Raw genomic sequence first — 55914 nt, forward strand, 5'->3', positions numbered from 1 at the left:
AGAAGCCGGACTCGCGAGTCGCGCGCTAGCGCAGTTGTTCGGTCGGCACGTCGTAGCGGTCCTGATAGGCGCGCACCCGCTCGCGGACCTCGTCGGCGTCCAGGCCGGTGTCCGACCACGTGTAGCGGCTGCCGCCGCCGTCCCCGGGATGGGCGGACAGGAAGTCGCGCATGCGCTGGGCGGCCTCGGGTTTCAGCTCGCGGCCGAGCTTTTCGTAGATGTCCTTGATCGTGGTCCACGGGTCGTTCATGAAATCGGTGAACAGCACGTCGACCGCGCGGCCGGGCGGCACCGCGCCGCTGTCGCGCAGGGCCATCCCGCGGTCGAGTCCGACGACCACCTCTTCGTAGGACTGCGCCGCGCACTCGGCGATGTTGGATTCGTCGCTGCCCATCCGCCGCAGGTGGTGGGTCAGGGCGGCGATCGACGAGATCACGTTGAGCGGATCGCGATGGGTCTGCACGATCAGCGCGTCGGGGTATTCGGCGAGCAGGGTGTCGAGGTGCCACAGGTGCGCCGGCGACTTCAGGAGCCACTGACCGGGGACGCCGGACTGCAGGTGCTGCAGGAAGATTCGGTGGAAGCGGTAGGCCCCGGCATGGTCGGCCTCGTACAGCAGCCAGCGGTAGTAGCGCGGCAGGCGGTACTGCACCGAGAAGATCATGCTGGTGAACTCGCTCGCCGTAATGCGCACGCACTCCTGCCCGACCAGCGCCCCCATCGGGTGAAATGCCAAGAACCCAGGGATGATCTGCTCGGAGAGTTCGATGCTGGCCTGCGTCTGCGCGATACGCGGATCGGTGTGGTAGGTCTCGGGCTGCGGGACCGGACAGGGCGCATCGACCTCCCAGGTCAGTGGCGCTCGCAGGTCCGGGTCTTGGGCAAGCAGGTCGTAGAGGATCGTGGTGCCGGTGCGCGGCTGGCCGACGATGAAGATCGGCGTCGTGATCGGCTTGCGGGCGATCTCCGGATGTTGCTTGCGCCAGTCGATTACGCCGAGCCGGTTCTTCAGGGCGCGCATGACGTCGAGGTAGGCGATCTCCACGCCGATCGCCGACAGGCGTGCCTCGTCGACCAGCCCGTCGGTCAGCCGCTGCAGCCCGTCCTGCCACCCGTCGTCGCCGAAATCGTCGCTTCCCGCCTCCTCGCAGGCCGTCGCGATCAGCCGCTCCGGGGCGAACCGCTCCTGCAGCGTCATGCCCGGACCCTGCCGTCCTGGACGGACACCGAGACGCCGGGCGGGCTGGGGTTGTCCAGCCAGCGCACCACCACGAACCCGCGGTGCCGGCCGCCGGTGTCGAGCCAGTGGCCGAGACCGAAGTCCTCCGCCGAGATCGCGATCCGCACCCGCCCGTCGGCGTCGGGCCGCACCGCCCGACTGGTCACCGAGCTGTGCCGGCGGCGCGGCTCGAGGCACTCGTGCCAGAGGCTTTCCAGCGTCACGTTCCAGTAGCGGGTGTCGGGTGGCTCGATGTCGAGCACCAGCGCCTGGCCGGGTTCCAGCCGGAACGTTCCCAGCATGTACAGGTTGTCCGGGGTTGTGTCGGCGGCACCGAGGTCGGCGGCCTCGGCGGTCAAAAGGGTGTTGGGCGTGTTCAGGAGCTCGGGCTTGATGGTGCGGTGCAGCGTAACGAGTTTCATCAGCGACCACGCCATCGCGGTGAACTGGTCGGCGAGCTCGGCGTCGGTCAACGGTGCAACCGGGTCGGGGTCCAGGGCCTCGATTCGCATCGTGGCCAACGTCTCGGAGGCGGGATCGCCGATGTACTCCCGGACGACCACCGATGACGCGTCGTCGGGAATCTCCACCCACTGCGCGCCGGCGAGATCGGCGGGCTCTTCCGAAGCGAGCACCAGCGCGAACTCGTCGCCGCTTAGCGTCAGGTCGGTGTCGCTGATGTAGTTGGCCATCCGGCGTGGGGTCAGGCCCGTGCCGGCCAGGATCTGAAATCCGAGGTAGGCGCTCGTGCCCCGGGTGCCGGTGATCCGGTAGCGGCGGTCACCGCGGATCATTGCCAGGTAGTAGTTGCCGTCGGGGTTGGGCCCGCCGACCATCCTTGTCGGAGAACACATATCGAAGAAGGCCGGCCGGTCGGGATCGGCCTCGACGGACAGTTGTGAGCACAGCGACGAGACGCGGGCGATGACGCGCAGCCCTTCGAGGAGTTCGCGTTCCGATTCGGCGTCCTCGGTCACGATATTGGTGACATCGCCCAGCATCTGTTGGAAGAACTGCCACGCGGCGCGCGCCTTGGGGGCGACCTCAGCGGCCGGTCCCGCCGTCATTTGAGACATAGTCTTATGCTTAGACTATGTCTCATCCGTTGGCAAGCGGTTCTGGTGGAAATCGTGAGCGAATGCCGCTCGCCGAACGCAGGCGTACGGCGACGCGTCAGCGCATCGCCGAGGCGGCGGCGGAGCTGGTGGGCAGCGTTGGTCTGGCGGGAGCGACCGTGGACCGGATCGCGGACACGGCGGCCATCGGGCGGGCGACCTTCTTCCGCTACTTCAGCTCGAAGGAAGACGCCGTCGCCGAGGGCATGAACGCCCATTGGCTGAACCGGATCACCAACGCGCTGGCCGCCCAGCCGGCGGGCCTGACGGCCAGTGACGCCGTCGTCGGCGCCTTCCACGAACTCGCGCTCGGCTTCACCGAAATCGAGGACCAGGTCCGTGAATTAGCCACCCTGACAAGGTCATCTGACACGTTGGATGCTTGGACACTACGCATCTATGTTCGCTACGAAGCCGCAATCGCGGAACTCGTCGCGCCGCGGATACGCCGATTGGCTCCCCAGGATCCCAGGCCTCGGCTGATCGGTGCGCTGGCCATGGCCGCCGTGCGTATCGCCCTGGACGATTGGCTGAGCCATGGTGGATCGCTACCCGACCGGGTACGTCATGGGCTGGCCGCGATTGCGATCCAGTGATCATGGCGCGGCGGCCCCAGACCACATCGGTCTGCATTATGCGGACTAATAGTCCCTCATAACCGGACGGGCTCCGCGGTTGGCCGCGTTTGCTGCCGATTCATCTATTCCGATGCCAGCGCACATTTGCCGCAAGCGTGCCGCACGCGGCGCCGTTGACTCTGTGACAGAAGTCATTGTCTACTAGTCACTATATCGGCGGAGGAGCGCGGCATGAACAAGGACGACCTGATCCTGATCAGCGTGGACGACCACATCGCCGAGCCGGCCGACATGTTCGACGCGCATGTGCCCGCGAAGTACAAGGAGCTCGCGCCGCGGGTGGTCCTGGAACCCGACGGCGTCCAGCAGTGGTACTACGGCGAGGTCCGCGGACGGAACATGGGCCTGAACGCCGTCGCCGGAAAGCCCCGCGAGATGTACAACATCGACGCCTCGCGCTACGACGAGATGCGGCCGGGCTGCTTCAACGTCGACGAGCGGGTCCGCGACATGAACGCGGGCGGCCAGCTGGCGGGGTTGAACTTCCCGAACTTCACCGGCTTCTCTGGCCAGGTGCTCAACCAGGGCCCCGACCGCGACGTCAACCTGGTGATGATCAAGGCATACAACGACTGGCATGTCGACGAGTGGTGCGCGGCCTACCCGGGCCGGTTCATCCCCTGCGGCATCCTGCCGCTGTTCGACGTCGCCGAGGCGGCCAAGGAGGTCAAGCGGCTGGCCGACAAGGGCTGCCACGCGGTGACCTTCTCGGAGAACCCGGAAGCGTTGGAGATGCCCAGCATTCACACCAAGTACTGGTATCCGTTGTTCGAGGCCGTCTGCGAGAACAAGACGGTGCTGTGCACGCATGTCGGCTCGGCGTCCCGGTCCCCGCAGGTGTCGACGGACGCCCCGCCCAGCGTGCAGATGACGGCCTCGTCGATGATGAGCATGTTCACCTTCACCGAGCTGATCTGGGCCGAATTCTGGGCCGATTTCCCGCAGCTGAAGTTCTCCTTGACCGAGGGCGACGTCGGCTGGATACCGTACTTCCTCTGGCGCGCCGAGCACGTCTACAACCGGCACTCGGGCTGGACGCTGGCGAAGTTCCCGCCCGGCTACGCCGGGCCCAGCGATGTGTTCAAGCGCCACTTCTACACCTGCTTCATCAGCGACAAGGTCGGCGTGCGCAACATGGACTGGTTCAACGAGGACATGTTGTGCTGGGAGTCCGACTTTCCGCATTCGGACAGCAACTGGCCGTTCGCGCCCGAGGACGTCATCGAGACCATGGGCCACCTGGACGACGCGGTCATCAACAAGATCACGCACGAAAACGCCATGGCCGCATACTCGTTCGACCCGTTCCAGTACGTTCCCAAGGAGCACGCCCGTGCCGGCTATTTGCGCTCCCAGGCCACCGACGTCGATGTTGTCACGCATGTCGGTCGTAAGGCCGACCAGCGTGATATCGACGCGTGGACGCGGATGACGCAGTTCGCGCAGCAGTCGCAGGTGACGGCGGAGGCTACCGGTATCGGCGGGCGCGCCACCACGCTGGGCAATTGAGCGTGGCCGCCCGGGCACCGTTCGCCGACTGGCGCGTGCTGGAGCTGTCCAACGGGATCGCGGTGTCCTACTGCGGCAAGATGTTCGTCGACGCCGGCGCCGACGTCGTGAAACTCGAATCACCGCAGGGAGATTCGATGCGCGGCTGGTCGGCCGGCGGACCGCCCGGAGCGCTGTTCGCCTACCTGGCTGCCGGCAAGAAGTCGGTCGACGACCGGGCGCAGGCGCCGGCGCTGCTGGCCGGCGCCGACCTCGTGCTCACCGACCTGACCGACGGCTGGACGCTCGACGCGATTGCCGCTCACACCGGCCCGTCGGCGGTGGTGGTGGCGGTGACGCCATTCGGCACCACGGGGCCCTACGTCGAAAACCAGGTGGTGGCAAACGAGTTCATCCTGCAGGCGCTGTGCGGCTCGATCGCCGGCCGCGGCTGGCCGGGCGACGAACCCGTCCAGGCGGGCGGACGGCTCGGCGAGTGGCTGGCCGGCTCGTTCGCCGCGCCCGTCGCGGCCGCGACGGCCCGGCGCGCCGCCCGGGGCGGGAGCGGGGAGGTCATCGACGTCTCGACCTACGAGGCGATGGCGATCGCGATGGGCGGCCTGTCGGCCATGTCGGCCAGCGTGCTGGGCGCGGATTCCCTTCAACAGCAACGCAGTCTGGAACTGCCGTCGATCGTTCCCACGGCGGACGGCCTGGTCGGCTTCTGCACCATCACCGCGCAACAGTTCCAAGACTTTCTGGTGATGATCGATCGCGCCGACCTGGTCGACGACGCCGAGCTGGCGTCGTTCGTCGGGCGGGTCGAGCGCCGCGACGAATTCCTCGGCATGGTCACCCAATGGACGGCGACCCGCACCACGCAGGAGATCATCGACGTCGCGGTGGCTTTCCGCATCCCGGTGGCCCCCATCGGCACCCCCGCCACGCTGCCGAAGGTCGACCACTTCGTCGAACGCGGCGTCTTCGTCGAATCCGAACCCGGGGTGCTGGCGCCGCGGGTGCCCTATCGCAGCGACGCGCTGGCGACCAGCCCGCCCGGAAGGCCGCCGCTGCCGGGCGCGGACAACGGCCGCATCAACTGGCCACCGCGACCCCCCAGGCCGCAAGCTACCGACGCGGACGCACTTCCGTTGTCCGACATCCGGGTAACCGACTTCACCGCGTTTTGGGCGGGACCCGTCGCCACCCAATTCCTGGGCGCCCTCGGCGCCGACGTGATCAAGCTCGAGGGCGTGCGCCGGCCCGACGGCATGAGGTTTTCCGCCGGACGCCCTCCCGACTGGGACCAATGGTGGGAGTGGGGCCCGGTGTTCTTGTGCAGCAACAACAACAAGCGCGACGTCAGCGTCGAACTCAGCCTGGACACTGGGCGCGCCATCGCGCTGGAGCTGATCGCGGCGAGCGATCTCGTCATCGAGAACTTCTCACCGCGCGTGATGGAGAATTTCGGCCTCGACTGGGACGCCGTGTGCGCGGCCAATCCGCGCGCCATCATGGTCCGGATGCCGGCGTTCGGCCTCGACGGCCCGTGGCGTGACCGCGTGGGCTTCGCCCAGACCATGGAGCAGGCGACCGGCATGGCCTGGGTGACCGGGCACGCCGACGGCCCGCCGGTGATTCCACGCGGCGTGTGCGACCCGATGGCGGGGCTACACGCCGCGTTCGCCGCGGTCGCGGCGCTGGTGGTCCGCGACCGGGACGGGACCGGAATGCATGTCGAGTCCACCATGGTCGAGTCCGCGCTGAACGTGGCCGCCGAGATGTTGGTCGAGTACTCGCGCAACGGAATCGAGCTGCGCCGGCAGGGGAACAGGGGCCCGGGAGCCGCTCCCCAGGGGGTGTATCCGTGCCGCGGCGACGACGAATGGGTCGCGCTGGCCGCGATGGGAGACGCCGCACGTGCTTCGCTGGCGTCGCTCATCGACCGACCCGACCTCGGCCCCACGGACGACGCGTGGTGGGAGCGGGCCGACGAAATCGACAAGCTGATCTCGGGCTGGGCTGCCCGGCTCTCGGTGGCCGAAGCGGTCGATGCGCTGCGTGCCGGCGGGGTGGCGGCGGCGCGCGTCACCGGGCCCGCGGACCTGCTGAGCGACCCGCAGCTGCGGGCTCGGGGTTTCTGGGAGACGGTCGACCACCCGGTTGCCGGCTCGTTTTTGTGCACCGGGATGCCGTTCGCGTTCGTCGGGAAACCACGCCGCTGGATTCGCCGGGTGCCGCCGTTGTACGGCCAGCACACCGACGAGGTGCTGACCGGAATCCTGGGGCGATCCGAACAGGATCTGGCGGAATTGCGCGCCTCGGGCGCCACCAGTGCGCGGCCGGCGGGACTGTGACGTGGCGGTCACCCTGTGCGTCCCGCCGCGCGCCGGCGAGCTGTGCGCACCGGTCCGGTTCCTGGTCCGGCAGGACTCCGTGGTGATGGAACTGACCGCCCGCCACCGCATCACCGCCGTCGAATGGGACGCGGACGAACGCGCGGTGGCGATGCTCGTCGAGATCACCGACCCGCAGACGGCCAGGCCGATCGACGTGCGGATCGACGTCGTCGAAGCGGGTGCGCCCGTAGGCGATGCGCGCGCCACGACGATCGGGACCATCGAGCGTGACGGGAGAGAGTACGACGTGGTGGGCACCTACCTGGGAGTTGTGGCGGATGAGAACTAGCCCGGCGAAGCGGACCGCGGCGATCGTCGGAGTGCACAACACCCGGCAGGGTCGCCGGCTGGACGGTGAAACCTCACGAAGCCTGGCGCTGAAGGCTATTCACGGGGCGCTCGCCGACGCCGGCCTGAGCCTTGACGACGTCGACGGGATCAGCGCGGGTCCCATATCCACGGCGTTGATCTACGACCTGCGCCTCGGACCGGCCTGGCAGGGCCTGGCCTTCGGGGTCGGCATGATCACCGAGGCGGCCACCGCGATCGAGCACGGCATGGCCGACGTCGTCGTCCTGGTCGCCGCACAAGCCGGTGAATACCGCGACCACCAGGCCACGGCCCCGTGGACCAGGCCGGAGAACGAATTCGTCGCCCCCTGGGGGATGTTCACCACCGCCGAGTTCGCGTTGATCGCGCGGCGCCACATGCACGTCTACGGCACGACACGCGAACAACTGTCGATCGTCGCGGCGACCATTCGCAACAACGGATCGCGAAACCCCGAAGCCGTTTACTACCAACGGGGTCCGTTCGCGCCGGAGGACATCACCGCGTCGCGGCCCATTGCCGACCCGTTTCACCTCCTCGATTGCGCCACCACGTCCGAGGGCGGCTGCGCCCTGGTCGTGGCCAACATCGACCACGTCGACGTCGCCGGCCAACCGATTTACGTGCTGGGCAGCGGCGCGGACTTTCACGGCCCGTCGTATCAGCATCCCCCCGCGTGGGACCTCGCCGGCCGGCGCGGCGATCACGTGAACGGCGTGGTCGGCAGGCGCGCGGCCGAGCGTGCGTTCGCCCATGCCGGGCTGCGCCGAGACGACGTGGACGTGCTCGAACTCTACGACCCGTTCTCCTTCGAAATCATCCGGCAGCTAGAGGCTTTCGGCTTCTGCGGCGACGGCGAGGGCGGCCCGTTCGTCGCCGACGGCCACATCGCGATCGACGGCAGCCATCCGGTCACCACCGATGGGGGAACCATGTCCTTCAGCCATGCCGGCTCCAATCCGCAGATGATGCAGCGCGCCGTCCGGGCCGTCCAGCAGCTGCGCGGCCAGGCCGGTGACCTCCAGGTGCCCGACGCGCACGTCGCGTTCTGCAGCAACGGGGGAGCCGGAGCCTTATTCACCACGGTGCTGATCCTGGGAGACGAGCGGCTATGACATACGGACCCTTGCGGCCCCAGACCGGGCCGGTGCCGCACGCCAGCAGCGAACTCAGCGTGCCCTTCTGGCAGGGCTGCGGGGCGGGGGAGCTGCGCTACCAACGCTGCGAGGCGTGTGGCCTGTCGAACTTTCCCCCGACCGAGCATTGCCGCCAATGCCTTTCGGCCGAATTGGTCTGGGAGCGCAGCGGCGGGGCCGGCGAGATCTACAGCTGGACCGTGGTGCATCGTCCGGTGACAGCGGAGTTCGAACCGCCGTACGCGCCGGCGATCGTGACTCTGGACGAGGGCTACCAGATACTGACCAACGTCGTCGGGGTGGCCCCGGAGGATCTCGCCATCGGGATGCGCGTGCGCGTGCAATTCCATTCGGTTGGCGCCGACGTGACCCTGCCCTATTTCACTGGGCTGCAATGAGTCCCGCCCGCACCAGCAACGGCCTTCCGGTGACGGCCTACCTGGTGCTGGGCGTGCTGGCCGCCAACGACGAACGACTCACTGCCGGCGAGATCAAGATGCGCGCCGAACTGTCGGTCGGCCATTTCTATTGGTCGCCGTCGGTGAGCCACGTGCGGCGCGAGCTGAACCGGTTGCTGGAGCGGGGGATGGTCAGCGAGACCGGCGCCCAATCCGGCAAGCGGTCGATCACCTTGTACGAGACGACCGACTCCGGGCTCGACGCGCTGCGCCGGTGGGTCCAGCACTTTCCGGCTCAGGACCGGGTAGTCATCAAGCACCCCGTCATCCTCAAGACCTGGCTTGCGCGTGGTGACGACCCCGAACACGTCGTCGACACGCTGGACCGCCACCTCGAGGCGACCCGCGCCCGGCTGGACGAGGCGCTGTGGTCGCGGCAGCGGTCCCGCGACCTCGGCATCACCGACGACCCGGGTCAGCGCTTCTCGTTCGCCGTGCTCGACTACGCGATCCGCGGTCTGTACGCGGAGATCTCCAACATCGCGCAGCTGCGCGACGAAATCGCCGGCGGCACAACCCGAGACCCTGTCAAACGGGTGCGACGGGCGAAGGGGCAGATCCGCCGTCGGGCACCCAGGGACCCGAGCTAGCCGCGGTGGGCCGGTAGGCGGTGCCGCGTGCTTCGCGCTCCCAAAGGATTTCGCCCTGGCCGGCGGCCGCCCCTTCGGTGATCAGCTGGCGCTTGAGCACCTTGTGGGTGGCGGTGCTGGGCAGGTCGGCGGCGATCCGGACGTAGCGCGGCCACGCCTTCGGCGACAGGTCGGATTGCGCGCTGAGGAAGGCTTCGAACGAATCGGGATCGAGCCGGGCGCCGTCGTTGAGGACGATCGCGGCCATCACCTGATCGCCCACCCGCTCGTCCGGCACCGCGTACACCGCGGCCCGGTTGATGGCGCTGTGGCGCAACAGGATCCGCTCGATGGGCGCCGCGGCCAGGTTCTCGCCGTCGACACGCATCCAGTCGGCGGTGCGGCCGGCCAGGTAGATCCAGCCCTCGGCGTCGCGGTAGGCGAGGTCCCCGGACCAGTACATGCCGTGGCGCATGCGTTCGGCGTTGGCCTCGGGATCGTTGTAGTAGCCGGTGAAGAAACCCGACCCCGCGGTGTTGACCAACTCGCCCACCGCCTCGTCGGCGTTGGCCAGCGCCCCGTGGGCGTCGAAGCGTGCGACGGCGCATTCGGTGACGGTCTCGCTGTTGTAGATCGCGACCCCGTCGACCCCGCGGCCGATCGACCCCTTCGGCGTGCCGGGTTCGCGGATCACGATGACCGCGTTCTCCGTCGAGCCGAACCCGTCCTCGACCTGAACGCCGAACCGGCGGCCGAACTCCTCGATGTCCTTGTCGTTGGCTTCGTTACCGAACGCGACCCGCAGCGGGTTGTCGGCGTCGTCGTCGCGTTTGGCGGTGGCGAGGATGTAGGCCAGCGGCTTGCCGACGTAGTTCATGTAGGTGGCGCCGTAGCGGCGGATGTCGTCGAGGAAGTGGCTCGCCGAGAACTTCGCCGGCACAATCGCGGCGCCGGAGGCCACGGCGGGTGCCCATCCGGCGACGACCGCGTTGGAGTGAAACAGCGGCATGGACACGTAGCAGGTGTCCCGCTCGGTCAGCGTGAATCGCCCCATCAGGCTGAGCCCGGCGACCACCGCCATCAGGTGGGACACCTGGACCGCCTTGGGATTGCCGCTGGTTCCCGACGTGAAGATCATCATGAACGCGTCCGTGGCGGTGACCTCGCGATGTGGTACCAGTTCGCCCGCGCCCGAAAGGAATTCGGCCCACCGCGGCGTAGAGGTGTCCAGGATCTGCGTTGCCCCGAGGTCGAGGCCGTCGAGCAGCGGCCGATGCTCGGGATCGGTGACCACGAACTGGCAGTCGGCCCGGCGGATGTCGGCGGCCAGCGCCTCGCCGCGCCGCGTCGTGTTCAATCCGCACAGCACATAGCCGCCGAGCCCGGCTGCCGCCATCTGGGCCAGCATCTCGGGCGTGTTCCCCAGCAGCGCGCCGATGTGCATCGGCCGGTGCGGATCGGCGGCGGCGATCAGGGCGGCCGCCCGCCCCGTCGCCTCGGCCAGGTATTGATCCCAAGTCCATTGCAGATCGCCGTATTTGACCGCGACGGCGGGGTCGGCCAGGCGCTTGCGCAGCAGCGCCTGAATCGTGTCGTCGGCCATCGGATCGGTCCACCTTCGGTTACGAGACGAGACGGTCCGTCTTATCGTAGCGGGCCCCTCGGCTCGCGGTTCCGACGGACCGTGGGCCGGCACCACCGTGTGTTGCGGAAGTTTTCATGCCCATTTCGCCAAGGGTTCCCTGTCGAAGACGGCGTGTGTATCCAGTCTGTTCGCATCTAACGGCCACTATTGTCCCGTGCTGTTTGAGCTCCACAGATCGCTGGTCCTGCTCCGGAATCGAGCGCGCGAATTCCGTCGTGAAATCTCAGAATCCCGACACGGAGTGCCTATCCGCCCACCATCATCAGGCCGCCGTCGACGGCCAGGAGTTGACCGGTGATGAAGCCCGACCCGGGTCCGGCCAGGAAGACCAGCATCGGCCCGACGTCTCGCGCGGGTTCGCCGAGCGCGCCGCCGATCGGGATCATCAGCTGCATCTGCTGGTCGATGAGGGCGCTCGCGTCCGGGCCGAGGAATTCGCGGAACCGGTCGGAGCCCGGTGTCTGCACCGCGGGAGCCAACGCGTTGACGGTGACATTGTCGGCGCCCCAGGCTTTCGCGGCCGATCGCGTCCAGGCCTGCACCGCGCCCTTCGTCGCGGCGTAGACCGCCGAGATCGCGCTGCCCTGCACGGCTTCGGACGAACCGAAGTTGATGATCCTGCCGCCCTTGGGATTTTGCTCTTTCATCACCGAGTAGGCCGCCTGATTGGTCAGGATGGTGGCCTTGACGTTGGTGTCCAGCAGGAACGAGATCTCGTCGGGTCCGATGTAACCCGGGATGCCGGCCTGCCACAGCCCGGCGGCGTTCACCAGGACGTCGAGCCCGCCGAGGTGCTCGGCGGCTTGCCGCGTCATCGTCGAGACGGCGTCGGCGTCGCGCGCATCGCACTGCAGCCAGGTGGCCTTTAGGTCATCCGGCGGCGGGGTCGTGTGATAGGTGGCGACGACATCGGCGCCGGCCTCGGTGAGGACTGCGATGGCGGCCGCGCCTATACCGGTCGCTCCGCCGGTGACCAGGATCCGACTGCCCTGCAGCACGTTTTGCATGCGGCGAGCGTAGCGCCCAGCACGCGCCGGCCCGCGTTAGGTGCGCACGGCAATCGAGGACAGCAGGTCGGCGAGCCGTTGCGGCTGGTCCACCATCGAGAATGTCCGCGCCCCCTCGATCACCTCGAGGCGGGCGTTCGGGATGGTGGCGGCCAGGCGTTCGCCGTCGCCGAGTTCGAAGAACACGTCGTCGGCCGACCAGGCGATGAGGGTGGGCTTGTCGAACTCGTGCAGCCGCGCGGCCACGCCGGTGGTGACCTCCGTGCGCAGCGAGAGCGTGAACTGGCGCAGGTCTTCGGCGATGGCCGGATCGGACAACCCCGGGCGCACCCACGCCTCCGTCAGGTCGTCGATGTTGCGATGCGCCAGGCCGTCGAACGCGCGCTTGCGCGCCGCCGGCAAGCGCATCGCCTGGGCCACCGTCTTGAACGTCGCCTTGGACTTGGCCGCCAGGATCACGGGCTTGAGGATCGGCGGCGGAAAGTGTTCGAACGCATCGCAACTGGTGAGTACCAGCGCGCCGAGCCGCTCGGGATGATGCACCGCGACGAGCTGGGTGACCACCCCGCCGGTGTCGTTGCCGACCAGCACCACGTCCTCGAGATCGAGGGCGGCAAGCACCTCGGCGACCATGCCGGCCACGCCGTTGATGGTCCGGTCGGCGCCGGGGCGCAGCGCCTGCGGGTGCGCGCCCAGCGGCCAGGTCGGGGCGATGCAGCGCAGCCCGCGATCGGCGAGGCGCAGGCCGACCTGGCGCCACAGCTGCGCGCCCATCATGTACCCGTGCACAAACACGACGGGCCTGCCGTCCTCGGGTCCGGTTGCTTCGTAGTGAATGGTTCCGGCACTAATGTCGATCGTCGACATGGCTAGCTCCTACATCGAAAGGTAGATTTACAAACAGGCTGTCTGTTCGTAAGTTACCAACAGGTTGTATGGAAATCAAGAGACGGACTCAGGAGGAGCGCTCCGCGGCGACCCGCGACGCGCTGATCTCGGCCGCGCGCAAGCTGTGGGGCCTGCGCGGGTACGCGGAGGTGGGGACGCCGGAGATCGCCACGGCCGCCGGCGTGACCCGCGGCGCGATGTATCACCAATTCGCCGACAAGGCAACGCTTTTCGCGGAAGTGGTCGAGGCCGTCGAGCAGGATGTGATGGCCCGGATGGGCGCCATCGTCGCGCAGTCGGGAGCGACGACGCCCGCCGACGCGATCCGGGCCGCCGTCGACGCCTGGCTCGATGTGTCGGGTGACCCGGAGGTGCGGCAGCTCATCCTCCTGGACGCGCCCAGCGTGCTGGGCTGGGCCGCCTTCCGCGACGTCGCCCAGCGCTACAGCCTCGGCATGACCGAACAGCTGCTCACCGAGGCCATGAAGGCGGGTCAGCTTGCCGAGCAGCCGGTGCGAGCCCTGGCCCACGTGCTGATCGGCGCGCTCGACGAGGCGGCCATGGCCATCGCCACCGCCGAGGATCCGAAACGCGCCCGCCGAGAGACGGGGGAGGTGCTGCACCGGCTGATCGACGCGATGATGGACGAGCGTTGATCGTCAAGCGGTCGCTCGATGCAGGAACAGGAACTGCTTCAGCTCCCGCGCCGGCAGGCGAAAATACGACGGGATCGCCTGCAGCACTGCGGTGCTCATGGGAATGATTGAGGGGCGCTCGAGGGCGAACGTTTGTCCACGCCACGTCAGGGTTGCACGACCGGACGCGAGAACGTTTCGGCACCAATCCACGTCGGCGCCGTAGGACAGCCCGATGACGAACCCGTCCTCGTAGGCAAAGGCCCCCACGGGCGTCGAATAGGTGCGCCCGGAACGGCGTCCGACGTGTTCGAGAAGCGCATACGGGGAATGGCGCTTGCCCGCGATGGGCGAGATCACCTTGTTGTAGGGCTTGAGCAGCGTAGGGCGCAGCGCTTTGTTGTGTTGCATGGCTTTCGCGAGGGCATAACTCGCCAGCAGCCAGGCCGTCGCGATGGAGCCCAGCACCAGGACAAACCTGAAAGTTGCTCGAAACAAACGCGGAATCCGCATGTATCGAGCGTATCGAGTCGCCGATTCACTCGCGGCGGCCGAAAGACCGTGGCCGGAGGGACCAAGGCCCCGCAGGGCCGCCTCAGCGGTGGCTCTGGGTGAAGAACTGCCAGATGGTGTCGGTGGCGTTGAGCGCCGTCGACGGTTCGGGAATTCCCGCGAGTTCCGCGAGCGGGCTGGGCTGGCCGCCGGGCCATTGGTGGCCGGCGCCGGCCACCGAGATCAACTCGACGGTGCGCCCGTCCGGGCATCCGGCGCTTTGTGTGGTCACGCTGCCGGCGGTGGTCGAGGTCGGGGGCCCGCACCCGTCGATGGAGCGCCAGGTGGCGTTGACCGACTCGACCGACGGGCCGTCGACGCGTGGATTCCCGTTGATAGCGAACGCTTTTCCGGGTCCGCCGTTGTAGGGCACTCGCTCGTCGGCGGTGCCGTGAATCTGCAGCACCGACGTCGGTCGCGCTTGGGAGCAGTCGGTCAGCAGTGTTCCGGCCACCGGCGCGATCGCGGCGAAGGTGTCGCTCTGGCAACCCAGTCGAAGCGCCATCATGGCCCCGTTCGACATGCCGGTGGCATAGACGCGCGCGCGATCGATCGGGATCTCCTGCTCGATGGCTCCCACCATCGCGGTGAGGAAGCCGACGTCGTCGGTGTTGGCGCGCTGGGGTTCGCCGCAGCACGTCCCGGCGTTCCAGGCGCGGTTGAGGCCGTCGGGATAGGCGACCAAGAAATGTCCGGCGTCCGCCTCGGCGTCCCAGTTGTAGGAGCGCTCGGCCTGCGCGCCGTTGCCGAAGCCGCCGTGCAGCATCACCACCAGCGGCGCCGCGTCGGGCAGTCCCTGCGGCCGGTACAGGTGAAAGGTCCTGCTGACCCCGCCGGAGTCGATGGATTGGGTGGACTGCCCGACCGGAATCGACTGGGAGCCGGGCGATCCCAGTGCGTGCCCACCGCCGACACAGCCGCCGAGCACGACGGCCAGGGCCGAGACGAGACAGGCACCGAACACCCGAGCGCGTAGCGATCGCATGAAGCCATCGTGGCATCTACCGCGATATTTGACAAGTATCTTGTCAAAATCGGTCCGGGTGGCACACTCATCTGCATGCGACGCGTTGCCGATGCCGAGTGGACGCCCACCGTGCCGGCGCTGGTGAATTTGGTGGCCGCCTCGGGGGCGCCCCGCTTGAGGGCGGCCTTCGCCGCGGCCGGCCTCGACGGGATCCGCCCGGCGCAAGCCGTTGCGCTGGTGCCGCTGGCGACCGGCGGCCTGCACGCGTCCGACCTTGCCGACCGGCTCAAGGTGAGCCGTCAGGCGGTGGCCCAAGGGATAGCCAGCTTGGAGCGGCACGGATATGTGACGCGCGTAACCGATCCCGGTGACGCCCGGGCCCGGATCATCGAGCTGACGCCGCGCGGTCGGCAGGCGCTGCGCGTGATGCGCTCCAACGCAGTCGCTTTGGAGAAACGGTGGGCCGAGGTCCTCGGGCCCCGGCGGCTGGGGGAATTGCGGGACACCTTGGAGATGTTGTTGTCGAGCGAGGCGGACACGGCGGCCGACTGACACCGGCCGGCAATTTGCTGGCGTTGAGCGTAACGCGGGGCGTAGGTTCGACCCAAGACAATGACAGGAGTCCGTCGTGCCCATCTTCATGGTCGAGCGCAACTTTGCCGAGGAAATGGAACCGAGCTTCGAGGTCGCCGACGGTATCAACCGGATCAACGATCATGAGGGCGTTCGCTGGATGTACTCGTTCCTGTCGGCGGACAAGCGAAAGACCTACTGCCTGTACGAGGCACCCTCACCCGAGGCCATCAGGACCGCGGCGGCGCGGGCGGGGCTGCCCGCCGACGTCATCGTCGAGGTGCGCGATCGCGTCATGCCCGACGGTGGGCTCTCCGATATCTGAGGACGTTCAACCGAGCAGTTCGTGATCGGCGGCATACATCGCCGCCTGGGTGCGGTTCGCGGCGCCCGTTTTGATCAGGATGTTGCGCACATGGTTGGCGGCCGTGTTGGTGCTGATGTAGAGGCGCTCGCCGATCGCCCGGTTGCTCAGCCCCTCGGCGAGCAGCCGCAGCACCTCGACCTCCCGGTCCGTCAAGCCGTCCGGGCCCACAGAACCGACGGTCAGCACCGCATCCACCAGCTCGACGACGCGGTTCTGTCCGATCGAGGTGGCGATGGCGCGCGCCTCGTCGGCCAGGCGGCGGGCTTCCTCGGCGTGCCCGCGCGACGCCGCGAACAGCGCGTGCCGGGCCAGCGTCTCGCCGATGTGGACCACCGAGCCCATGCGGCGGTCCATCTCGAGTGCCGCGGCGAAATGCCGCTCGGCCGCGGCGGTGTCTCCTTCGAGTGCCGCGATCCGGGCGAGGTATCGGTCGGCGCTGCCGAACAGGGCGACGAACTGGCCGGCGACGAGGTTCTTGCCGGCATAGCGCGATATGTAGGGGCGCAGGGCATGCAGCGCCTCGCGGTTGCCCAGCTCCAGCGCCGCCTCGACCATGAACACCAGCTCCATCGGCCACTGCGCCTCGTCGCTGCGACCGCCGAGTTTGCGGTTGAGCAGATGATTGAGGGCGCGTGTCATGCCCGCTTCGCAGTTGAGCTCGGTGTACAACGCGAGCAGCCCGGGCACCCACCGCCCGGCGAACGTCTCGGTGCCGTCGATGAACCCGGCGAAGCTCTTCAGGTCCGCGGTCTCGCGGCGGATCATGAACATCTGCACGCCGTTCGAGCCCGCCGTGTCGTCCGCGTCGAACAAATCGCCTGTGCGCAAAGCGATGTCGGCCCACCGTTCGGCGCCGGTGAAGTCACCGCGCAGGTAGGCCAGCGCCTGCTCGACGCACGCACCGACGAAGCCGAAGACCGGTTGTCCGCACGCCTGGCCCGCCCGCCGCATGTCCGCGGTCGACGCGGCCAGGTCGTCGGGCCGGCCGGCCAGATAGCTGACCATGGCGCGAAAATGCGCGGCCGCCCCCAGCACCTCGTAGTCGCGGCGCTGAAGCGCCATGAGCGATACCTCGGCCGATCGCTCCGCCTGGACTTCGCACATCTCCGGGGTGAGCCCCTGCCACAGGCTCGTCTTGAGCGCGTGCATCAGCACCGCCTGATCGCCGGTGGCCCGGGCGCGGTCGATGGCGTTGTTGCCCACCTCGCGCGCCCGCGCCGCCTCCCCGGCGAAGGCCAGCGCTCGCCCAAAACTGCCGAGTGCCTGCAGATAGCGCAGGTCATCGCTATTCAACCCGCAGGATTCCAGCGCCGCCGCCAGCAGGTCGGCCGCCTTCGAGTCCGACTGTCCCCGACGCCAATTCGCTTCCTCGTAGCCGACGGCCGCCCCCAGCCGGATCAGCGGATCGTCCATCGCGCTGAGGCGTTCGTAGATCGCCCGCGACCGCGCGAAGTCGCCGGCGCGCACGTGGTTGGCGGCCGCATCGAGGTCCAGCCGAGCCCGGTCGGTGCGGCTCAGTTCCGGCAGCGACGCCGCGCGCTCGAACCATCTCGCGGCGTCCTCGTAGGCCAGACTCTGTTCGGCCATCCGGGCCGCCTGGTGCGCGTAGCGCAGCGCCTGTTCGTGGTAGCCGAGCACGTGGGCCCGCAGGTAGTGGTTTGCCAGCCGGGGAACGACGGACGAGTCGGCCCGGCCCTCGAGGGCCTCGGCGGCCCGCGCGTGCATGATCCGCAGCCGCGACGCCGCCATTCCGCCGACGACGGCCTCGCGGGTGAGCGCGTGCACGAACGCGAACTCGCCGTCGGAGTCGCGGACCGGCCGGATCAGCCCGACGCCTTCGGCCGAATCGACGGCCGCCAGCGTCGCGGCGAGATCGGTTTCGCTGGCGGCGATGAGCGCGGGCAGGTCGAACGTCTCGCCGAGCACCGCCGCCTGTTCGATCACGACTCGGACGCCGGCGCCCAGCCCGCTGAGCCGGCGGGTAATGGCGTCGCCGATCGACGCCGGAACGGTCTGCTGCACACCCAGCGTGGCCAGCCCGCCGCGGACCTCGAGGTCGCTGACCAGTTCGGTCAGGAAGAACGGATTGCCACCGGTCTTGTCGCGCAGCAGGGCGGCGGCCGTGCGCGCCGACGCGGGGGCCAGCTGCTGGGTGCGCCGCACGAACTCGGCGATCGCCTCGGTGTCCAGCCCGGCGAGGTCCAGGCGCCGCACCCCGTCGAAGCGGTGCAGCTCGGCCAGCCGGGTGGTGAGCTCGTCGGAGCGGTCGGGTTCGGTTGACCGGAACGTGGCGACCACCAGCATCCGGACGTCGGCGCAGCCGATCAGGACGCGTTCGAGCATCACGAGGGTGGGCAGCTGCGCCCAATGCAGGTCGTCGAGGATCAACGCGATGGGGCGATCGACGGCCAGGCGCCGCAGGAAACCGGTCAGGGCGTCGAAAAGCGCCTGCCTGGGCGCCGCGACCTCGTCGGCCCGGCCGATATCGGGTAAATGGCGATCCACCTGCGTTGACAGCCGCCGCAGCTGCCCTCCCGCGTCGGCCAGAATTTCCGCCATCGAACCCGGCGGAGTCGCGATGAGCAGCCGATCCAGCGCCTCGGCGAACGGCGCGTACGGCACGTCCGCGTCGGCCGTCGAGCTCCCGACGAGCACCGCGACGCCATGGTCGGCCAGCGATCCGGCCACCTCGGCGGCCAGGCGGGTCTTGCCCGCCCCGGGCTCCCCCCCGATGAAGACCGCCTGGCGATTGCCGCCCTCGACGCGTTCCCAGGCCTGTTCGAACGCGGCAAGCTCCGCGGCGCGGCCGACGAGCGGGCCGCGGCGGCGTGCCAGCAGTTCCGCCGGAAGGGGTGGTGGCACCCACTGGGCCGTGGGATCAGCCATGGAATCAAGGTAACCGCGCCGATTTGGCTGGTCGATAGTCAGATCTAACTATCGTTATAGGCCTGGCAAATGCTTCGTTGTGGTCATGACGCGCGGCCCCGCCGCCTCGTAGCGTCGCGGCATCAGACCTGCTGAGCAACCAGAGGAGGTGCGGGCCATGAGCGTGACAACCGCAACCGACGAACTGCGCGGCCGATTCGGGGCACAGGTGATCCTGCCCGATGACGCCGGATACGACGAGGCCCGCGCGCTGCACAACGCCATGATCGACAAGCGACCCGCGGTGATCGTGCGCTGCGGAACCACCGGCGACATCGTCGGCGCCCTCGAGTTCGCGCGGGCGTCGAACCTCGCGATCGCCGTGCGCGGGGGCGGCCACAACGGTCCCGGATTCGGTTGCGTCGAGGGCGGTCTGGTCATCGACCTGTCACCGATGAACCGCATCCACGTGGACCCCGACCGGCGGATCGCCCGCGTCCAGGGTGGAGCGACGTGGGCTCAGGTGGATGCCGCGACCCATGCGCACGGGCTGGCGACCCCGGCCGGCATCATCTCCAGCACCGGCGTCGGTGGGCTGACGCTGGGCGGCGGCCACGGCTACCTGACCCGCAAGTACGGCCTGACCATCGACAACCTGCTGGAGGCCGAGGTCGTGCTGGCCGACGGCCGCGTGGTGACCGCGTCCGAATCCGAACACCCCGATCTGTTCTGGGCGCTGCGCGGCGGCGGCGGAAACTTCGGTGTGGTCAGCTCGTTCACGTTCCGGCTGCACCCGGTGCACACCGTGATCTGCGGCCCCACCGCGTGGCCCGCGTCGGCCACGGCCGACACCCTCAGCTGGTACCGGGACTTCATGCCGGCCCAGGACGAGGATCTCTACGGCTTCTTCGCGAGCATGACCGTGCCGCCGGCGCCGCCGTTCCCCGAGGCGTTCCACCTGCAGAAGGCCTGCGCCGTCGTTTGGTGCTACACCGGCGATCCCGCCCGCGCGGACGAGGTGTTCGCGCCGGTCCGGCAGATGCAGCCGGCCTTCGAGCTCCTCTTCCCGGCGCCCTATCCCGCGCTGAACTCCATCTTCGACGCCCTGTATCCCAAAGGGCTGCAGTGGTATTGGCGCGGCGACTTCATCCGGACCGTGCCCGACGCCGCCGTGGCGACCCATGCCCGCTTCACCGAGGAGCTGCCGACGATGCACTCCACGATGCACCTCTACCCGATCGACGGGGCGGTGCACCGGGTCGGCCAGACGGACACCCCCTGGGCCTACCGGGATGTGAACTTCTCACAGGTCATCGCGGGCGTCGACCCCGACCCGGCCAACGCCGAGGTGTTGAAGCGCTGGACGAAGGAGTACTGGGAGGCCATCCACCCGTATTCGGCCGGGGGCGCCTACGTCAACTTCATGATGGACGAGGGCCAGGACCGCGTCCGCGCCACCTACGGCCCGAATTACCAGCGGCTCAGCGAGATCAAGGCGCAATACGATCCGGCCAACGTGTTCCACATCAACCAGAACATCTTGCCCGCCAGCTGACATGATCGGAGGCCGCCGCCGGTGATAACTCGTGATGTCGAGGTGGCCGCCGTCGCCGACCTGGCGCTGTCTCCCCCACGCGCGGCGTTGGCCACCTTCGGGGACGACGAAATCGCCGTATTGCCGGTAAGTGTGGCGCTCGAAGAGCCGGCCGACCCTGCGGCGTCGCCGCGCGTCGTGCGGGTGCCGGAGGGCGGCCCGGATCTGGCCGGCCGCAATGTCGTGGTGGTCGCCGACGACGGGCCGCAATGGTTCCGGCTGCGCTCGCTGACCGTGCGAGGGATCGCCGAGGCATTGGGCCGGTGCACTTATCGGGTCGTGCCCAAGCGGGTGGTGGCCTGGGACTACGGCGCGCTGCGCGACGTACCGACCCCGCCGGCAGGCTCGCCTGCCCGATCGCCGTCGTTTTCGGTTGGTGACGAGCGGGACAGTCAGCCCCTCGAGTCGCCGAAACTGGCAGCGGCGCTGCGTAATTCGCGCGTGATGATTCTGGCCAGTCGTTCGGCGAAGGGCACGCCGTTCGCGGTGCCGCTGTGGTTCGTCACCCACCACGGCCGCATCTACACGACGACCTCCGCGTCGTCCTGGACGGTGCGCAACGTTGCCGCCGCCCCACAGGTGGCCCTGCTGCTCGGCGGCGAGGGTCCCGACGACGGCCCGCGGCTTCTGGTGCGCGGCCAGGCCCGATCGGTCCGCGGCGCGCCGCCGCCGGCGGTGATGGCCCGGCTCGCCTGGCTGTACTACCTGAAGCCAGAGTTCGCGTCCGTGGAACTGAGCCACATGCGGCTATGGGCGCTGCGGATGCGCTACTACCTGCAGTCGCGGGCTGCGTACATCGTGATCACGCCCGCGATGGCGGCCGAGTGCCGGGTGCCACCGGGCATAATCATCGGGTGATGGAAGATCCCCATATCTACCGCCGCCTCGCGCTGCTCGAACAGCAGGTGCGCCTGCTCTCGGATCGGCTCGGGGTCCCGTGCCCGACGTTCGGCAGCGACGTGGGCACCACATCGGGTGTGCTCGAGAACGGTGTGCCCTCCGAAGTCGTCGCCCTCGCCCGCTCCGGGAACGCCATCGCCGCGATCAAGCTGTATCGCGAGCTGACCGGCGCGGGCTTGCGGGAGGCGAAAGACATCGTCGACAACCTGTAGGTCGATTACGGCCGGCGAAACGCGCCGTTCATCCGCCGCTTGAACGCGCGATCGAAACGCCGGTATCCGCCGCGCAACGCGTGGCCCGGCCAACGGTCGCCGGTGAGCTCGACGGGCAGTAGCGGGTCGAGCTGAAGATGGCGCACCACCGCGATCGACAGCGCGAATTCATAGGTGAAGCTTTCGGTCGAATCGTCGCGCTGGTCCGCGTCGAGCGCGGCGTCCATTGCGTCGACGAGCGCTCGGGCGTCTTCGGCCCACTCGTCGAGGGAGAACAGCGACCGCACGTGCGCGGCTGTGATGTCGGTGGCGGCCCCGTGAAATCGCGTGCACTGCTGGTCCAGGACGGCGGTCAATGTCGGAAACCGTTGCGGATCAAGATTGTCCGGACGCACCCAGACGCCCTCGCGAAGCTCGGCCAGGTGTAGGGCCGCCGCGGCCTTTCGCAGCTCCAGTCGATCGGTTGCCGATCTGCGCTCCAGCGAGACGATCGCGAGTTCCCACGTTCCGTCCCACCGGTGGGCGGTCGCGTCGTCGATCCGGGCCGCCTCGTCGACGCGCTCGCGGCGCTCCGAGAGTCGGCCCGCGAGTGCGTAACTGCCGTCGTCGGCGGTCAGTTCGCCGGTGGACACCATCCGCCACAGGCACGTGCGGGCGGCGCCGGGGCTGATGCCGAACAGCGAGGCCACCGCCACCAGTTCCGCCACCGTGAGCCGCCCCCGGTCGGATCCCAGCAACGCCGACGCCAGCACGGAGCGCGCGCTCAGCGGCCGGCTGTCGATCAGGTCGTCGGCTCGGGCTTGAGGCTGGGCGGGCACGGCTGACAACGGTATCACCAAATCATTGACGCGTGACATTCAAAGTGTGATACTGACGCGCATGAGCTTGCCGACCAAGTCGGTGCTCGCCGACGATGTGGAGATCGTCCGGCGCGTCCTCGCCCATATCGACGCCGGTACCACCGACGAGGGTGACGCCTGGCGCGAGCCGGTCGAAAACTATTTGAGCCCAGGCCGATTCGCCGAGGAACTCCGGTTGCTGCGCTCGATGCCGAGCGTCTTCGTGCCGTCGGCGGCGATCCCGAACCCGGGTGACCACGTCGAGCGGACCGCCTTCGGCGTGCCCCTCTTCGCGGTGCGCGGACACGATCATCGGGCGCGGGTGTTCCGCAACGCATGCCGGCACCGCGGTTTCGCCCTGGTCGAGGAACCCGGCTGCTCGCACGCTTTGGTGTGCCGCTACCACGGCTGGACGTACCGCCTGGACGGCTCGCTCGCACACGTCCCGCACCCCGACGCATTCCCCGGCCTGGACGCGGCGGGCCGCGGCCTGGTCGAGGTCCCCAGCCGCGAGGTGGACGGGCTTATCGTGATCGATCCGCTTGACCCGCCGGGCCTCGGCGACGCCGATTCGATGGCCGCGCTGACCGACGGGAGCCCATGGCGCGACAAATTGCTGCCGGCGCAGCGGCTCGTGTATGTGGATTCGACTGTGCGCGCGATGAACTGGAAGGTGCTTGTCGAACAGTTCCTGGAGGGCTATCACCTGCGCTCAACGCATCGAGACACCTTCTTCCCGGTGCAATATGACGACCTCAACGTCGTCGAAATATTCGGGCCGAACAGCCGACTCACATTCCCGTACCGCAATATCGAACGGCTCCGCGAACGTCCAGAACCGAGCTGGAACGTCGACGCGCGGGTGACCTACGTCTACCAGTTGTTCCCCAACGTCATGGTGGCGACTTTCCCCGACGTGGTCTCCGTGGTGGCGATCGACCCGGTGGACGTGTGCCACACCACGGTGAGCACCTACTCGATGGTGAAACCTGAAGTCGCCGAGCGCGCGTCTTCCGACCCGTCCGCGAAACTGGTGGGCGCAGGCAGCTTCATCGAGCGGGGTCTCGCCGAAGACAACCAGATGTCCCAAGGCGTGCAGCGCGGATTCCACGCGGGCGCCAACGAATTCGTGGAGTTCGGCCGGCACGAGAGCGCGGCCGGGCACTTTCACGCCACGCTTGACGAACGCCTTGCCGCCATGGCCCGCTAGGAGTCGAACGGCGCCATCCGCACGGCCAGCGGCAACCCACACCGAACCAGAAGCCCGAAGCGCCCCCGCGGCACCGCGGTCGCCTCGGCGCGCGCCATGCCGATCAGCTCCCGTTTGAAATCCCCTCGCGGATAACGCCGCAGCACCGCGTCGACGTTGCGGGGAGCGATGTCCCAGATCCGCAATCCGGCGCCGTCCACCATCGCGCCCCACTGCAGATAGCAGCCGATCGCGCCGTCGGTGGCGACCGTGACGCCCGGTGTCGTGTGAACACAGATGCCGTCCGCGAGTAGCTCGGCGCGCTCGTCGTCGAGCCCGGCGGCGGTCGCGCACGACAGCAGCCGCTCGACGCTGCCGAGCGTGAAATCGCGGCCCGCCGTTGGCTTGACGATGCCGTAGTCGTGCAGGAGCGCCCCACTGTAGAAGAGCTCGTCGTCCAACTCGCTCCCGTCGACGCTCGCGAGCGCACGCCCGAACAACCACGTCCGGTAGGAGTGGCCCTGCAGGCCCGGCGGCAGCTCCGCGCACGCCTCCTCGGCCTCGCGCGCCAATCGGGAATCGGGGATCGGGAAGGCGGCTACGTCAACGCGTTCGGCCGCGGCCGGCAGCCGGCCCAGCGCGAGCTTGACCCGGCCCACGGCGTTCTGCCACTGACCCACGGCGACCGCGACGAAAAGCCGGCGCCGCTCGGCGGCCGACAGCTCACCGCCGGTACGACGGGCCCAAGCAAGGCCGCCGAGCCGCTGCCGATCGGGGGCCTCCACCGCTAGGGCGTTTTGAGGAAGATGTCGTTGAGGGTGACCGTGCGCAGGTCCCGGTCGCGGATGATGTCGACGAGCTGCGGATACACGTGCGTGACCGGCGGGTGGTTCAGGTGCCCGATGACGATGGACTGCGGGGTGAAGTATTGATCGGCCATCTTCACGATGTAGTCCTCGTGGATCAGCGTGGAATCCGACAGCGAACCCGACCACAAGGTGGGGACGGTGTAGCCGAGGTCGGCGGCGACGGCGTCCACGGCTGCGTTGCGTTTGGCGTACGGCGGCCGCCAGTACGGTTTCGCGCCGATGCCGTAGGTCTTCTTCAGAAATTGGTCGTTGCGGGTCAGCTGCTGGGCGATCTGGTCCTTGGGCAGGGTGGTCAGGTCCGGGTGCGACCAGGTGTGGTTGCCCAGCTGGATCTGCCCGGAGTCGACCAGCGGCCGGAGCAGGTCCAGGTTTTCGGTCCAGGAGTCGTAGACCCCGTTGACGAAGAACGTCAGCCGGATCCCGGTGTCCTTGGCGAACTGCGTGTAGGCGCGCACCACTTCGCTGTTGACGCCGTCGTCGACGGTCAGCGCGAGCAGGTCGCCCTCCCCGGGGATCTTGGTCAGGGCACCGCCGCCGGGCAGCGGGATCCGGGCGCTCGGCGGCGGGGGCGGTAACAGGGCGGACGGCGCCGTCGGGCCGGAGGTTGCCACGTTCGCCGGCGGCGTCTGGGCGAAGGTCCGGGGTTGCGGGTCGACCACCAGGCGAGCCGCGCCGACGCCGGCGACGGTGGCCGCCGCCAGCGCCCCGAGGAAACGGCGTCTGTTCAGCTCCGGAGCCGCGCCACTCCCGAAGGGGGGAATGAGGAATGTGCCCCGGTTCCGCGTCGGTCTTTTGCGGTGCGATGTCGGCACACGCGACCCGGTACCCCGGATCCCGGTGTTGCCAAACTCCGCCGCCACAGCAGCGAACGGTACCAGTGCCGGTTTCGATATGCCGGGTTCGTTACAGGAGGGTCAGCTGTGAATTCAGCCTCGAAAAGGTAACGGTCCCGCGCGGCCGGCGTCAATGGGGCGCGCCGCCGCCGCGCTGCGGCAACGGGACGGGCTCGGTGCCGGGGGTCCCCAGCGTCCCGGCCAGCCACGGCAACGACGCGGCGAACGCCTGGGCGGCGAACGGCCAGTCGTGCCTGCCCGGCTGGGTGACCACCGCGCAGGTGATCCCGTTGGCGGTGGCGACGTCGCACAGCGCGTTGGCGGCGGCGTCCTGGCCTTCGGGGTTGGCGGCGGGATCGGCGCTGGGAGCGGCGATCGCGGAGTTGGCTTCCTCGGCGACGGCGTGCGGGCCGGGCGACGAGGGAACGTCGAACCATCCAGACAGCCCGGTGTAGTGCCCGTGCCGGGTCATGACGGTGGTGGGGTCGAAGGCGGCCCAGGCGGCGCTGTCGCCGCCGAACAATCGGCCGATGGTTTGGTCCTTCGTGCCGACGCTGGGGCTGCGGTCGCCGGCGATGTCGACGAACGCGCTGAACAGCTCCGGATGCATGACGGCGAGGTCGACGGCGCAGGTACCGCCCATCGACCACCCGGCGACGCCCCAATTGGCCCGGTCGGCGCTCACCCCGAAGTTCGAGACGACGAACGGCACCACGTCCTTGGTCAGGTGATCGGCGGCGTTGCCGCGGGCGCCGTTGACGCATTCGGTGTCGTTGTCGAACGTGCCGGTGGGATCGACGAACACCAGCACCGGGGCGAAGCCGTGATGCTGGGCGGCGAAGTCGTCGATGGCGGTGAACGCGCCGCCGGGGCGCAGCCAGTCGGCGGGGGTGTTGAACGCCGAGCTGATCATCATCACCGCCGGCAGCCGCGGCGGCGGATTGCTGTTGAACCACGCCGGGGGCAGATACACCAGTTCCTGGCGGTGGGGGAAGTGTGACGCGTCGGCGCTGATCGTCACGGGCACCACGACGCCCCTGGCCGGCTTGGTGCCTTCGAGCTGCATCGCGGTGACCCGCAGCCGATCGATTTGATCGGGCAGCGGCTGCGAGGTCAGCTGATCCCACGCGGCCGCCACGGTGGGGAAGTAGCCGACCCAGCCGTTCAACGCCAGGGCCGCGCACAGCGCGCAGAGCGGGATCGACACCACCGCCAGGCACCGACGCCACCAGCGGGCGCCCGGCCATCCCAGCGCGAGCACCGCGACCGCGAGCCCGCTTATCGCGATCCACAGCCAGAGCGCCGCCGGGGCCGGGTCCCCGGCCACGCCGATCGACGTGATGTACCAGTACGACAGCCCCGTGACCAGCCCCGCGACGCCCAGCGCGACCGGAAGCGCCCACCCGCGCCAGCGGCGCCGCGTCACTCCGATCGCGCCGACGACGACCAGCAGCGCCAGCGCCTGCACCGCCACCGGCAGCCAGCCACGCAGCAAGGACAGCTGTTCGACGAATTGGGGCAACGGCGCTGACCTTCGCTAAATCAGATCTCTTTGCGAATAACCCACCGGCCAAGGCTCGAGGACGCGGTAGGCCAGATCAACTATCCCACAGGATCCGCACACATCGTCCCCGCGAAGGCGCGCAGTCGCAGGCTGTTGCCGACGACGAACGCGCTGGAGAAGGCCATCGCGGCGCCCGCCAGCATCGGATTGAGCAGCCCGAACGCCGCCAACGGGATCGCGGCGACGTTGTAGCCGAAGGCCCAGAACAGGTTCGTCTTGATCGTGCGCAGGGTCCGCCGGGAGAGGCGGATCGCGTCCACCGCGGCGCACAGATCGTCGCGCACCAGGGTCAGATCCGCGGCTTCGATCGCCACGTCGGTGCCCGTGCCCATGGCGAGCCCCAGATCGGCGCGGGCCAGGGCGGCGGCATCGTTGACGCCGTCGCCGACCATGGCGACCACCCGGCCCTCGGATTGCAGCCGTTCGACCGCGGCCACCTTGCCGGCCGGAGTCACCCCGGCGACGACGCGCGCGATGCCGACCTGCTCGGCGATGCGCCCGGCGACGCGCTCGTCGTCACCCGTCAGCAGCACCGGCGCCAACCCCAGGGCCTCGAACCGCCGGATCGCCTCGGCGCTGGTGGGTCTGACGGCGTCGGCGACCACCAGGATCCCGCGCGCGTCGCCGTCCCACCCGACCGCGACGGCGATCTTCCCCGCGGCCTCGGCGCGGGCTTTGGCCGCCGACAATTCCGCGTCGAGATGCTGCGCCCGGTCGGCCAGCAGGCCCTCGCGCCCGACGACGACGGCGTGGCCGTCGACCACCCCGTGCGCGCCCTGCCCACTCACCGCCACGAAGTCGCGGGCGGCGGGCAACGCGCCGAGCTCCGCCTTGGCGGCGCTGGCGATCGCCTGCGCGACGGGATGCTCCGAGGCGTCCTCCACGGCCCCGGCCAAGCGCAGCAGCGTTTCGCGGTCCGCGTGCGGCCCGACGATCGCGTCGACGAGGCTCATCTTGCCGGTGGTGACGGTGCCGGTCTTGTCGAGCACGATCGTGTCGACCTTGCGGGTGGACTCCAACACCTCGGGTCCCTTGATGAGCACGCCGAGCTGGGCCGCCCGGCCGGCGCCGACCAACAAGGCCGTCGGCGTCGCCAACCCGAGCGCGCACGGGCAGGCGATGATGAGCACCGCGAGCGCGGCCGCCACCGCCGAGGCGACGGAAGCGCCCCAGGCCAGCCACGCCGCGAGCGTGGCCACCGCGATCACGATGACGCCGGGGACGAACACGCCCGAGACGCGGTCGGCGAGCCGTTGCACCCGCGCCTTGCCGGATTGCGCCGCTTCGACGAGCCGGGCCATCTGCGCCAGCTGGGTGTCGTCGCCCACGCGGGTGGCGCGCACAACCAGCCGCCCCCCGGCGTTCACGGTGGCGCCGGTGACGGAGTCGCCCTCGCCGACCTCGACGGGGACGGACTCACCGGTGAGCATCGCGGCATCGACGGCGGAGGATCCCGAGACGACGATCCCGTCGGTCGCGATCTTTTCGCCGGGGCGCACCACGAACACGTCGCCCACCGCCAGCTGGTCGACCGGCAGGCGGGTCTCGGCCCCGTCCCGCAGCATCGCGACGTCCTTGGCGCCGAGCTGGAGCAGGGCGCGCAGCGCCGCGCCCGCGCGCCGCTTGGCCCGCTTCTCGAAGTAGCGGCCGGCCAGGACGAACATGGTGACGCCGGCGGCCACCTCGAGGTAGACGTGTCCCGTCCCGAGCGTCAGGGCGTACAGGGAGCCGAGGAAGGCCGACAGCGTCCCGACGGAAACGAGCGTGTCCATCGTGGCGGCGCCGTGCCTGAGGCTCGCCCACGCGCCCGCGTGAATCGGGCGGCCCGCCCACGCGACGACCGGGGCGGCGAGGGCCAGCGACACCCATCGCCAGTCGCGGAACTCCGACGCCGGCAGCATCGCCATCGCGATCACCGGGACGGCCAGAACGATCGCGACCACCAGGCGCGTGCGCAGCGCGCCCAGCCCGCCGTCGTCGGCCGGCCCCCGCGCTTGGGACACGGGTTCCGGTCGCGGGAGCGCCGCGGTGAAGCCGGCCTTCTCGACCTCGGTGATCAGCTCCCGGGCGTCGTAGCCCAGGGGCAGCGTGACGGCGGCCTTCTCGGTCGCGTAGTTGACCTGCGCGGTGACCCCGTCGAGCCGGTTCAATTTCTTCTCGATGCGCGCCGCGCACGAGGCGCAGGTCATCCCCCCGATTTCCAGCTCGACGTTGTTGACCGTGTTAGCGTCCGCCGTCACGCGACCAGGACCGCCTGATAGCCGGCCTCGTCGACCGCGCGCAGCACCGCGCCCGCGTCGATTGGAACGGAACTCCGGACGACGAGCCTGCCCGTTCCCGCGTCGACGTCCACGCCGTCGACACCGGGGATCCGGCCCACCTCGTCTTTCACGGCGGCCTCGCAGTGCCCGCACGTCATCCCACTGACGCGGTACTCGTTGGTCGCCATGACACTCATTTATACGGGCGCCGGCTCATCCGGGCGCCGGCCGGTTACGGCTCGGACAGCAGCAGCACGACGCGGCCCGCGGCGGACGGCGGGGGAAACGCGCCCTCCTCGAAGCCGTAGTACTTGCGCTGATCGGCCGAGACGGCGTCGATCACTTTGCCCGTCGCGGTGAGTTCGCCGCCGCGAACGTGGGCCATCATGCCCTTGAAGTCGGGCACGGCCATCGACTCGGCGAGCACCAGCGCTTCACCGCCGGTGCGCAGGTCTACCAGCACACCGGCTCCCGCGTAATTGTTGCCGCCGCGGCCAAGCCCCGCGGGCGCCCAATAGACGGCCGTCGAGGCCACGGTGCCCTGCACCCGCCGATACTCGCCGGGATGTTGCGCATCGGCGGCGGTGACGACGGGCAGGCGGGCGATCGTGCGCTTTTCCTTCAACCACAACCCACCCAGCGGAAGGCAGGCGATGGCGTACATCATCAAAACCAGCACGAGCACCGGCTTCCAGGCGATCTCCCAGCCGAGTCGCCGCGGTGAGACCGGCAATCCGCGCAGCTGGGCATCGAGCTCGCGGCGACCGAATTTGAAGACGTACCAAGCCAATACCCGCGCCAGCGCCATGCAGGCGATGATGATCACGCCGACGATGCCGCACGCCCGCCAATAGAAGGTGCTGTCGCCCTGGTTGATGGTCGCCGCGAACATCACGGCGGGGATCGGCGCGGTGATCAGCAACAGCAGCGCGTAGGACGGGTGACTGGTCAGGTACGGGTAGGTCACCCGCCAGGCGCGGTTGCCGCCGTAGACGGTCATCGGTCCGATGTCCGCGTGGACCGTCGGTGTCCACGTCCCCTGCACCACCCGCGGCCTGACCAGCGAGCGGACGAAGAAGAACCCGAAGAACAGCGAGACCGCGAGCGCTCCCCAGAAGGTGCCGTCGAGACGTTCGCCGGTGCCGGGCACCCCGAACGCGCCGTGGATGTCGATGACCTTGCCGACGAAGAACGTCAACGGCATCACGACGAAAAACTCCATCAGCCATATCTGGATCAGCTGAGGAATGCGCGAGCCGAGCCGGTCGAACGCCAACACGCGTTGCCACAGAAAGCGTAGAACCCGCACGACCAGGCACTATATCGCTGTTAGACGTAGCCGACGCCGATGTCGACGGACACCTGACTGGCGGTAACCAACCGGGATTGGTCCGACACGAGCCACGCGACCGCGTCGGAAATGTCTTCGGGCTGGGCGATGCCGTCGGGCAGCAGCGGTTTGTGCATGCCCCGCAGGTGCGGGTAGCTGTCGGCGGCCGATCGAAGCGCGTCACGCATCCGGCCGGTGCCCATCGGGGTCGAGACCGCCCCCGGGTTCAGACTGTTGACGCGGATGTTGTAGCGGCCGAGTTCGGCGGCGAACGCGCGCGCCATCCCGACGACGGCGTGCTTGCTCGCCGTGTAGTGGACCATGAACGACTGCATGTTGATGCCGGCCGCGGATCCGATCAGGACGATCGAGCCGCCGCGACCGCCGTCGATGATGTGGCGGGCGCCGGCCATCACGGTGTTCCAGGTCCCGACCACGTTGGTGTCGATGGTGTCGCGGAAGGCTTGCGCGGTGATCCGGTCCCACGGTGCGGGACTGCAGATTCCGGCGTTGGCGACGATGATGTCCAGGCGGCCCAGCTCGCCGACGGCCGCGTCGACGGCGGCCGTCAGCGCGTCGAGGTCGCGGATGTCGACCGCCGACGTGATGACCTTTCGGCCGTTGGCGCTCACCAGCCGTGCCGTCTCGGCCAGATCGTCGGGTGTGGGTGAATCGTAGGGAACGCTGGGTGGCAGCGGTCCGGCGATATCGACGGCGATGATGTCGGCGCCTTCGGCGCTGAGCCGCACCGCGTGCGCCCGCCCTTGTCCCCGCGCGGCGCCGGTGATAAGTGCCACCCGTCCCGGAATCGACTGGGTCACCGAACCCCTCCCCGCTGAACGTCGTTTGTTCGAACAGCTGTAAAAGTTCAATCCGGCGAAGCGTAGCGTCGACCTCGCGCTGCCGGATACCCGGAAGGAGACCGTCATGACCGTCAACGTTGTCGACGCGGGTCCCCGGCAGGTGAGCCGCTCGGTCGAAGTGGACGCGCCGGCCGCCGAGCTGTACGCGATGGCCGTCGACCCGCGGCGCCACCACGAACTGGACGGATCGGGCACGGTGGGCGACAACATCAGTGTTCCGGCGGAAATGGTTGTGGGGTCGAAGTTTTCGACGAAGATGAAGATGTACGGCGTGCCATACCGCATCACCAGCAGGGTGACGGCCCTCGAACCGGACGAGCTGATCGAATGGCGCCATCCCGTGGGGCACAGCTGGCGCTGGGAATTCGAGTCGCTGTCACCGACCAGGACGCGGGTCACCGAAACGTTCGACTACCGCAAAGCCGGCGCGATCAAGAACGCGCTGAAGTACTACGAGCTGATGGGTTTCCGCAAAGCCAACGCGGAAGGCATCGAGGCGACGCTGGCCAAGCTGCGCGATCGCTACGCGGGCCGGTAGCCGTCAATCGGTCACGGGATCCGCGGCGTCCCACGCGACCACACCGGACACCCAGTGGCTCAACTGGTCGACCTCGTCGTTGCGGTGCAGGTGGCGCGGCGGTGTTGCGAAGCTGGAGTACGGCCGGCAGCGGATGACGACCCGGTTCTCCCGGTCGCACATCTCTTCGACGGACGGGCGCGCGTCGTCGGGCAGCGGTTGGCCCGACATTCTTCCGGCCACCGCCATCATGACGTCGACGGCGAGGTCGCGGTCGTCGTCGAGTCTCGCGTCCGCGTACACCTGTAGATAGCTGAACGGCCATCGTTCGTCGAGGACGCACAGGCTGACCTTGCCGTCGCGTTCGACGACTCGCGCCTTCCCACGGCCGGCCATGGTGGACACCAGCAGCTCGTCGCTGTCGGTCGGGATGTAGTAGACGATCGACATGCCCGGGCCGTCATTGCGGCGGCGGTAACCGAACACGCAAGTTCGATGCGTGCGGACGAATTGGCGGCGCTCCGAAGGAGCCATGTCGCGGTCGGTGGGAGCCGCGTACGGCTCCCGGGCCAGGGGGAGGAGCATGGCGAAAGGTCCTAGCTATCAAGGGGCTTGATCGGGAGAGCGATTAATGGATACAGTGTGTCTATAAATGGGAAGGGTGTCAAGTGACCGCCGGACAGCCGGACGAGCAGCCAACGCGTCGCTCCCGTGGGCGCCCCGCCCTGCCGCAAGACCGCGTCCTGACCGCGGCGCTCGAACTCGTCGACGAGCACGGAGTCGACGCGCTGTCCATGCGCTCCCTGGCGCATCGCCTGGGGTCGGGCACCGCCACGCTGTACCGTCACTTCGCCAACCGATCGGAACTGGTGGCCGCGCTGGTCGACCGCATGCTCGGTGAGGCCGGCCTGGACGCGGAAGCGCTGTCCGCGATGCCCTGGCAGGAGGCCTGTATATCGTTCGCGCAGCACATGTTCCACGCGCTCGGACGCCACGGTGGTGTCGCGTCGTTGTTGATCGGCTACGTGCCGATGGGGCCGCACGCGCTGGCCCAGCGCGAGCTGATGCTGTCGCTGCTGCTCGACAGCGGATTCCCGCCGGTGGTCGCCGCCCACGCCTACGCAACGCTGTCCCGCTACGTCCTCGGCTTTGCGATCCAGCAATCGAGATCGACCGTGGTCGAGCACGACGCCGAGTTGACCGCCGCCTTCCGTGAACTCGATCCGTCCCGCTACCCCGCGACCGTCGCGGTCGCCGACGACCTGCCCGTTCCGTTGGAGGAGGAGTTCGCATACGGCCTGCGGCTCATCGTCGCCGGGCTGGAGCGATTGGGTCACTGAACCCAATCGGCTCGTGGATCGTGGTCACGTCGGGAACGATTGCCAGCCGCCGACCTAGCTCGCCGAAGGGACCCCTTGTCGATGATCGACCGCACCCCGTCCCCCGCCATTACGCCGCACCGGGTAGCCGAGTTGCTAACGAATGCAGGACAGCTGATCGCCCGTTACGGGCTGGTGGTCGTCTTGGCCTGGATCGGGTTCGGCAAGTACGTCAAGATGGAATCCCGGGTGCTCATCGAGCACAGCCCGCTGATGAGCTGGATTTACCACGTGGCCTCCGTGACCACGGTGGCACGCGGGCTGGGGACCATGGAAATCGTTGCGGCGCTTCTCATTGCGCTGCGACCGGTGTGGCCACGCGCGTCGGCGGCGGGCAGCGCCCTTGCAGTCGCGCTCTTCATGGGAACGCTGAGCTTCTTGTTCACCACGCCCGGGGTGGTCTCCACCCACGCCGCCGGCCTCCCGGTGTTGTCCGCGCTGCCGGGCCAGTTCCTGCTCAAGGACCTCGTTTTGATCGGCGTTGCGCTGTGGACGCTCGGCGACGCGCTCGCCGCGCGAAAAGCGTTCCCCTGAGCAATTTTTTGGCCGATGCCAGCGTGGCGGCGTAGGCGTCCGGGCTTTGGCTGGCCGCCCGCTCCGTCAGCCCGCGGGCCAGCGCGTAGATCGCGTTGACCGCGGCGCCCGGATCGGTGCCGGTTGGCAACGCGTCCCGCGCCTGGGCGTCGCGGACGACGTCATCGATGGTGTCGCGCAACCCTTTCAGCCCGGCATGCCCGCGCATGGCGCGTTGGAACGCGGCCAGGCCCGGATACTCGCGCAGCAACCTGTCCAGTTCGTCCAGGACCGCCTCGAGGCGATCGACGACGTCGTCGGAGCCGGCCGCGGCGGTGCGCAGCCGTGGCAGCGCGATCTCGTCGACCTCCCTGACGGTGGCCGTGAGCAGTTCGGACTTGTTCGGAAAGTAGTGATACAGGCTGCCGCTGGTCATGTCGGCGGCTTTGGCGATCTCCCGAATGCTCGCGCGGGAGTACCCAACCTCCGCCACGCAGCGCATGGCCGCCGCGATTATTCGAGCGCGGGTCTCCTCGCCGCTGGCGCCCGCCGGGCGACCCAATTGCGCCCGCGCGGCGTTCATGCGGCGCACCTCCCTGCGGAACCGGCACGTAAATTGATCGATCGATTATATTCGACCGCATGCTAGGTCGCCCGGTCGGCGCGAGCGGCGAGGAGACCCGCCGGCGGATCATCGTGGCCACCATGCGCTGCGTGGCCAGCGCGGGCTATTCGCGCGCGACCATCCGCGAGATCGCCCGCACGGCAGAGGTGACCAGCGCCAGCCTGTACAACTACTTTCCGAACAAGTCGGAGCTGATCAAGGCCGCCGTCGCGGCCCGAACCGACGTCGCGCTGCCGCGGCTGCGCGAGGCCGCCGGGGGCCCCGGCGACGTGATCGACCGGATCGAAGCCGTGCTCGACGAATCGGGCCGGCTGATGCGCGAATACCCCGACCTGGCCGCCTTCGAGTGGGCGATCCGTGCCGAAGGCGCCGTCGACGCCCAGGAGGCCGGCGACGGGTTCCAGGCGTTCCGCGAGATCATCGAGGGCATCGTCGAGGGAGGCGGCAAACCGGGCTCGGTGGAAGCGATCTACTCGCTGATCTACGGCCTGACCGAGCTGGCGGCGACCCTGCCGCCGGTCGAATACCACGCGGCCCTGGACTCGGCCAAACGCCTGATCAGGGGCACGTTGTTGCGCTGAGGCGGCCGGCGGCAATCGAGACTGCGGCCAGAGCGTGGCTCGGCCGGAATTCGCGCGCTGAGCGCAGACTTGATCCTCTTGGAGCCATTGATATGATCAACTGATTGATTATATAGTCGGGCGGGGATCACGAGCAGGAAGCCGATGCCTTGACCGAGACCGTTGGCGTGGGGTTCGACGTCGACGCGCTGCGCCGTAAGTACGCCGACGAGCGGGCCCGGCGACTGCGCCCGGACGGGATCGCGCAGTACGTCGAGACGGCGGGTGCCTTCGCGCGTTTCGCCGAAGACCCCTGGGTGGACGGAACGTTCACCCGCGAGCCGCTCACCGACGAGGTCGACGTCGCGGTCATCGGCGCCGGATTCGGCGGGCTGTTGACGGGCGCGCGGCTGCGCGAGCTCGGTGTCGAAAGCGTGCGCCTGATCGACCGAGCGGCCGACGTGGGCGGCACCTGGTATTGGAACCGGTATCCGGGGATCGCGTGCGACGTCGAATCCTATGTCTACATGCCGTTATTGGAGGAGCTCGGCTACATCCCCGCGGACAAGTACGCCAGGGGATCGGAGATCTTCGCCCACTGCCAGCGCATCGCCGAGCACTACGACCTCTATCGCGACGCGTGCCTGCAAACCGAGGTGCATGAGATCCGTTGGGATCCAGATGCTTCCCGCTGGATCATCCGGACGAACCACGGCGACGAGATGCGGGCCAGGTTCGTCTCCATGGCCAACGGTTACCAGGCCAAGCCCAAGTTGCCCGGGATCGCCGGCCTCGGGAGCTTTTGCGGCCCGACGTTCCACACCAGCAGGTGGGACTACGGGTTCACCGGCGAAAAGCTGGAGAACCTGGCGACAAAGCGCGTCGGCATCATCGGCACCGGCGCCACGGCGATCCAGTGCGTGCCGCACCTCGCCGCGGCGGCCCGGCATCTCTACGTCTTCCAGCGCACACCGTCATCGGTCGACGTGCGAGCCAACCGGACTACGGATCCGCAGTGGGCCAACACATTACAGCCCGGCTGGCAGTCCGAACGCATCCGGAACTTCCAGATCCTGACCGCCGGCGGTCAGGCCGACGAGGATCTGGTCGCCGACGCCTGGACGAGTATCACCCGCAAGCTTCCCGTCATGCGCCAGGACGGCGCCGGCCCGGCCCCCAACATCGAACTGGCCGACTTCGCCAAGATGGAGGAGATTCGGGCGCGCGTCGACGAGATCGTGGCGGATCCCGCGACCGCCGAGGCGCTCAAACCGTGGTACGGCTACTTCTGCAAGCGGCCGTGCTTCCACGACGGGTATCTGCAGACCTTCAACCGTGACAACGTCACGCTCGTCGACACCCGCGGTCGTGGGGTCGAGCGCATCACCGAGGCCGGCGTCGTCGTCGACGGGGCGACCTACGAACTCGACTGCCTCATCTTCGCAACGGGTTTCGAGGTCGGCACCGATTACTGCCGGCGCACCGGGTTCGAGCTGATCGGCCGCGACGGCGTGACGCTGACCGATCGGTGGCGCGACGGCGTGCGCACGTTCCAGGGCTTGAGCGCCAACGGCTTCCCGAACTGCTTCATCGAAAGCATCGCCCAGGCGGGGCTCACGGTGAACTTCCCCTATCTGCTGGACGTGCAGGCCAGCCACGCCGCGTGGATCATCGCCTGGGCGCTGGAGCGCGGCGTCAGCGAAATCGAGCCGTCACCCGAGGCCGAAGCCGCGTGGGTCGACCTGGTGGTGGCCCGCTCCACCGCGACCGCGGAGCGGGCCAGGACCTGCACCCCCGGCTACTACAACCGGGAAGGCAAGGCGGACGCCAAGACTCGGCAGGGCAGCTTTTTCATCGGTGCGCCCACGGAGTACGCGGACATGCTGGAGGCGTGGCGGGGGAAGGGCGACCTGGACGGGTATCAGGTTCGCCGGAGCGAGGCCGCAACGTGACGAGCCGCGCGGCACGTCGGCGCTATGCGGTCGGCCGGCTGCGGGCGGCGACGCGCCGGCGGCGGCCCCCGAGGGTGGCGATCATCGGCGCCGGCTTCGGCGGCCTCGGCGCGGCGGTGTCGCTACGCCGCGCCGGTCTCGACGACCTGGTCATCATCGAGGCCGACGACGGGGTCGGCGGCACCTGGCGCCGCAACACCTATCCCGGCGCCGCCTGCGACATCCAGAGCCACCTGTACTCGTTTTCCTTCGCGCCCAACAAGTCCTGGAGTCGCACCTACGCCCGTCAGCCCGAGATCCTCGCCTACCTCGAGTCCGTGGCCGACGACTTCGACCTGCGGCGCCATCTCATGCTCGGCACCAAAGTGCGATCGGTCCGCTGGAATTCCGACGCGCGGTGCTGGGACTGCGAATTGGACCGTGCCGGGCAAGCCGAGACGCTGACGGCCGACGTCGTCGTCTGCGCCGTCGGATTGTTCGGGTCGCCGAAGCGTCCCGAGATCGCGGGGTTGAGCGAGTTCGGCGGCACGCTCATGCACACCGCCCAGTGGGATAAGGACATCGAGCTGGCAGGCAGGAAGGTAGCGGTGATCGGCACCGGCGCCAGCGGGGTGCAGGTGGTCCCCGAGCTCGCGAAGACCGCGGAGCGCGTGACGGTGTTCCAGCGGACGCCGCCGTGGATGGTGCCCAAGGACGACCGACCGTACAGCGCAGCGGAATTGGAGCGCTTTCGGCGCGATCCCCTGGCGGCGCGCCGCGCGCGTTGGCAGATCTGGAAATTCCAGCACGACAACACGGCCACTTTCGCCGACGACCCGGTGGTTGCCGCGCGCACGCACGTCGCGACGTCGTTCTTGGAGCGCACCGTGGCCGACGGGCGGCTGCGCCGCGCGTTGACGCCGGACTATCCGTTCCGCTGCAAGCGGGTGTTGCTGGGGGACGACTATTACCGGGCGTTGCAGGCGGACAACGTCGATCTGGTCACCGACCCCATAGCGCGGATCACAACGACGTCGGTGATCACCGGGGGCGGCCGGACCGTCGACGTCGACGCGATCGTGCTGGCGACCGGGTTCGAGACGTCGCGCTACCTGTCGGGGATCGACGTGGTCGGCGCCGGCGGTCAGCGCCTGCACGAGCGCTGGGGCGCCGACCCGAGCGCCTACCTGGGGGTGGCCGTCGCCGGCTTCCCGAACTTCTTCATGCTCTACGGCCCCAACACCAACCAGGGCGGCAACTCGATCGTCTACATCCTGGAGGCGGGCGCGCGGCTGGTGGCCAGCGCCGTCAGCCGGGTGGCGCGGCGGGGCGGCTACGTGGATGTGCGTCCGGAGGCCGAAAGGCGCTACAACGACCAGCTTTCCGCGGACCTGGAACGAACCGTCTGGACCCAGTGCGACAGCTACTTCCGGTCACCAAGCGGCCGCATCGTGACCCAGTGGCCCTACACCGAACTGGACTACGCCCGCCGAACCTGGCGGCTGCGGCCGCGGGATTGGTCGCACCACTCAACGGGTGCGGCGCCGCTTTCGGGGCGTCCTCGGCACGTCCATCTTGGCGGCTTCCTCGGTGGCGATCCTGCCCGCCACGTCGTCTATCGCCCTGCGGAACGCCTGCATGCCGAGACCGATTCCCAGGGAACGTAATTGGAGGGTCTTCTCGGCGATCTCGGGCCAGTCGTCGGCGGGTAGCCCGGCGCGCAGGAACGGCTCCCAGACTTCATCGCGATAGAGCTCGACGAGTGGTTGCATGCTCGCGATCTGATGATCGGTCATGACGGTGAGGGCCCGGGCCACCTTATCCAACGGCAGGCCGACGGCGATCAGCTTCTCGACGTAGTCGAACGTTCGGGTGTCGGTGACAACGAGCAGCTCGTCGTTGAGGATGTCGACCAGCCCGCAGTCCGTGAAGTACCGCTCCGCGTCGGGGCCGAACTGGCGGACCAGGTCGACCCGTTTCATCTCGACCGATCCCGTGAGGTTGGCGGGGCTCAGCAATTCCGAGGCCATCCGACGTACCTCGGGCGCCGACTCGCCGGACTGATCCAGGACCCGCCGGATGATGTCAAGCGGAAATCCTTGCGCTCGAAGTGATTTGATGTGCTCGATGTGCGAGATGTGGTCGTCGCCGTAAATCCCGATCCGGCCGCGTCGCCGTGGCGGCGGTAGCAGTCCGTTGGTCTGCCACTCCCGGATGTTCCGCGCGGTCATGTCGACGCGGCGCGCGAGCTCGTCGATTGTCATGTCCACGGCGACGACCCTTGTCGATTACGGAAACTTACGTTACGGTCCAGGGCGTAACTATACAGGTTAGGTGATCGATGGCGCTCACTGACGGGGTTCGCTTCACCGGCTCGGCGGCACGCACGCTGGCCGGCGCCGCGCTGGCCAATGCCACGGGTGCCCGGCGGCGCTTGCCGCTCGACGCGGACATCACCGCCTACGATCCGCTGGATGCGGCGACGGCGGCCCAGCCACACGAGGCCTATCGTCGCCTGCACGCCGGCGCCCGGGTGCAGTACAACCCGAAGCGCCGGGTGTATGTCCTGACCCGGTTGGACGATGTCCGCGCGGCCGCCCGCGACGACGCGAAACTGTCCAGTGCCGACGGGCCCATGCTGACCCGGATACGCACGCCGATCCTGGTCTCGCTCGACGGCGACGCGCACGCCCGGCAGCGCCGTCAGGTACTGCCGGCGTTCACCAAGGCGGCGCTCGACAGCTGGCGTCCGATCATCGACAGGCTGGCCGTGGAGACGGTCCACGACGTCGTGGCCAACCCGGGTTGCGACGTGGTGCAGCGGCTCGCGATACCGATGCCCGTGCGCCTCATCGCCCAGTTGCTGGGCGTTCCCGACACCGATGTCGACGATTTTCGGCGGTGGTCCGAGGAGTCGGTACAGGTTACCGACATCGACCTCACGGCACGCGGCGCCCGCAAGCTCGCGGTCTCGGTGCGCGGCTCGTGGGCGATGCACCGCTATTTCACGCGGCAATTCGCCGTCGGCGGCCTGAAGGGCTCGGACACGATCCTCGGGCGGCTGTTGGCGGAGAACCAGGCCGGCTCGCTGCCCGACCGCGAGTTGTTCTACTTCGCGATGCTGTTGCTTCTTGCCGGCAACGAGACCACGACCAACCTGCTCGGCGGCATGTTCGACACCCTGGCGGCCAACCCGGAGCAGTATGACCTGCTGCGCGCCGATCCCGACTTGATACCGATGGCGGTCGAGGAGTTACTGCGCTATCTGTCACCGGCGCAGAACGTGTATCGCACCGCCCTGCGCGACTACCGGGTCGGCGATACCACGATTCCGGCGGGTGCGCGGATCATGCTGTCCATCGGCGCGGCCAATCGGGATCCTCGGGCGTTCGACGAACCCGACGCGTTCCGGGTAGCGCGAAATCCTAGCCAGCACATGACTTTTGGGTTCGGTGCACACCTGTGCATCGGAGCGCAATTGACGCGCATGGAGGCCCAGGCGGTGCTGAGGGAATTGGTGACGCACGTCAGCCGGATCTCCGTGGTCGGGGCGACGCAATGGTCCACCAACAGTTTGCTCCGCGGACCGACTCGCCTGGCGGTCCGCCTGACGCCCGCGTGAGGACGGCCCGTCAAGCTTCTCACCGGGCGGGATCGTCGGCCACCTCGATATCGCCGGCCGCGGCCGCCGCGCGCAGCTGGTGAAAATCGTCGAGTGACTTGTCGGCGTACGCGTAGGACCACTCGGCGACCGCGTCGTGCACGGCGCTGCTGGTGCCGACGTAACCGCGCAAGACCGATGCGTTGGCGCTCTGCGAGTGCGCGCGCGCCAGCAGCACCGCACAGGCGACGGCGTATTCGGAGAAGGTCGAGGCCGACATGCCTGCGGTGTCGACGCTGCCCTTCATGTCGTGGAACTGGCGGACGTAGTAGTCGCGCCCGTCCTTGCGGGTCGTCCCGAGAAAAACGTCCGACATCGCCTGCAGGATCTGCTGGCCGTCGATGACGCGCACCCCCTGGCCCTTTGCCTCGACGGCCGCATTGAGGCTGTCCGGCTGAGTCCACCCGCCGTATTCCTCGAGCACCGACCGCACCGCCTCCTTGATCTGCAGGATCAGCGGTGTTCCGTTGGGGCCGACCAGGATCACCAGGTAGCACCGGGTGCCGACGCTACCGACGCCGACGACGCGCAGCGCGACATCCGTGATCCGAAAGTGCGACAGCAGCAGCGCCACGTCGGCCGGCACCGCGGCCAGATACTCCCGCACCGCCGCCAGCAACGGCGCTTCGGTCTGCTCGTCGACGTGCTGCAAGACTGGAGGCGCCTCTCGCAGCCGTGGGGTCCCGTCGGGGCCAATCTCCGTGATCCGCCGGAAGACTCGCGCCGACGTTCGGGTGCGCGCCTGAGATATCGTCTTCTGAATCACCGCCTGCAGGCCCTTGGACACCTTCCCGGTGTAGTGCTCGGGTTCCACGCGCAGGTAGTAGCGGTCCAGCACGTTCATCTCCTCGAGCATCGCCTCCAGACTGGTCTGATAGCCCACCAGCGCCTGCTCGACGCAGCGGCGGATGGCTTTGGCCGGATACCCCGCGTGGCGGCCCCCGACGACAGCGCTGGTGACCAGGCGCTTGACGTCCCACTCCCCGGGCGCCACGGCGGCCTCGTCGAAGTCGTTCAGGTCGAACACGATTGAGCGGTCCGGCGCGGCGTACATGCCGAAGTTCGACACGTGCGCGTCACCGCAGCACATGACTTCGATCCCGCTGGTAGGGCTGGCGGCCAGGTCGGCGGCCATGACCGCCGCGGACCCGCGGTAGAACGAGAACGGGTCGGTGAGCATGCGAGCGAACCGCAGCGGGACCAGTTCGCCTAGCCGCCCGTCGTTTTGGGCCACGAGGATTTCCGTCGCCGACCGGTTCGCGGGAGTCAGTTGGGCGAGCGCGCGCCTGGGGACGGTCTTGCGCAGCGCCCGACCGCGCGCCACATCCTCCCCGGGTACTTCCAGTTCGATGAGGCGGTCACGCAACGCCCGTTGCGGCATGTGCTCAGCATAGGTATCCCGCGCGCTTCGGACTTAGCTTCAGGCTGATTCTCAACGCTGCGCCGAAGTGGCCCGATCGTTAACATCCTGAAAAGTATTGGTGCCGGCCGAAATGGTCCGGCGTTTGCCGTGAGAGGACGCCTGGATGTCGAAAGTGCGTCCGGCATTCCGGCGTTTCCGCCCTCGGTTGCGCATCCGCTGGCTCAACGTCGTCGGTGTGGTGGCCATCGTCCTCGCCGCAACTGCGATCGTGGTCAAGAACATTCCCGGCGCCGGCACCAACCAAATCCTCAATGTCTCCTACGACCCGACCCGTGAGCTGTACGCCGCGATCGACAAGGCGTTCGTCCCGCAATACCGTGCGCACACCGGAATCGGCTTGAACATCAAGGAGTCTCACGGCGGCTCGGGCCGCCAGCTGCGCAGCGTCCTGGACGGCAGCCAGCGGGCCAGCGTGGTGTCACTTGCGCTGATCAGCGACGTCGAGACGCTGAGCAAACGGGGCCTGATCGCCCCCGACTGGCAACGGCGGCTGCCGAACAATTCCGTGCCGTACACGTCGACCATCGTCTTCGTCGTCCGCAAGGGCAATCCCAAGGCCATCCACGACTGGCCCGACCTGATCAAGGGCGACGTGTCCGTGGTGACCCCCAACCCGCGAAGCTCGGGCAACGGCCAGCTCAGCGTCCTCGCGGCCTGGGGCTCGGTCACCACCCGCGGCGGTAGCCACGCCCAAGCGACCGACTACGTGCGGTCGCTGTTGCGCCATGTGGCCGTCTCCGACAATGGTGCCCGCGGTGCCGGCGACAGCTTCACGCTGGCGAAGATCGGCGACATCCAGCTGACATGGGAGAACGAGGCGCTGCGCGAGGTCGCCGCCAACAAGGACGAACTGCAGCTGGTGTACCCACCGGTCAGCATCCTCGCCGAACCCGCCGTGGCCTGGGTCGACGCGAACGTCACCGATCCGAAGACGGCGACATACGCCAGGGCCTATCTCAACTACCTGTTCACCGACGCCGCACAGGAGCAGGCGGCGCAGTACGGCTACCGGCCGTTCAAGCCCGAGATTCTGGCCAAACATGCCGACCGGCTGCCCCCGCTCGCGCTGTTCGGAATCGGCGCCATCGCCAAGGACTGGAGCGACGCGCGCGAGCAGTTCTTTGGCGTCAACGGAATCCTCGACGCGATCTCCGCGCCGCCGGGTGCGGCGTCGGCGACCTAGCGGAAAGACCTGACCATGGGCCTGGCTTTCAATTACGACCTGGTGAAGGGACGGCACGACCTCGTCGCCGGCCTCACCGTCGCCGCCATTTCGTTTCCCCAGGCGATGGCGTACGCGTTGATCGCCGGCGTGGATCCACGGTTCGGGGTCTACTCGGCGATCGTCGTGACGATCGTCGCGTCGATCTTCGGCTCGTCGTCACACTTGATCAACGGGCCGACGAGCGCCATCTCGCTGCTGGTGTTCAGCGCCCTGGCGTTCATCGATTCGGAGAACAGCACCCAACTCTTCGAGGGGTTGTTCCTGCTGGCCGTGCTGGTCGGCGGATTTCAGATCGTGATCAGCCTGTTCAAGCTCGGCAACCTGACCCGCTACATCTCCGAGTCGGTCATCATCGGCTTCATGGCGGCCGCGGCGTTGCTGCTCGCGGCGGGGCAGCTGGGCAACGCGCTCGGTGTGCGCGACAAGGGCAACGGGCACATGCAGGTCTTGCGCCGCGCCTGGCTCACCCTGACCCACGGCGATGCGATCAACTACCGCGCCCTGACACTGTCCGTCGCCGCAGTGGCCCTGGCGGTCGTCCTGCGCAGGCTGGTGCAACGCTACCGATGGCCGCAGATCGACATGCTCGTCGTGCTGGTCGTCACCGCCCTGATCGCCTACCTGGCGGGCTGGTCGATCCCGGGCGCCAACGGCCACACCGCCGTCGCGGTGGCCGCGAAGGTCCCGCGCAGCCTGCCCACCCCGCACATCCCGGAGGTCCACACCGACTGGCTGCCCCAGCTGTCGACGGGTGCGCTCGCGATCGCGTTCGTCGGCATCATCGAGGCGCTCTCGATCGCCAAAGCCATTGCCTACCAAACCCAACAGGAGATCGACTACAACCGGCAGATCATGGCCGAAGGCCTGGCCAACCTCGCCGGCGGCTTCTTTCAGAGCCTGCCCGGCTCGGGATCGCTGTCGCGATCGGCGATCAACTTCCAATCCGGCGGGCGCACCCGGTTCTCCGGGATCGTCTCGGCCGCAACGGTTGCCGCGGCGCTGCTGCTGTTCGCGCCCCTGTTGCGCTACGTCCCCCAGGCGGCGCTGGCCGGGCTGCTGCTCGTCACGGCCGCGCGGCTCGTCGATTTCAAGCGCCTGATCTACACGCTGAAGGCCTCGCGCTATGACGCCGGCCTGGTGCTCGTCACCGCGCTTACGGGAGTGGCGATCGATCTCGACAAGTCGGTTCTGTTGGGCGTGATCCTGTCGATCCTGCTGTTCGTGCCCCGCGCGGCGAAGCTGAAGGCCAAGGAGCTGATAGTCACCCCCGAACGCGTTGTCCGAGAGCGCATTCCGGGCGACCCGGCCGATGCGTCGATCGTCATCTACGACGTGGAAGGCGAGCTGTTCTTCGGCGCCGCACCGGAATTGGACCGCTACCTGTCGGAGATCAGGCAACGGATCGAGAGCGACGACATCCGGTTCGTGGTGCTGCGGCTCAAACGGGTACGACATCCCGACGTCGTCTGCATCGAGCGCATCGAGCACTTCCTGCGCGACGAGGCGGCGCGCGGCGTCACCGTCCTGCTCGCCGGGGTGCGCGCCGATACGCTAACCCTCCTGAAAAACGTCGGGTTCCAGGGATGGTTCCCCGCCGAGCACGTCTTCCCCGAGGAAGACGAGGAATACTCCGCGACGCTCAAAGCGGTGCGCTATGCGCACAACGGGCTGGCGGAACCGGCCCGGGCCGCCGACTTGTACTACCTGGTCTGAGGGTCAGCCGTTGGCGGCGGCCGCCCTGGCCCGCTCCGTCATCGATGCGATCACGCCGCCGTCGTTGAGGATGTCGGTGCCGGTGAGGTAACCCGCTTTGTCGCTGGCGCAGAACGCGAGTAGCTCGGCCATCTCCTCGGGCTTGCCCCAACGCGGGACGGCGGCGTCGGCGACCATCGCACCGGCCCCGGCCTGCTCCTCCAGCCGGCCCATCTCGGTGTCGGTCGACCCCGGTGAAACGGAGACGATGCGCAGCCCGCGCGCGTTGAACCGCTCCGCCTGCGCCTGGCTGTACCACTTGACGAAGGTCTTGCTCAGCGCGTACGCGATGCCGGAGCGGGCCTCCTCGGGTGCGATGTCGCAGGCCGTCAGCATGGCGCCCATGAAAGCCTCGGGGTCGTCCAGGGCGAGCGGAAATTGGCGTGTCGGAACGATTTCCGCGGGGAGCATGTAGGCCGACATGGACGCCACGTTGACGACCACCGCGCCCGCACCGGCGATCGCGTAAAACGCCTCGTCGACGTTGATGGTGCCGATCGCATTGGTGCGCATGACGTAGTCGGCGGGACCCATGCTCGGACTGACGCCGGCGGTGTGGATGACCGAAGCGACCGTGCCGAGCCCGGTTGCGGTGTCAAGCAGGTCCGCGACGGCATCCCGGTCGGTGACGTCACAGTTGACGGCCGTCGGAGTCATCCCGAGGCCTGCCAGGGTCGCGGCCGCGCTGTCCAGGCGGTCCTGCCGCACGTCGCAGAGGACCACGGTGTGGTCGCGGCCAACGATTTTGGCCGTGGCCAGACCCATGCCGCCGGCGCCGCCGGTGATCACCGACACTCGATTCATAGCTGGACCGTATACGGGGTGCCCTAACTCGGCAGCGTCGGGCTCTCCGCGTCGTGATGGGGGTGGCCACTGTGGCGGATGGCCGTGCCGACGAACGGGGCCCGGAACGTGACAGCCAGGTGGCGGCGGTTGATGACCAAGCCCACCGCCGCCACCGCGACGTAGACACCGCACAGCAGCAGCCGCTCCCGCGTCGAGACGAGCGGGAACTGGACGAAGAACAACACCAGCAGCGCGCACGCGGCGACCCGCGAGAAACGCAGCCCGAGGATCAGCGCAACCCCCATCAGGGTCTGGGTCGCCGTCAGCAGCACCTCCTCGACCTGCCGCGAGTCCAGCGCCAGCGAAAACCCGCCGCCGCCGAGGACGTGCGCCACGGGCAACGATCCGATCAGCAGCGTCCACTGGTTGACCTTGGACGAGATCAGCGTGGCGATCGCCGCCGTGCCCTTGCCGCGGGAGGCGAAGATGACCGCGATGATGAACTCGGGGGCCTCCGATGCCAGCGGCGCGAGCCACTGGACGAGCAGGAACCGGTCGATGCCGAGCTCGGTGCCCGCCGCGACGAGGTTGTCGGCGAACGGCTTGGCGCACAGCAGAATCACGGCGCCCGATGCCGCGAAGAGACCGATGACCGCGACGCGCCGAACGCGGTCGGGCAGCTCCCCCAGCGCGGCCGCGGTGCCGACGAGGTCCGGTTCCTCCACGTCGCCGTGGCCGATCTTGTACAGGTAGAAGCCGAACCAGGCCAGCAGCGCCAGCCCCAGCGCCATGTGAATCTGACCGGTCGCCGGCATGATGAATGCGGCGATGCCGGCGATCAGCAGGAAGCCGAGTTCGACCCGGTTGGCCGGCTCCAGCTGGACGGCCACGGATCTCGCGGATTTGCCCGCGCCCGCCCGTCGCGCGACGAGGATGCTGACCAGCACCACGACGGGCCAGCCCAGCCCCATCAGCAGCCGGTTGGACCCGGTCATGTTCGCGGCGGCGTACTGGGTGTAATCCGGATCGTGGCCGGAGACGTAGGCGTAGTAAAGGTCCACGGCGTATTCGGGCAGCACCGCCACCAGCGCGAGCACCGCGATCGCCAGCCCGCCGGAGACGTCGATCTGCGCGGCCTCGGCGGCCCACGCCAGCAGGAAGCTGGCCGCGACCACCGCGGCCCCGTAGATCAACAGGGCGGCGACCGGGTCCAGGTGCAGGCCGGCGATCCGGATGACCACCGCGGGGGCGATGAAGATCGCGGTGCTGAGCGCCGACCGGGTCAGCGTGAATCGCCGCGCGCGCGATGTCGTCGCGACTGTGGCAGCGGACCTGTCTGTGGCCGGCATCGTCATCCTTCAACTCGAAGAGGGGTGCCGATCATTGGTGATTGCTTTGGCTCGCATGCCGTGGCGAACTGCTCCCAAACCTACCCGCGAAATCCTTACCCAGCAACGCGATCCGAGAGCCGAAGCGGCGGTCGGGCGCGTTCTGTCTTCGCTGGCCACCTCGGTCGGGAGGGAAAGTTCGGGCTGGCTGATCCGAAAATTTGGCAAACCTTTCGTGGCCCTGCGGTGGCGTTTTGCGCCGGCCGCGCCGCGGCCCGGCGCGTTTTGCGCCACCGATGGATCGATGGACGCACAGATAGCTCGATTAACTTCGACGCGCCGCCGCAGCCGTGGGTTCCCCGGGGAACGGCTAACCCGGCGGACCCATCGCCGCGGCGGCGGCCTGCGCGAAGAGTTCGACGGTCTGATTGCGGGTCAGTGAACTTGTCAGCTGCTCGGCGGCGCGCATGACGTCGCCGACGAACCAGGTCGGGCCGTTCGTGAGGTTGTCGAAGGCCTCCGCGATCACGTCGTCCACGGCGGCGGAGCCCGGTGGCACCTCGTCGGGCGAACTGATCTGGCCGCGGCTGTGTTCGAGCCGGCGCAGTGCGGGCGTGTCGGTCTTGCCGAGGATCAGGCCTACGACGTCGACGCCTTTGTCGTGCAACTCGGCCCATAGCGCCTCGGCGAAGACCATGTCGAACGCCTTGGATGCCCCGTAGGCCACCATGTTGGGCCCGCCGGCCAACCCGGCGCCGGAGGAGAAGATGACGATGCCGCCGCTGCCCCTCTCGACCATGGGGGGCGCGAAGTGGTGGCACAACTGCATCGGCACCATGCAGTTGCGTTGCACCATCGCCTCGGCGGCCTCGATCGGGTTGGCAAGAAACGGCTCATAATTCGGGTCGGCGCCCGCGCAGCAAACGAGGAAGCCGATCTCCAGATCGCTGGTGGCCGCGGCGATCGCCGCTGCCGCGCCCGGCTGAGCGAGATCGATTGCGAGCGTGCGTGTTTCGACTCCGCTGCGGGAACCGATCGCCGCGGCGACGGCGTCCAGCACCGACTGACGGCGGGCCAGCAGCACCACGTTGACGCCCCGCTCGGCGAGCCCCGCGGCGAACGCGGCGCCCAGACCGTCGGAAGCCCCGGCGACCAGCGCCCACGGCCCGTACTTGGTTGCGAACGTCACCTAAGGGCTCCCAACTGCACTCACGCGCACGATGGTGAAGCGCCGCCGTGCGATGCGCCAACCGTCGGCGGTGCGGACGATGTCGTCGTCGTAATAGCCGATGCCGTTGGCACCGGATTGGTTGTCGGCGAACATGATCAGGGCGTCGACGTAGGTGCGAGCCGTGGCCTTGTCGCCGCTTATCGTGATGACCTGGTTGGTCAAGCGGTGCAGCGTGTGCCCCGCCAACGCGTGCGTCTTGTCCATGAAGTCCGTGACGGCGTCGACGCCGCTCCACGCGCCGATCTCGCCGTAGTCGAGTTCGCAGTCCTCGGTGAACACCGTTCGAAACAGCGGCCAGTCGCGCCGGTCGATCCCGGTCGCGTAGCGAACGAGCAGATCCGAGATTTGTTGCCGGTCGTCGTTTTCGCTCACGAGACGTCTCCATTCGGGTGGACCACGATGCGTGGTGGGCCGTCGGATCTGCGCGCCAGCTCGAGCGCGCCGGGCACCTCGTCCAGACCGATGACCTTGCCGACGCTCGGTAGCGGATCCAGGCGTCCGGACGCGATGGAGTCGAGGGTTCCGCAGCGGCAACTCGCCCGGCCCCGGCGCCGGGTCCGCGCGTCTCGCGGACCTGCAGCCGGCCGTCCCTCAACACAACGGCGCGCATCAACCTCGTTTGTTTTCTCGAATAATCGATATAAAGTCTCGAATGATCAGGGTAACCATATGAACCCCGCCGCAAAGGAGTCAAGACATTCGCGGATCGCCGTCGGCGCCGACCGCCCGGGTGCTCGACGTCGTCGAGCTCCTGGCCCGGTTCCCGGATGCGCCGCTGCGCTTTTCTGACGTCGCGCGCGAGCTGGATCTCACCCAGGCGACGGCGCACGCGATCCTGAAGACGCTGTGCGACCGGGGCTGGGTCAGCCGCGACCCCGTCGCGAAGACCTTCATCCTCGGCCCCGCGCTCGCGGTGGTGGCCGCGCGAACCGACACCGCCCGCCCGCTTGCGCATGCCGCCCGTACCGCGGCGCTGCGGCTCTCCCGCGAAGTCGGCTATGCCGGTTCGGTGGTGGAGCGATTCGGTGATTCGCTGGTGGTGACCGCCTTCGAGGGTGACCCGGCGACGCAGCCGGCGGGCATCCCGGGCGATCGCATTCCCTATGCCCCGCCCTTCGGCGTCGCCCTGGCCGCCTGGGACGGCGAGGAGGAACAACGGGCGTGGATCCGTCGTGGCGCCGGCGACAACACCGATCGCGTCGAGCGCCTCGAACGCGTCCTGGAGCACACCCGGGAACGGGGCTTCGACGTCGACTGGACAACGCCCGCGCTGGCGCAGGCCGTCCAAGCGGTCGTCAGCCTCGATCACCACGAGATGCCGACTCCGGTGCGCCACATCCTGGATCAGCTGCTCGCGGAGTTCACCACCATCGGCTTCCTCTCCGACGACAATCCCGGTCGCCGTAAGCAGCCCGTGGTCACCATCGCCGCACCGGTTTTCGACCATCGTGGACAGGCCGCCCTGATGCTGGCCGTGCATCCGCTGTGCCCGCTCAGCGCGAGGCAAATCCGGCTTATCGGCGAGAAGCTCACCGACGAAACGGCGGCGATCACCCGATTGCAACAGAACGCGGTTCATCGCGCCGGCTAGGTCCGTTGGACGGATAATTGTGCCATCGCTAAAGCACCTGCAGCACAACAGTATTCATCGATGCCGAGCTTGCGCCCGAGCCGCTGTCACCCGGCCTGATGGGCGCTATGTCTCCTCGCGGCCGGGGACTGCCGCGTCGAAGGCGTTGAGCGTGACGGCAACCATGGAGAAGCAGCCCACCAGAAAGACGATCTCGGCGGCCCCGTGCTCGCCGAACCGCGCGACGGCAGCTCGATAGGTGGTCTCGGCCAGGACACCGCCGCGGTTGAGCGCGGCCGCCATGTCGTAGGCGACGCGCTCGTCATCGGTCAGGTCGGCGGGGCGTTCACCGGCGGCGACGGTGGCGATCTTGTCGTCGGACAGCCCCGCCCGGCGTGCGAAGTACTCATGTCCGTAGATCTCGTAGCGCGCCCCGAACTTCGCGGCGGTGACCAGAATGACCAGTTGATGGACGCTGCCGGGCAGCAGGGCGTGCTCCCATAGCGATCTGTTGAGCGCCCAAGCCGGCGAACCGAATTGGGGAAAGTGGAGCCAACCGTTGAACGGCCCGACCAGCGCGCCGTCGCCGCGGTATGCGACGAGTTCGCCGAAGCCGCTGTCGATTACGGCGCGCATGTCGGCGTACAGGTCTTGCTGTGCGGCGGTCAAACCGTTAGGTGGCAACAGCGGAAGTCGCACCGGGCCCTCCTCAGGTGATCGCGGTTGGTTCACCCCAGCCAATCCCCAGAACGTCGGCGCGTCCACGACGGGCTTTCCACCAGTGCTAAGTCACGCTTCCTACCGCAGGTAGGGCCACTTAAGCTCGTCTCATGGAACTGCGGCAGCTGGGCTACTTCGTGGCGGTTGCCGAGGAGTTGCACTTCGGTCGGGCCGCAAAGCGGAAGCACATTTCGGGACCGGCTCTCTCCCAACAGATCATCGCCCTCGAACGCGAGTTGGGGGCCGAGCTGTTCGCGCGCGACCGGCGCAGCGTCCGGCTGACGGAAGTCGGACGCACCCTGCTGCCGGACGCGCGGAGAATATTGGCCCTGGCCGACGACGCCAAGCATCGACTGCAGCTGGCGGCGGCCGAGAGCACGCCGGTGCGGCTGGGTTACGTCAGCTGGCTGCCCGACGACATCACCAGCCTGCTTGGGCCCGAGGTGACGCTGCGAGTCGACGAATGGGTGCTGCCGTCGCACGCGCAGGCCGACCGCGTGGCGGAGGGCACGCTCGATGTCGCGCTGGCGTGGGTGACCGCCGAGCAGGTCAAGCAACGCGGGTTGACGGCGCACCTGCTGCGTGCCGAGCCCCTGCAGGCCGTGCTTCCCGGCGTGGGATCGCCGGAACCGATTGCCGCGCAACGGGTCAAAGTCCTCGTCGATGCCGACGAGTCGGCATGGTCGTCGTGGAATCGGTTCGCCGGGGAGTTCGCGGCCCACACGGGTGCGCGGATGGTCAGGATCGACGACGGCGGCGTCACCGGTGACGCCTTCTACGCCCACGTGCGCAGGATCGGCGCCCCGGTGCTGGCTTCACCGAAGCGACACACCGCAGTCATTCCACCCAGCCTGGGCCAGCGACCCGTCGCCGAGCCGACCCCCCTGTGGACATGGTCGTTATTGCACCGCCAAGACGATGGTCGGGCCGGTGTGCGTGGCCTGGTGGACGCGTTGCTGACGACAGCGCGCGGCCGCGGTTGGCTCGCGCCTCCCACCGGCAGCTGGTGGGCTCCAGCCGACGACCCGCACCGCGAGGCCCTCGCCTCGGGCACCGAACTGCGGTAGGAACTCCGGTCGAGCACTGGTAAGAGATCGATCCTGGACTTCCGTGTCGTTGCGGCGCTTCAGTGGAGGTAACGACGGGAGGACGAAACCCCATGGCACATAACTACGTTGTCGACGATCTTGCCGGCTTCGTCGTCGGCGCCGAGCCAACGGACCTGAGCGGACCACCCCGGGCCTTGCTGAAACGCAACGTGCTGGACAGCGTCGCCTGCGCCGTCGGTTCGCTGGACGGTGAGCTGATCGCCACGATTCGCGAACACACCGACCAATTCAGCGGCGTCCCGACCGCGACGCTCGTCGGGGGCGGCCGGGCCTCGGTCGATCAGGCGGCGTTCTTCAACGCGGTCCTGGTGCGCTACCCCGACCTGCTCGACACCTACCTGACTGTGGGGGGACTGTGCCATCCCGCCGACAACTTCGGCGCGATCCTGGCGGTGGCCGAGCACGTCGACGCCACCGGCGCGGATTTCCTGCTGGCGCTAGCAATCGCCTACGAGGTCCAATGCCGGTTCAGTGCCCAGGTTCCGGTGATGGCGCGCGGGCTCAATCATGCGCTGCAACTGGCGATGTCGGTCGCGGCTGGATCGGCCAAGCTGCTCGGGCTCGACGCCGGGCAAACCGCGAACGCCATTGCCGCGGCTGCGGCCGACAACGTGTCGCTCGCCACCGTGCACGCCGAACCGGTCTCGAACTGGAAGGGCATCTCGCCCGCGGTCACCGGCATGCGCGCGGTGTATACGACGATGCTGGCCGGCCGCGGGATCACCGGGCCCAAATCGCTGTTCGAGGGCCCGCACGGCCTGGTGCAGCTCTTCGATCAGCCGATTGACTTCCACACCGCCGACCGCGCGCTCGCCTGCGTCGAGCAGACCTACCTCAAGCAGTACTGCTCACTTATCCACGGGCAGGCCATCATTGACGCCGTCCTGGCGATCCGCTGCGACAACAACCTGCGCGGCGAGGACGTCGCGCGGGTGAGGCTCGAGGTCTTTCAGGGGGCGTACGACTTCGCCGGCGGGGGAGCGTACGGGGGAAAAGACCACCCGCTGACCAAGGAGCAGGCCGACTACAACCTGAAATACCTCAGCGCGGTGGCGCTGCTGGACGGGGGTGTCGGTCCCGAACAGCTCGAGACCGAACGCGTGCTGCGCGGCGACGTGCAGGACCTGCTGGCGCGGGTCGATGTCGCGGCCGCCGCCGACCTGACCGCGGACTACCCGCAACGCACCGCGGCGCGCGTGCACGTGCTCACGCGCGACGGGCGGGAATTCAGCCGCGAGCAGAGCGATTACGAGGGGTCGCCCACCCGGCCGATGTCCTGGCAGCGCGTCGTCGACAAGTTCGGCTGGCTCGCCGAGCCGTTCTGCGACGAGGCGCTGCGCGATGACATCGCCGCCGCGGTCGACGGGCTCGAGGAGATCCCCGTCGCCGAGTTCGCCGCCCTGCTCGGCGCCGTCAGCCCGAGCGCCCAGCGTCGCCGCAGCAGGGCGCGCTTCTGACCCCGCCCCCTTGCGCCCTTCGCTGCGGGCGTTGAATGATCGGCCATGCGCAAAGATCGCGGCATCAACCGGTGGGAGCTGGTCACCTGTGCGCTGGCGGGCCATGTGACGTACGCGCCGGACGAGGAGGCGCTGGCCGAGAGGCTCAGCGGCACCACCGGGCTGGGCGAAGTCTGGCGTTGCCTGCGGTGTGGGGAATTCACCGTCGGTGCGCCGCATGGCCGCGGCCATGCCGACAACGCGCCGATGATCATGCGCGGCAAGGCTTTACGCCAGGCCATCATCATTCGTGCGCTCGCGGTCGAACGGCTGTTCCGGGCGATCGTGATCGCGCTGGCGGCGTACGCCGTCTGGAAATTCCGCGGCGCGCGTGGGGCCATCCAGGCCACCCTGGATCGTGACCTGCCGATCTTCCGTGCGGCCGGGTTCAAGGTTGATCAGATGACGATCGTGCACGAGCTGGAAAAGGCGCTGGCGGCCAAGCCATCCACCCTGGCCCTGCTGACCCTGATGCTGGTCGCCTACGCGCTGATCGAGATCATCGAAGCCGTTGGCCTGTGGTTGCTGAAGCGCTGGGGCGAGTACTTCGCCGTGGTGGCCACCTCGGTCTTCCTGCCTCTGGAAATCCATGACCTCGCCAAGGGCATCACGATGACCCGCTTGGTTACCTTCACGATCAATGTGGCCGCCGTGATCTACCTGCTGATATCGAAGCGGCTGTTCGGGCTGCGGGGCGGTCGCAAGGCGTACGACGAGGAGCGCCGGGGCGAGCAGCTGCTCGACGTCGAGCGCGCCGCCACCACGATCTGAATGGGCACCTACGCGATCACCGGATCGGCGTCCGGGATGGGCCGTGAGGCAGCGCAGCGGCTCCGGGCCGACGGGCACACCGTGATCGGTGTCGACGTGAAGGACGCCGACGTGGTCGCCGACCTGTCGACGCCGCACGGCCGCGAGGCGGCCGCCGACGGCGTCCTGGCGGCCTGCGGCGGCAGGCTCGAGGGTGCCGTGCTGGCCGCGGGCCTGGGCCCGAGTCGGGGCCGGGATCGGGCCCGGCTGATCGCTCAGGTCAATTACCTCGGCGTGGTCGAGCTGCTCGTCGCCTTGCGACCGGCGCTGGCCGCCGTTGGCGGCGCGAAAGTCGTCGTCGTCTCCAGCAATTCCACGACGACCGTGCCCGCGGTGCCCGGGCGGACCGTGCGGGCGTTGCTCGCGCACGACGCCGACAGGGCGGTGCGATCCGTGCGGCCGTTCGGGCCGGCCGCACCGACGATGATGTATGCGGCCTCGAAAATCGCCGTGGCCCGCTGGGTGCGCCGGCATGCGGTGAAGCCGGAGTGGGCCGGCTCCGGCGTGCGCCTCAACGCCCTGGCCCCGGGCGCCATCATGACGCCGATGCTGCAAGAGCAGCTGTCGGACCCTCGGCAGGCGAAAGCGGTTCGATCGTTCCCGGTGCCGGTCGGCGGTTTCGGCGACGCGGGGCAACTGGCCGAATGGATGCGTTTTATGCTGTCGGATTCCGCCGACTTCCTTTGTGGCAGTGTCATTTTCGTCGACGGCGGGACCGACGCGTACTTCCGCGCCGACGACTGGCCGAAGGGCCTACCGGCGCGCCGGCTGTTCGGTTATCTGCGGCGGTTCCGGGCCGGGGTGTGACGGGCCCGCCGCGCCGCCGCGAATGTGCCTCACGCCACAACGCGGCTTTTCGCGACGTTTACCGCGGCGCGGCGCGCCCGTAAAACCGTTGGGATGCAATTCAATGAGTCGGCGAACTGGCCGAATGGACAAGGGACGGACAAGGACGGCAACTGTGCCAACACTGCAGCACTGGATGAGCCAGAGCCCGACCAGCCTCGACATAGTCACGCCGATCAAGGCGCGGGCGTGCGACGCCCTGCAGGCCGTGCTGAGAAGCGCGCCGCGCCAAGCGCGTTCCCACCCGCGGATCATGCCGAAGGGGGTCGAGCGCTGCTGAGGTCCGGCGGCCCGAACTAGCTGCCCGCGCGGTCGCGTTCGCGTCGGCGGGCCCGCGAAGCCCGCAGATTCGCGGCGTTCCCACACGTCTTCACGTCGTGCCACACACCGCTGTTGTTCTTCGAACGGTCGTAGAACGTCGACGCGCACTGGTCGTTGTGGCACCGCTTGATACGTCGCCAGGTGCCGTCACGCTGGCTGAGCAGAACCTCTCCCCAGAGCGCCGACGCCAGCCAGCGCCAGCCCGTTCCGGCGGGTTCGAGCCGTACCTCGCCGGCCTCCGACAACGTCAGGGACGCCGAGGCGGCGCCCGTCCACCGTCCCGCCTGCGGTTCCCCCGCAACCAGTCCCGCGATCGTGTCGCGCAGGGCGCGCAGCTTCGCCACGTCCGCGTCGCCGAGCGGCGGCGCCTGCACGTCCAGCCCCCGTGCGGTGGCCCAGGCCCGCACCGCGCGGGTCGCCCAGTCGCCGGCGGCGGACGCGTCGGCCAGCAGGTCCGGCCCGTATTGCTGGATGGCCACCGTGTTGAGGAAGTCCTGGACCAGGCCCAGACCACCGGGGGCCGGCGCCAGCTCGTAGCGCTGTGACGCAAACCATTCCAATGACATAGTCAAAATATACTTGCCTATGTCGTCTCGGTCAACTACGGTGACAGAAGCAAAATGCTTTCGACTAAGTCAAGGAGTACGCATCATGGTCAACATCAACGGCTCGACGGTCGTGGTAACCGGCGGGCAGCGGGGACTGGGCAAGGCCATCGTCGACGAGTTCCTGCGACGGGGCGCGGCGAAGGTGTACGCCACCGCGAGGGCGCCCAAGCCCAGCGAGGACCCTCGCGTGGTCAGGCT

55 protein-coding genes and 2 pseudogenes (1 of these 57 cut by a window edge) are annotated in these 55914 nt (G+C 68.5%); 30 read left to right on the top strand and 27 right to left on the bottom strand.

Translation table 11 applies throughout. From position 1 onward, the window contains the following. Positions 1–25: 25 nt before the first annotated feature. Both AC5Y7V_RS01950 and AC5Y7V_RS01955 read right to left on the bottom strand, forming a co-directional pair. On the bottom strand, positions 26–1198 hold the full coding sequence (locus AC5Y7V_RS01950) for a sulfotransferase family protein (protein ID WP_499878360.1): 1173 nt from the start codon (positions 1196–1198) through the stop codon (positions 26–28). Then, positions 1195–2295 carry a DUF1214 domain-containing protein gene (locus tag AC5Y7V_RS01955; protein ID WP_499878361.1) on the bottom strand — a complete coding sequence of 367 codons (1101 nt, stop codon included), beginning with the start codon at positions 2293–2295 and terminating at the stop codon, positions 1195–1197. Before AC5Y7V_RS01955 ends, AC5Y7V_RS01950 begins: the two co-directional genes overlap by 4 nt. 62 nt (positions 2296–2357) lie before the next feature. Between AC5Y7V_RS01955 and AC5Y7V_RS01960 the strand changes: the two genes are divergently transcribed. The 7 genes from AC5Y7V_RS01960 (at position 2358) to AC5Y7V_RS01990 (ending at position 9373) form a co-directional block, all read left to right on the top strand. After that, positions 2358–2930 carry a TetR family transcriptional regulator gene (locus AC5Y7V_RS01960; RefSeq protein WP_499878362.1) on the top strand — a complete coding sequence of 191 codons (573 nt, stop codon included), beginning with the start codon at positions 2358–2360 and terminating at the stop codon, positions 2928–2930. Positions 2931–3143: 213 nt separating this feature from the next. Continuing rightward, on the top strand, positions 3144–4481 hold the full coding sequence (locus tag AC5Y7V_RS01965; RefSeq protein ID WP_499878363.1) for an amidohydrolase family protein: 1338 nt from the start codon (positions 3144–3146) through the stop codon (positions 4479–4481). A gap of 2 nt (positions 4482–4483) precedes the next feature. After that, on the top strand, positions 4484–6817 hold the full coding sequence (locus AC5Y7V_RS01970) for a CaiB/BaiF CoA-transferase family protein (RefSeq protein ID WP_499878897.1): 2334 nt from the start codon (positions 4484–4486) through the stop codon (positions 6815–6817). A 1-nt stretch (position 6818) separates the two neighbouring features. After that, positions 6819–7148, top strand: a complete 330-nt coding sequence (locus tag AC5Y7V_RS01975; RefSeq protein WP_499878364.1) for a hypothetical protein — start codon at positions 6819–6821, stop codon at positions 7146–7148. After that, complete coding sequence (locus tag AC5Y7V_RS01980; protein ID WP_499878365.1) at positions 7138–8304, top strand: thiolase family protein; 1167 nt, start codon at positions 7138–7140, stop codon at positions 8302–8304. Before AC5Y7V_RS01975 ends, AC5Y7V_RS01980 begins: the two co-directional genes overlap by 11 nt. Beyond that, a complete protein-coding gene (locus AC5Y7V_RS01985; protein WP_499878366.1) occupies positions 8301–8723 on the top strand; it encodes a Zn-ribbon domain-containing OB-fold protein in 423 nt (140 codons plus the stop codon). Before AC5Y7V_RS01980 ends, AC5Y7V_RS01985 begins: the two co-directional genes overlap by 4 nt. Continuing rightward, a complete protein-coding gene (locus AC5Y7V_RS01990) occupies positions 8720–9373 on the top strand; it encodes a PadR family transcriptional regulator (RefSeq protein ID WP_499878367.1) in 654 nt (217 codons plus the stop codon). The genes AC5Y7V_RS01985 and AC5Y7V_RS01990 overlap by 4 nt, the downstream gene beginning before the upstream one ends. On the opposite strand, the gene fadD1 is transcribed toward AC5Y7V_RS01990, so the two are convergent. From fadD1 to AC5Y7V_RS02005, 3 genes are all read right to left on the bottom strand, one after another. Then, complete coding sequence (gene fadD1, locus AC5Y7V_RS01995) at positions 9312–10955, bottom strand: fatty-acid--CoA ligase FadD1 (protein ID WP_499878368.1); 1644 nt, start codon at positions 10953–10955, stop codon at positions 9312–9314. The genes AC5Y7V_RS01990 and fadD1 overlap by 62 nt on opposite strands. Positions 10956–11242: 287 nt before the next feature. After that, a complete protein-coding gene (locus tag AC5Y7V_RS02000) occupies positions 11243–12004 on the bottom strand; it encodes an SDR family NAD(P)-dependent oxidoreductase (RefSeq protein ID WP_499878369.1) in 762 nt (253 codons plus the stop codon). 36 nt (positions 12005–12040) lie between these two features. After that, positions 12041–12871, bottom strand: coding sequence for an alpha/beta fold hydrolase (locus AC5Y7V_RS02005; protein ID WP_499878370.1), 831 nt, complete (start codon positions 12869–12871; stop codon positions 12041–12043). A 68-nt stretch (positions 12872–12939) separates the two neighbouring features. Between AC5Y7V_RS02005 and AC5Y7V_RS02010 the strand changes: the two genes are divergently transcribed. Then, positions 12940–13548 (top strand): TetR/AcrR family transcriptional regulator, encoded by a 609-nt coding sequence (locus AC5Y7V_RS02010; protein WP_499878371.1) that lies wholly within the window; start codon positions 12940–12942, stop codon positions 13546–13548. Between the two features lie 3 nt (positions 13549–13551). On the opposite strand, the gene AC5Y7V_RS02015 is transcribed toward AC5Y7V_RS02010, so the two are convergent. Together AC5Y7V_RS02015 and AC5Y7V_RS02020 are read right to left on the bottom strand one after the other, a co-directional pair. After that, on the bottom strand, positions 13552–14040 hold the full coding sequence (locus tag AC5Y7V_RS02015; protein ID WP_499878372.1) for a nitroreductase family deazaflavin-dependent oxidoreductase: 489 nt from the start codon (positions 14038–14040) through the stop codon (positions 13552–13554). Between the two features lie 82 nt (positions 14041–14122). Next, positions 14123–15064, bottom strand: a complete 942-nt coding sequence (locus AC5Y7V_RS02020) for a CE1 family esterase (RefSeq protein WP_499878373.1) — start codon at positions 15062–15064, stop codon at positions 14123–14125. A 75-nt stretch (positions 15065–15139) separates the two neighbouring features. On the opposite strand from AC5Y7V_RS02020, the gene AC5Y7V_RS02025 reads away from it, so the two are divergent. Continuing rightward, complete coding sequence (locus tag AC5Y7V_RS02025; RefSeq protein WP_499878374.1) at positions 15140–15598, top strand: MarR family winged helix-turn-helix transcriptional regulator; 459 nt, start codon at positions 15140–15142, stop codon at positions 15596–15598. Positions 15599–15674: 76 nt separating this feature from the next. Next, positions 15675–15944, top strand: a complete 270-nt coding sequence (locus AC5Y7V_RS02030) for a DUF4242 domain-containing protein (RefSeq protein WP_499878375.1) — start codon at positions 15675–15677, stop codon at positions 15942–15944. Between the two features lie 6 nt (positions 15945–15950). Here the strand turns inward: AC5Y7V_RS02030 and AC5Y7V_RS02035 are convergent, their stop codons facing one another. Beyond that, a complete protein-coding gene (locus AC5Y7V_RS02035) occupies positions 15951–18872 on the bottom strand; it encodes a helix-turn-helix transcriptional regulator (protein ID WP_499878376.1) in 2922 nt (973 codons plus the stop codon). Between the two features lie 157 nt (positions 18873–19029). Here AC5Y7V_RS02035 and AC5Y7V_RS02040 point away from each other — a divergent pair, with 157 nt between their 5' ends. From AC5Y7V_RS02040 to AC5Y7V_RS02050, 3 genes are read left to right on the top strand one after another with little or no spacing between them, the layout of a single operon-like run. Next, positions 19030–20406: an FAD-binding oxidoreductase gene (locus tag AC5Y7V_RS02040; protein ID WP_499878377.1), complete on the top strand. Its 1377-nt coding sequence runs from the start codon at positions 19030–19032 to the stop codon at positions 20404–20406. 21 nt (positions 20407–20427) lie between these two features. Continuing rightward, entirely contained in the window at positions 20428–21303 is an 876-nt protein-coding gene (locus AC5Y7V_RS02045; RefSeq protein ID WP_499878378.1) for a pyridoxamine 5'-phosphate oxidase family protein, read from the top strand. Continuing rightward, positions 21303–21557 carry a ribosomal protein L7/L12 gene (locus AC5Y7V_RS02050; protein WP_499878379.1) on the top strand — a complete coding sequence of 85 codons (255 nt, stop codon included), beginning with the start codon at positions 21303–21305 and terminating at the stop codon, positions 21555–21557. Before AC5Y7V_RS02045 ends, AC5Y7V_RS02050 begins: the two co-directional genes overlap by 1 nt. Before the next feature lie 5 nt (positions 21558–21562). Here AC5Y7V_RS02050 and AC5Y7V_RS02055 read toward each other — a convergent pair whose 3' ends face one another. Continuing rightward, positions 21563–22375: a PaaX family transcriptional regulator C-terminal domain-containing protein gene (locus AC5Y7V_RS02055; RefSeq protein WP_499878380.1), complete on the bottom strand. Its 813-nt coding sequence runs from the start codon at positions 22373–22375 to the stop codon at positions 21563–21565. Between the two features lie 61 nt (positions 22376–22436). Here AC5Y7V_RS02055 and AC5Y7V_RS02060 point away from each other — a divergent pair, with 61 nt between their 5' ends. After that, entirely contained in the window at positions 22437–23606 is a 1170-nt protein-coding gene (locus AC5Y7V_RS02060) for an aromatic ring-hydroxylating oxygenase subunit alpha (RefSeq protein ID WP_499878381.1), read from the top strand. Here AC5Y7V_RS02060 and AC5Y7V_RS02065 read toward each other — a convergent pair. From AC5Y7V_RS02065 to AC5Y7V_RS02095, 7 genes are all read right to left on the bottom strand, one after another. Continuing rightward, positions 23603–24370: an HD domain-containing protein gene (locus AC5Y7V_RS02065; RefSeq protein WP_499878382.1), complete on the bottom strand. Its 768-nt coding sequence runs from the start codon at positions 24368–24370 to the stop codon at positions 23603–23605. The genes AC5Y7V_RS02060 and AC5Y7V_RS02065 overlap by 4 nt on opposite strands. 2 nt (positions 24371–24372) lie before the next feature. Continuing rightward, positions 24373–25182, bottom strand: a complete 810-nt coding sequence (locus tag AC5Y7V_RS02070) for a polysaccharide deacetylase family protein (RefSeq protein ID WP_499878898.1) — start codon at positions 25180–25182, stop codon at positions 24373–24375. Positions 25183–25417: 235 nt separating this feature from the next. After that, on the bottom strand, positions 25418–26809 hold the full coding sequence (locus AC5Y7V_RS02075; RefSeq protein WP_499878383.1) for an alpha/beta hydrolase: 1392 nt from the start codon (positions 26807–26809) through the stop codon (positions 25418–25420). An 80-nt stretch (positions 26810–26889) separates the two neighbouring features. Continuing rightward, positions 26890–29091 carry a heavy metal translocating P-type ATPase gene (locus AC5Y7V_RS02080; protein ID WP_499878384.1) on the bottom strand — a complete coding sequence of 734 codons (2202 nt, stop codon included), beginning with the start codon at positions 29089–29091 and terminating at the stop codon, positions 26890–26892. Beyond that, complete coding sequence (locus tag AC5Y7V_RS02085; protein WP_499878385.1) at positions 29088–29300, bottom strand: heavy-metal-associated domain-containing protein; 213 nt, start codon at positions 29298–29300, stop codon at positions 29088–29090. The genes AC5Y7V_RS02080 and AC5Y7V_RS02085 overlap by 4 nt, the downstream gene beginning before the upstream one ends. A 44-nt stretch (positions 29301–29344) precedes the next feature. Continuing rightward, positions 29345–30421, bottom strand: coding sequence for a hypothetical protein (locus AC5Y7V_RS02090; RefSeq protein ID WP_499878386.1), 1077 nt, complete (start codon positions 30419–30421; stop codon positions 29345–29347). Between the two features lie 20 nt (positions 30422–30441). Continuing rightward, complete coding sequence (locus tag AC5Y7V_RS02095; protein WP_499878387.1) at positions 30442–31263, bottom strand: mycofactocin-coupled SDR family oxidoreductase; 822 nt, start codon at positions 31261–31263, stop codon at positions 30442–30444. A 106-nt stretch (positions 31264–31369) separates the two neighbouring features. Between AC5Y7V_RS02095 and AC5Y7V_RS02100 the strand changes: the two genes are divergently transcribed. Further along, entirely contained in the window at positions 31370–31843 is a 474-nt protein-coding gene (locus tag AC5Y7V_RS02100; RefSeq protein WP_499878388.1) for an SRPBCC family protein, read from the top strand. 3 nt (positions 31844–31846) lie between these two features. On the opposite strand, the gene AC5Y7V_RS02105 is transcribed toward AC5Y7V_RS02100, so the two are convergent. Continuing rightward, complete coding sequence (locus AC5Y7V_RS02105; RefSeq protein WP_499878389.1) at positions 31847–32407, bottom strand: pyridoxamine 5'-phosphate oxidase family protein; 561 nt, start codon at positions 32405–32407, stop codon at positions 31847–31849. A 140-nt stretch (positions 32408–32547) separates the two neighbouring features. Between AC5Y7V_RS02105 and AC5Y7V_RS02110 the strand changes: the two genes are divergently transcribed. Continuing rightward, the gene (locus AC5Y7V_RS02110) at positions 32548–33162 is read left to right on the top strand and encodes a TetR/AcrR family transcriptional regulator (protein WP_499878899.1); all 615 of its coding nucleotides are present in this window, start codon (positions 32548–32550) and stop codon (positions 33160–33162) included. A gap of 81 nt (positions 33163–33243) precedes the next feature. Beyond that, entirely contained in the window at positions 33244–33735 is a 492-nt protein-coding gene (locus tag AC5Y7V_RS02115) for a DUF417 family protein (RefSeq protein WP_499878390.1), read from the top strand. On the opposite strand, the gene AC5Y7V_RS02120 is transcribed toward AC5Y7V_RS02115, so the two are convergent. After that, complete coding sequence (locus AC5Y7V_RS02120; RefSeq protein WP_499878391.1) at positions 33659–34297, bottom strand: TetR/AcrR family transcriptional regulator; 639 nt, start codon at positions 34295–34297, stop codon at positions 33659–33661. The genes AC5Y7V_RS02115 and AC5Y7V_RS02120 overlap by 77 nt on opposite strands. A 59-nt stretch (positions 34298–34356) precedes the next feature. On the opposite strand from AC5Y7V_RS02120, the gene AC5Y7V_RS02125 reads away from it, so the two are divergent. The 3 genes from AC5Y7V_RS02125 (at position 34357) to AC5Y7V_RS02135 (ending at position 38497) form a co-directional block, all read left to right on the top strand. Then, positions 34357–34920 carry a TetR/AcrR family transcriptional regulator gene (locus tag AC5Y7V_RS02125; protein WP_499878392.1) on the top strand — a complete coding sequence of 188 codons (564 nt, stop codon included), beginning with the start codon at positions 34357–34359 and terminating at the stop codon, positions 34918–34920. Positions 34921–35069: 149 nt separating this feature from the next. Next, complete coding sequence (locus AC5Y7V_RS02130) at positions 35070–36851, top strand: flavin-containing monooxygenase (protein WP_499878393.1); 1782 nt, start codon at positions 35070–35072, stop codon at positions 36849–36851. Continuing rightward, on the top strand, positions 36848–38497 hold the full coding sequence (locus tag AC5Y7V_RS02135) for a flavin-containing monooxygenase (RefSeq protein ID WP_499878394.1): 1650 nt from the start codon (positions 36848–36850) through the stop codon (positions 38495–38497). The genes AC5Y7V_RS02130 and AC5Y7V_RS02135 overlap by 4 nt, the downstream gene beginning before the upstream one ends. A gap of 405 nt (positions 38498–38902) precedes the next feature. Here the strand turns inward: AC5Y7V_RS02135 and AC5Y7V_RS02140 are convergent. Next, positions 38903–39094, bottom strand: a pseudogene (locus AC5Y7V_RS02140) (MerR family transcriptional regulator); the annotation flags it as partial. Between the two features lie 77 nt (positions 39095–39171). Between AC5Y7V_RS02140 and AC5Y7V_RS02145 the strand changes: the two are divergent. Continuing rightward, positions 39172–40452 carry a cytochrome P450 gene (locus AC5Y7V_RS02145; protein WP_499878395.1) on the top strand — a complete coding sequence of 427 codons (1281 nt, stop codon included), beginning with the start codon at positions 39172–39174 and terminating at the stop codon, positions 40450–40452. Positions 40453–40471: 19 nt separating this feature from the next. Here AC5Y7V_RS02145 and AC5Y7V_RS02150 read toward each other — a convergent pair whose 3' ends face one another. Next, positions 40472–41872: a DUF2252 domain-containing protein gene (locus tag AC5Y7V_RS02150; protein WP_499878396.1), complete on the bottom strand. Its 1401-nt coding sequence runs from the start codon at positions 41870–41872 to the stop codon at positions 40472–40474. A 145-nt stretch (positions 41873–42017) separates the two neighbouring features. Between AC5Y7V_RS02150 and AC5Y7V_RS02155 the strand changes: the two genes are divergently transcribed. Together AC5Y7V_RS02155 and AC5Y7V_RS02160 are read left to right on the top strand one after the other, a co-directional pair. Further along, positions 42018–43097: a sulfate ABC transporter substrate-binding protein gene (locus AC5Y7V_RS02155; protein ID WP_499878397.1), complete on the top strand. Its 1080-nt coding sequence runs from the start codon at positions 42018–42020 to the stop codon at positions 43095–43097. A 15-nt stretch (positions 43098–43112) separates the two neighbouring features. Next, positions 43113–44852: a SulP family inorganic anion transporter gene (locus AC5Y7V_RS02160; protein WP_499878398.1), complete on the top strand. Its 1740-nt coding sequence runs from the start codon at positions 43113–43115 to the stop codon at positions 44850–44852. Positions 44853–44855: 3 nt separating this feature from the next. Here AC5Y7V_RS02160 and AC5Y7V_RS02165 read toward each other — a convergent pair whose 3' ends face one another. From AC5Y7V_RS02165 to AC5Y7V_RS02185, 5 genes and pseudogenes are all read right to left on the bottom strand, one after another. Next, positions 44856–45695 (bottom strand): SDR family oxidoreductase, encoded by an 840-nt coding sequence (locus AC5Y7V_RS02165; protein ID WP_499878399.1) that lies wholly within the window; start codon positions 45693–45695, stop codon positions 44856–44858. Between the two features lie 23 nt (positions 45696–45718). Then, positions 45719–47032: a calcium:cation antiporter family protein gene (locus AC5Y7V_RS02170; protein ID WP_499878400.1), complete on the bottom strand. Its 1314-nt coding sequence runs from the start codon at positions 47030–47032 to the stop codon at positions 45719–45721. 343 nt (positions 47033–47375) lie between these two features. Beyond that, positions 47376–48194 (bottom strand): SDR family NAD(P)-dependent oxidoreductase, encoded by an 819-nt coding sequence (locus AC5Y7V_RS02175; protein ID WP_499878401.1) that lies wholly within the window; start codon positions 48192–48194, stop codon positions 47376–47378. Next, complete coding sequence (locus tag AC5Y7V_RS02180; protein WP_499878402.1) at positions 48195–48608, bottom strand: nuclear transport factor 2 family protein; 414 nt, start codon at positions 48606–48608, stop codon at positions 48195–48197. Continuing rightward, positions 48605–48760 (bottom strand): annotated as a pseudogene (locus AC5Y7V_RS02185) (zinc-binding dehydrogenase); the annotation flags it as partial. The gene AC5Y7V_RS02180 and the pseudogene AC5Y7V_RS02185, both read right to left, overlap by 4 nt. Before the next feature lie 206 nt (positions 48761–48966). On the opposite strand from AC5Y7V_RS02185, the gene AC5Y7V_RS02190 reads away from it, so the two are divergent. Beyond that, positions 48967–49827, top strand: a complete 861-nt coding sequence (locus AC5Y7V_RS02190) for an IclR family transcriptional regulator (protein ID WP_499878403.1) — start codon at positions 48967–48969, stop codon at positions 49825–49827. 105 nt (positions 49828–49932) lie between these two features. Here AC5Y7V_RS02190 and AC5Y7V_RS02195 read toward each other — a convergent pair whose 3' ends face one another. Beyond that, entirely contained in the window at positions 49933–50505 is a 573-nt protein-coding gene (locus AC5Y7V_RS02195; RefSeq protein ID WP_499878404.1) for a carboxymuconolactone decarboxylase family protein, read from the bottom strand. Positions 50506–50636: 131 nt separating this feature from the next. Here AC5Y7V_RS02195 and AC5Y7V_RS02200 point away from each other — a divergent pair, with 131 nt between their 5' ends. The 5 genes from AC5Y7V_RS02200 to AC5Y7V_RS02220 all read left to right on the top strand — a co-directional run bounded on the left by AC5Y7V_RS02200 (position 50637) and on the right by AC5Y7V_RS02220 (position 55067). Next, positions 50637–51593: a LysR family transcriptional regulator gene (locus AC5Y7V_RS02200; protein WP_499878405.1), complete on the top strand. Its 957-nt coding sequence runs from the start codon at positions 50637–50639 to the stop codon at positions 51591–51593. A gap of 92 nt (positions 51594–51685) precedes the next feature. Then, the gene (locus AC5Y7V_RS02205; protein ID WP_499878406.1) at positions 51686–53092 is read left to right on the top strand and encodes an MmgE/PrpD family protein; all 1407 of its coding nucleotides are present in this window, start codon (positions 51686–51688) and stop codon (positions 53090–53092) included. 45 nt (positions 53093–53137) lie between these two features. After that, a complete protein-coding gene (locus AC5Y7V_RS02210) occupies positions 53138–53902 on the top strand; it encodes a DUF2127 domain-containing protein (RefSeq protein WP_499878407.1) in 765 nt (254 codons plus the stop codon). After that, on the top strand, positions 53903–54748 hold the full coding sequence (locus AC5Y7V_RS02215; RefSeq protein ID WP_499878408.1) for an SDR family oxidoreductase: 846 nt from the start codon (positions 53903–53905) through the stop codon (positions 54746–54748). Positions 54749–54902: 154 nt separating this feature from the next. Further along, positions 54903–55067: a hypothetical protein gene (locus AC5Y7V_RS02220; protein ID WP_499878409.1), complete on the top strand. Its 165-nt coding sequence runs from the start codon at positions 54903–54905 to the stop codon at positions 55065–55067. A gap of 16 nt (positions 55068–55083) precedes the next feature. Here AC5Y7V_RS02220 and AC5Y7V_RS02225 read toward each other — a convergent pair whose 3' ends face one another. Further along, positions 55084–55674 (bottom strand): CGNR zinc finger domain-containing protein, encoded by a 591-nt coding sequence (locus AC5Y7V_RS02225; protein ID WP_499878410.1) that lies wholly within the window; start codon positions 55672–55674, stop codon positions 55084–55086. 85 nt (positions 55675–55759) lie between these two features. Here AC5Y7V_RS02225 and AC5Y7V_RS02230 point away from each other — a divergent pair, with 85 nt between their 5' ends. After that, a protein-coding gene (locus AC5Y7V_RS02230; protein WP_499878411.1) for an SDR family oxidoreductase crosses the window boundary here: on the top strand, positions 55760–55914 show its beginning. The gene runs 538 nt beyond the window's last position; 155 of the gene's 693 nt are visible here — the first part of the coding sequence; its start codon is at positions 55760–55762; its stop codon lies off the right edge, out of view.

This window comes from Mycobacterium sp. NGS34 (genome assembly GCF_059812845.1).

Bases quoted from the DNA above. Each gene is read 5' to 3' on its own strand.
- AC5Y7V_RS01950 (WP_499878360.1), bottom strand. From the start codon at position 1,198: ATGACGCTGCAGGAGCGGTTCGCCCCGGAGCGGCTGATCGCGACGGCC.
- AC5Y7V_RS01955 (WP_499878361.1), bottom strand. From the start codon at position 2,295: ATGTCTCAAATGACGGCGGGACCGGCCGCTGAGGTCGCCCCCAAGGCG.
- AC5Y7V_RS01960 (WP_499878362.1), top strand. From the start codon at position 2,358: ATGCCGCTCGCCGAACGCAGGCGTACGGCGACGCGTCAGCGCATCGCC.
- AC5Y7V_RS01965 (WP_499878363.1), top strand. From the start codon at position 3,144: ATGAACAAGGACGACCTGATCCTGATCAGCGTGGACGACCACATCGCC.
- AC5Y7V_RS01980 (WP_499878365.1), top strand. From the start codon at position 7,138: ATGAGAACTAGCCCGGCGAAGCGGACCGCGGCGATCGTCGGAGTGCAC.
- AC5Y7V_RS01985 (WP_499878366.1), top strand. From the start codon at position 8,301: ATGACATACGGACCCTTGCGGCCCCAGACCGGGCCGGTGCCGCACGCC.
- AC5Y7V_RS01990 (WP_499878367.1), top strand. From the start codon at position 8,720: ATGAGTCCCGCCCGCACCAGCAACGGCCTTCCGGTGACGGCCTACCTG.
- fadD1 (WP_499878368.1), bottom strand. From the start codon at position 10,955: ATGGCCGACGACACGATTCAGGCGCTGCTGCGCAAGCGCCTGGCCGAC.
- AC5Y7V_RS02000 (WP_499878369.1), bottom strand. From the start codon at position 12,004: ATGCAAAACGTGCTGCAGGGCAGTCGGATCCTGGTCACCGGCGGAGCG.
- AC5Y7V_RS02005 (WP_499878370.1), bottom strand. From the start codon at position 12,871: ATGTCGACGATCGACATTAGTGCCGGAACCATTCACTACGAAGCAACC.
- AC5Y7V_RS02010 (WP_499878371.1), top strand. From the start codon at position 12,940: ATGGAAATCAAGAGACGGACTCAGGAGGAGCGCTCCGCGGCGACCCGC.
- AC5Y7V_RS02015 (WP_499878372.1), bottom strand. From the start codon at position 14,040: ATGCGGATTCCGCGTTTGTTTCGAGCAACTTTCAGGTTTGTCCTGGTG.
- AC5Y7V_RS02020 (WP_499878373.1), bottom strand. From the start codon at position 15,064: ATGCGATCGCTACGCGCTCGGGTGTTCGGTGCCTGTCTCGTCTCGGCC.
- AC5Y7V_RS02025 (WP_499878374.1), top strand. From the start codon at position 15,140: ATGCGACGCGTTGCCGATGCCGAGTGGACGCCCACCGTGCCGGCGCTG.
- AC5Y7V_RS02035 (WP_499878376.1), bottom strand. From the start codon at position 18,872: ATGGCTGATCCCACGGCCCAGTGGGTGCCACCACCCCTTCCGGCGGAA.
- AC5Y7V_RS02040 (WP_499878377.1), top strand. From the start codon at position 19,030: ATGAGCGTGACAACCGCAACCGACGAACTGCGCGGCCGATTCGGGGCA.
- AC5Y7V_RS02050 (WP_499878379.1), top strand. From the start codon at position 21,303: ATGGAAGATCCCCATATCTACCGCCGCCTCGCGCTGCTCGAACAGCAG.
- AC5Y7V_RS02060 (WP_499878381.1), top strand. From the start codon at position 22,437: ATGAGCTTGCCGACCAAGTCGGTGCTCGCCGACGATGTGGAGATCGTC.
- AC5Y7V_RS02085 (WP_499878385.1), bottom strand. From the start codon at position 29,300: ATGGCGACCAACGAGTACCGCGTCAGTGGGATGACGTGCGGGCACTGC.
- AC5Y7V_RS02100 (WP_499878388.1), top strand. From the start codon at position 31,370: ATGACCGTCAACGTTGTCGACGCGGGTCCCCGGCAGGTGAGCCGCTCG.
- AC5Y7V_RS02105 (WP_499878389.1), bottom strand. From the start codon at position 32,407: ATGCTCCTCCCCCTGGCCCGGGAGCCGTACGCGGCTCCCACCGACCGC.
- AC5Y7V_RS02115 (WP_499878390.1), top strand. From the start codon at position 33,244: ATGATCGACCGCACCCCGTCCCCCGCCATTACGCCGCACCGGGTAGCC.
- AC5Y7V_RS02120 (WP_499878391.1), bottom strand. From the start codon at position 34,297: ATGAACGCCGCGCGGGCGCAATTGGGTCGCCCGGCGGGCGCCAGCGGC.
- AC5Y7V_RS02125 (WP_499878392.1), top strand. From the start codon at position 34,357: ATGCTAGGTCGCCCGGTCGGCGCGAGCGGCGAGGAGACCCGCCGGCGG.
- AC5Y7V_RS02145 (WP_499878395.1), top strand. From the start codon at position 39,172: ATGGCGCTCACTGACGGGGTTCGCTTCACCGGCTCGGCGGCACGCACG.
- AC5Y7V_RS02150 (WP_499878396.1), bottom strand. From the start codon at position 41,872: ATGCCGCAACGGGCGTTGCGTGACCGCCTCATCGAACTGGAAGTACCC.
- AC5Y7V_RS02155 (WP_499878397.1), top strand. From the start codon at position 42,018: ATGTCGAAAGTGCGTCCGGCATTCCGGCGTTTCCGCCCTCGGTTGCGC.
- AC5Y7V_RS02160 (WP_499878398.1), top strand. From the start codon at position 43,113: ATGGGCCTGGCTTTCAATTACGACCTGGTGAAGGGACGGCACGACCTC.
- AC5Y7V_RS02165 (WP_499878399.1), bottom strand. From the start codon at position 45,695: ATGAATCGAGTGTCGGTGATCACCGGCGGCGCCGGCGGCATGGGTCTG.
- AC5Y7V_RS02170 (WP_499878400.1), bottom strand. From the start codon at position 47,032: ATGACGATGCCGGCCACAGACAGGTCCGCTGCCACAGTCGCGACGACA.
- AC5Y7V_RS02200 (WP_499878405.1), top strand. From the start codon at position 50,637: ATGGAACTGCGGCAGCTGGGCTACTTCGTGGCGGTTGCCGAGGAGTTG.
- AC5Y7V_RS02205 (WP_499878406.1), top strand. From the start codon at position 51,686: ATGGCACATAACTACGTTGTCGACGATCTTGCCGGCTTCGTCGTCGGC.
- AC5Y7V_RS02210 (WP_499878407.1), top strand. From the start codon at position 53,138: ATGCGCAAAGATCGCGGCATCAACCGGTGGGAGCTGGTCACCTGTGCG.
- AC5Y7V_RS02215 (WP_499878408.1), top strand. From the start codon at position 53,903: ATGGGCACCTACGCGATCACCGGATCGGCGTCCGGGATGGGCCGTGAG.
- AC5Y7V_RS02225 (WP_499878410.1), bottom strand. From the start codon at position 55,674: ATGTCATTGGAATGGTTTGCGTCACAGCGCTACGAGCTGGCGCCGGCC.